The sequence below is a fragment of the Methylovulum psychrotolerans genome (assembly GCF_002923755.1).
GTDB classification, from domain to species: Bacteria; Pseudomonadota; Gammaproteobacteria; order Methylococcales; family Methylomonadaceae; genus Methylovulum; species Methylovulum psychrotolerans.
Map to the genome: position 1 here is coordinate 1 of NZ_PGFZ01000003.1, position 57,671 is coordinate 57,671.

Consider the following 57,671-nt stretch of genomic DNA (forward strand, 5'->3'; position numbering starts at 1 on the left):
GTCCTGTCCGGCGGCGCGGGCAGCGCCGTCAACCTGCTCCTGCAAGCGCGCAAACAGCTCAAGCCCGTCCTCAACCTCGGCCTGCCCGACAGCTTCGTCGAACAGGGCACCCGCGAGGAATTGCTGGCCTTGTGCGGCTTGGATGTCGCGGGGATTCTGGCCAGCATCAGGGCGTTTGACGGACAATAAGGCGATGTAAGTAACCGCTCAACAGGGTAAGGGGCTTTTTCCCCTGACTTTCACTTGTTCAACAGGGATCTGCGAAGGGCGCACGGATGCACACCCTCAGGGGTGTAAATACCCACAGGAGGTAGAGCAACGCAAGCAGCGGTTGCCGAGAGGGCTGGGGTTGAATTCACAAATGTTAAAAGAATATACGCACACCTACTTATAAGCTCAGGGCGGACTTCGCAAGTTCGCCTTGGCTTTTATCCCCCATAACCCATCCAAACCACCAAACGCTGGGACCATGCGGCAGGCAATACCGCCAGCCACCAAGTGCCGAAATTTAGTGGGAAAGGGAAGCTGATGCGGCCTTGGTTGCGGGCCAGGCCTTTGGCGATGAGCCGTGCGGCTTGTTCGGGGCTGCGCATGAAAGGCTTTGGGCCGGCCATTGCGTCGGCCATCGGCGATTGGGTATAACCGGGCATGACCACGCTCAGTTGCACATTATCGGCCTGTAGCCAGCCGCGCATCCCTTCACCATACGCTTTCAGCGCGGCTTTACTGGCGCAATAGCTGGGCGTGACGGGCAGGCCATAATACGCGGCCAGGGAGCTGATAAGGGCAATTTGGCCGCTGCGGCGTTGGCGCATGGCCGGGGCTAGGGCATGGACGAGCGCCAAGTTGGCTTTGATGTTCACATCTAACAAGCTTTCCATCTCCGCCCACGATTCGCCTTGGCGGTTCTCGCCTTGGCTGATGTTGACACCCGCGTTAGCCAATACCAAATCAGGACAGGGCAGGCTCGCCAGCCAAGCTTGTAAGGCTGCGATGTCGCGCAAATCCAAATTATGGGTGGTGACGTGGGCCCCCGCTTCGGTGCAAGTGTGCGCCAAAGCGGCTAGGGCGGCGCTATTGCGGCCTTGTAAAATCAAGTGGTGGCCGGAGGCGGCATAATGCCGGGCCAGTGCCCCGCCAATCGCCCCAGTCGCCCCAGTGATAAGGATGGTCTGGCTGTCCGGCCTCATAATAAGGCTTCAAGTGGCGATTTCTCGCCATTGAGGAAGCGCGTGGCGTTTTTCACCGCCAGATCAATGCCCGGCTTGCTGTACAAGCTGCCGTTCACTTGGGTGGTGTAAATGACGGTGTTGCGGAAACAGCGGAATAGTTCTTGGTCGGGTTTCTCGTTATTCGTCCAAAATGCATCCAAGGGGCCTTGGAAGGTCAGGCCGCGTAGATTATAAATGGGGTTATTCAGGGTGATGGTCGGGCAGTCCAACTCCAATGCCAAGCCGCCTGCGGTGCTGTTGACCGTTACCAAGCCCCGCGCACTGGCGACCAATGTATTGAGGTGGCCCGACTGCAAAAACAAGATGCGTCCGCTTAAGTCGAGTTTTTGCGCCAACTTTTCGATAATTTTCCCGTAATTGAGCAGGCCGGCATCTAAGGGGTGGGTTTTAATCACTAGCCAAGACTGGGTTGGGGCGTGGGCGGCAAATGAGCGCATGACCAGATCAATGACTTCGACCATATTGGTAAACGTTGAATGCACTTGTATTTGTGAGTCGCTGTTCAGTTGTAGGGGCAGCAGATAGAAGGGGATTTTTTTGCGCAGCAGGTGGTTGATGTCTTCGCTATCTTGTTTACGCGTCAGATGCAGCCTGACGAAGCGGTTAACATAACCGGCATATTCCAGCGGTACGGGATCAGGGGCATGGCTTTTATAATGCCGGAACAAGAACGGGTTGCTGAAGCCGGCGATATGGTACATGACATCATGCCCGGCCCGCACCCGAAAAGGCGAATGGAAGGTTTCGGTCTCAACCGGGGCGGGTATGTAGCTGGCGGTGTGCCTAAACCAATCAGGGTCCCTAGGCAACATAGAATAACCGTTCACACCTTCGCGCTCAAGCGTCATCCAGTAAGGGCGAAAATAGCCTTCTTCAAACACATGGGTGCGGATGCCGTGCTGCCGCGCGTGCTGTTTTGCCGCCAAATGGATGGGGCGGCAGTCGCCAAACAAGATTTGGTCGGTAATGGCGTATTTTTTTCTGATGGTCTCCAGCGTGTCGGGCAAATACTTAAGCTCGTTTTGGAACAGCGTGGCTTTACGCGGTGTCCAGTACAACATATCACCCGCGGTAAAATTGACTTTATGGACGGCATGGCCTAGGGAATGCAAATGGTCGGCCAACTTGGCAAACAAGGGCGAACACGGGCCTTGCAGGAGTAAAAACGAGCGTTTGCCCGTATTGGCTGCCGTTTGCCTGTGTATTTGTGCCTTAATGAAGATCATGGCATTTCCTCACGGTAAGCTTGAAGGGTTTGGTCGATTTGCGCTTCGGTATGTTCGCAGGAAATGAAAAACCGCAGCCGCGCACTTTTTTCCGATACCGCAGGATATAAGATGGGTTGGACGTTAATGCCTTTTTGGAAGAGGGCCTCGGACATGCGTACGGCACTGAGCGAACTGCCGGTTAGGGCAGCAATAATCGCTATGCCTTGGCTTTGCCCGGTATCCATCCCTAAGCGTTGGGCTTGCGCCAAGAAATAGGCGGAGAGCTGTTGTAAGCGCCGCACCCGTTCCGGCTCCTGCTTAAGGATGTGCAGGGCGGCCAAAGTAGGGGCGGCAACTTGCGCGGGCATTCCGACGCTGTATAAAAAACCGGGTGCCAGAAACTTCAGATGTTCGACCAGTGCCGATTCGCCAGCGATAAAGCCGCCACACCCGGCCAGCGTTTTACTGAGCGTCCCCATCCAAATATCGACTTCTTTACCGTCAATGCCGAAATGGTCACGGATACCTAAGCCGCTATTACCCATAACCCCCAGCGAATGGGCCTCATCCACCATCAAAAACGCCTTGTGCTTGCATTTGACGGCAATAAATTCGGGTAAATCAGGATAGTCGCCGTCCATGCTGTACAGGCCTTCCAAAATAATCAGCACCCGTTCGTACTGGCGGCGATTTTCCTGTAAGAGCCTGTCCAAGGCCGCATAATCGTTATGCGGGAAAGACAGGCGTTTAGCCCCCGACAATTGCGCCCCGATTAATGAGCTGTTGTGGATCAGCTCATCATGGACAATCAGGTCATTAGTCCCGAACAGGTAACCGATGGTGGTGACATTGGTGGCGTGGCCACTGACCATCACCACCGCATCATCAACACCGTAAGTTTGGGCGATGGCGGTTTCCAGTTGCCGATGCACGGGCCGTTCGCCGGACACCAAGCGGCTGGCCGATACCGATGTGCCGTATTGGTCAACCGCGTCTTTGGCGGCTTGCGAGACTCTAGGGTCGCCGGACAGTCCCAGATAATTGTAGCTGGCATAGTTGATATAGGTTTGCCCGCCGATTTGTGTGGTGGCGCCGGCTACCCCTTCATGCAGACGGAAAAATGGGTTGCCCACCCCCAGTTGTGTGCTGCCTTTATAAATGAGCTGGATTTGTTTATAACCGGCCTGCTGGTCAAAACGGCACCACGCCTCAGGAATATCCGCATGTTTTGCTAACGGATTAAGGCCTGATGGGCTTTTCTCAAGCTGTTTCAGCTTATGCTCAAGGGCTTGCTGAATGAGCTTATCTTTAAGGTGTCCCGAAAGACTTTTGCCAGTCATAGTTAAGTGAGTATCCTGCTAGTACCGTTAGTTTCTATATCGTTGGTCAGCTGCACTAACTGTTCTGCCGTCAGTGCCGAGTCGTGCTGTTGTGCTACACTATGGATCTGCGCTTGGAGCCCGTCGCCGTTAGCGGCCACATCCGTATCGCCGCGCAAATGGGCGATTAAGCGTTCGGCCAGCTTGTTGATACTGGAGGCCTCGCTTAAGGCCATGACCGGAATCTGCACCTTAAAGCGGGCTTCGATAGCGATCATCAGTTCCACGCCCATTAAAGAATCCAGTCCCATGTCGTACATGGAATGGTTGGCATCAATTTTGTCCTTACTTATCAGCAAAATCTGCGCCAATTCTTCTTTTAACATATCGGCGAACAGCGTTTTTAAGGCTTCGTCGGGCAACTCCTCGACCAGACGCTTTAGGTCGGCAGCAGAATCGTCGTGGTGTTCCTTGCCGGGTGCTTGGAGTGCCAATTCCCGAAATTTGGGTGACGGGGCACTCGGTAAAAAACTGCTCAGATGATGCCAGTCATAAGCCATAATCCCTAAAGTGCCGCTATCGTTCTGGAGCAGTTGCCCCAGTTGTGCCAAGGCCAGTTCGGAAGCGAGGGCAGGACCGCCTAAACGGTTTTGCAAGGCTTCCTTAATTTTCGGGTTACGGGCCAAAAAGCCCACGTCATCAATCGCACCCCAAGCAATGCAGGTGGCGGCTAAGCCTCGTTGCCGCCGATGCACCGCTAAGGCTTCCAACCAACTGTTGGCGGCGACATAATGGCTTTGCCCCGGATTGCCGAACAGCGTGGTCACCGATGAATACAGCACAAAGAAATCCAGTGGCAGCGTCGCAGTCAGTTCATGCAAATGCAATGCCCCGTCAATTTTGGGCGCCATCACCTTATGCAGTTGCTCAGCATTGAGGTTTTTTGCGAAACCATCCTCAATAACGGCCGCCGCATGGATAATACCCGCTAGCGGTGGCATGGTTGTCCGGCATTGTGCTAAGAGCCCGGCGACGGCGGCTTTATCGGTCACATCGACAGCGGCAGCATGGACGGCGACCCCTTGGGCGGCAAATTCTGCTAGGGCAGCTTGGGCTTCTGGGGAAGCCGGGCCGCTCCGGCTGACTAAGATTAGATGTTTGGCACCGTGGGCCACTAACCATTGGGCAGATCTTAACCCGAAACCCCCTAATCCTCCTGTGACAAAATAACAGTTGTCGGCGCTAAAATGCACGGGCGGCACGGTGTCGGCCTGTATCGGGTCGGTTTTGTCAGGAATGCCCTGTTCATAAGTGACGACAATCTTGCCGATTTGTTTGGCCTGCTGCATATAGCGGAAAGCATCGACCACTTGGTTGGCATCGAAGGTGGTGTACGGCAAAGGGTGCAGGATGCCGTCATGAAACAGCCCCATCATTTCCGCAAACAGGCGTTGCGTCAATTCTGGCCGAACTTGCATCAGTTGGTCGGCATCTATGCCGAAGTAGCTGATATTATTACGGAAAGGACGTAAGCCGATGTGGGTGTTTTCGTAGAAATCGCGTTTGCCCAATTCCAAAAACCGCCCAAAGGGTTTTAAGACCTGGAAATTACGGTTAATGGCTTCACCCGCCAATGAATTCAATACCACATCGACACCGTGTCCGCCCGTCTGCGCAAGAATATCTTCGGCAAAGCGTAAGGAGCGGGAATCATAAATATGCTTGATGCCCAGCAACCGCAAAAAGTCGCATTTTTCTTCAGTGCCTACCGTAGCATAGACTTCAGCCCCCAACCATTGGGCGATTTGGATGGCGGCAATGCCTACCCCGCCCGCCGCCCCGTGGATCAGGACTTTTTCGCCCGCTTGCAGGCGAGCCTGATGGTGTAGGGCGTAATAGACGGTGAAAAAAGTGCTGGGTATCGTGGCGGCGGCCGCGTAACCGATGCCATCAGGGATTAAGGTAATGGCATTGGCTTGGGTCACCACCCGATTGCTGAAACAGGCAGGCCCCATGCCCACCACCCGGTCGCCCGGCTGATAAGCGCTCACGCCTGCCCCAATGCGGCTGACCCGTCCGGCAAATTCCAAGCCTAAGGTTGGGCCGACAAAGCCGTTTTCAACCGCCTCGTCCGACAATAGCCCTAGGGTATACATGACATCACGGAAATTAAGGCCGGTGGCTTTTACTTCGATTTCAATTTCATCGGCTGCTAGGGTGCGGGTCGGCACCGTTTGCCAGTGCAGATTGCGTAATTGGCCGGGTAATTTAAAGCCTAAACGCACGGTCGGAGCCGTCGCGTCAGCGGTGGCTTTAGGGGTGCTGCGGCCAGCGGTGAGTTTGTCCCAACTGCGCAAACGCGTGGCAAACCGCCCACCCTGTGCAGTCAACACGATTTCTTGCTCATCATCGGGATAGAGCAATTCTTTGGTAAGCGCCGTTAAAAGGGCGGGACTGTCACCATTAAGGTCTACTAACTGTATACGGTATTGGCTGCTTTCGTTCATTAGGCAGCGCCCGAAACCCCATAAGGCGGCATCATGGGCGATGCTGTCGGCAGTGATGCCAGTGATAGCTTGGTCGCAGGTGAACAAGCCCGCCACTTGTGACGTGAGCAACCAGACCGTCGTATTGGCGGCGGTGTTTTCACAGGCGCGGACAATATCGCTGGCCAACCAACAGCGTTGGGTTTGGTAACTGGCTTGTGTTTGCCCAAAACCGGCCAAATGGACGATATGTGTGTAGGCCTGCGCCAAAACGGCGGCGAAACCGTCTTGCTGGGGGGCGGCAATAGCGACTTGCTGGCCTAAGTTGCGCAAGGCAATGGCCAACGCTTGGGCGCGGCTGTATTCCGGCTCTTGGGTATCCGCCAGTAATAGCCAAGTTTGGCGGTTTTGGGTGGCATCCGCAGGCTTGGCAAGGGCGGTATGGGTGGTCAGGATATAAGTGCCGGAATAGCAATCGGGCATCAGCTCAAAGCAATCGGTTGCACCAAAACCTAAGGTCTCCAGTTGCTTACTGACCATTTCGGCACTGAGTTGCGGTGACAAGTAACCGGTTTCGGCATTGCCCAGCCACCAGTCGGAAGCCAAGCCCAGCACGGCATCAATCCAGCGGGCCGGTTGCAGGCCGATAATCCAAACTGGACTCCCAGGCACCAGCAACGCGCTTAATTGCCCTAAAACTTGTTGGGTGATTTCGGTCTGTCCGGCATTCAGATGGACAATGGCAAAATTGGCGGGTTTTGCCAAGGCTTGCCGATTGTCTTCGGCAGTTTCCGACCAGCGTAGGCTATGCAATAAAGGGTAACTTTCGCAAAGATGGCGGGTAGCGGTAAAAGCCGTGTCACCAATGCTGGCGACGGTGTAATCGGCTTGGTTAAAATCCCATTGCGGACATAGCAAGGGGGCAAACGCCGGACTATGCGCACTGATTTCCAAGACTTTAAGGCGTTGCCCCGCCGGTAAATTGGCGATAAGCTGCTGATACTGCTGAACAAATTCCGAAGCCACCGGGCCTTTGCTGGTGTAGGCAAAAACATGCTGGTTGATCGCCGTATATAACGCCGCTTCGATACCCAGTTGGCTGGCTTGGCGTGTACCGTCCAGCAAACTGCGCAAGTGCATTCCGGCACGTCCGGCCAGATGGGTCAGATAGAAGTAATCTGGATAGTCTTGCACCAAGGTGTGCCAGATTGCGCTAGCGGGAACCTCTAATTGTCCGGCTTCGCGGTTAAGCTCCCAGCCGCCGTCAGCCGTCGCTAAGATAAGTTGTTGGTCGGCGGCGACCGCCAGTAAGGCCGCTAACAGCGGAGCCGTTTCGGGATGGCTTTGGTGATGTGCCGCCAACCCAACGGGGCTTAATAAACCTTGCCCGTCCGCCATAGCGTTTAAGGTTTCGGCGATAAATTGCTGGCATAAGCTGTCCAGTAACGGTTCCACTTCCGTGCTGTAGCGCAGTGCCGCCGTTTGATACGCAGGGCTGAGCTGGCCGTTAGCTAAGGTAAAGGCCACCGCTAAAGGCTCTGCGGTACCCAGTGGGGCGGCAGTCAAATGGTAATCCAGATACTGTAAGGCTTGGGTGTGCGCCTTATGCAGGCGGATCGCCCGGAAGCGCACGTCTTTCAGTACGGCAACGGCCTCGCCTTGCGCATCGAACAGCGTGAATTCGGCCTTTAAAGAATGTGCCCCACGATGCAGTAAACGGGCGTGGGCCCAAAGTGGCGTAGCTTTTGTGCTACGGACATGCAGCCTGCCCATTTTAACGGGGACAAAAGCAATATCCCGATGTTGGTGCAGTTCGTCTTTCAGGACTTGGAAAATTAACTGGAAAGCATTATCCAGCAAGGCAGGGTGCAGATAATACGCTCCCAGCCCTACGCTAAGGGCGGCGGCAGGGGTCAGCCGCGCGATGGCGCTGTCACCATCCAGCCAACCTTCGGCGATGGCCTGAAAGGTCGGGCCATAATCCAGCCCGACAGCGCGGGTTAATTGGGCATGGCTAGCCCCGTCAAAATCGGCGGCGCGTTCCGGCAGGCTAGGCATCGGCACTTGCAAGTGCTGGCCGGTCGGGTCGCTTAACACCCGTCCTAAGCTATGTTGTAGCCACTCTGAGGGCTTGTTGTGGTCACGGCTTTGGATGGTAAAGCTACCGTCAGCCGTTAAAGCCAAGCGGATAACTTTGCTGTGGTCATGGCTGAGTAATAAAGGGGCACGGATTTCTAATTCTTCAATATCAATAAAATCCGTGGCGTGGCTTAAATGTGCCGCCGCCAAGGCCAATTCGGCAAAACCAGCACCAGGAAAGACCACCGCGCCGCCGACATTGTGGTCGGCCAAAAAGGCCTGCAACTGGGTGTCCAGTTGGTTTTCCCAAATCAGCGCGTGTTGTTTTAAGGCGTGGCCCAGCAAAGGATGCAGGGTACTTTGATACAGTAGGCCGTGCGATTCCGCTGTAATGGGGTGCCAAAGCGTTTCCCGTTGCCAAGGATAATTGGGTAACAGCAGGTGCTGCCCTGCGACCGGGAACCAGCGTTTGTAGTCGAATGCGGCACCTGATAACATTAATTGCGCGGTACTCTGCAATAATTGGGCAAAGGTATCGTTATTACGCGTCAGGGTCGGGATGACCAGCCCGGTATAGTTACCGTTTTTCAGGCCGTCATTCAAATAAGCTTGGAGTACCGGATGGGCGCCAATCTCCACAAAGGTGTTACAGCCAGCCGCTAAGAGGGCGTTGGTGGCGCTGGCAAACTGCACGGGTTCGCGGATATTGTGCCACCAGTAAGCCCCGTCGAGTTTTTCATCGAGCAGGCACTTTCCGGTTACTGAAGAGTAAAAAGGTAGGATGGGGCGGTTGACGGTAAGCCCCGCCAAATCTTCGCGTACCCCCGCCTCAATAGGGTCCATTGCCGGGCTGTGGAAAGCGTAGTCTAAATCTAAGCGCTTGAAAAAAATCTGCGCAGCGCTTAACAGGCTTTCCATACGGGCCAATTGTCCGACTGCCCCGGCCAAGGTGACGCCCCGGTGGCTGTTAATGCCCGCCAGATAGACTTCATCCAGACCGTTGGCGGTCAGCCATTGGCGCATCGCCTCGGCATTCATGCCGACGGCGGTCATACCGCCTGAGCCTTGGGTTCGGCCTTGATGGTGGCTACGGTAAAAAATCACCTGTACGGCGGCAGCTAACGACAATGCCCCACACGCCCACGCGGCGGCGACTTCACCGACACTATGTCCGATGACTGCCATCGGCTCGCAACCGTGTTCGCGCAAGACCTCAGTAACGCCCACTTGCAGGGCAAATAAGGCGGGCTGGGCTATTTCCGTGCGTTGGTAACGGCCTTTACCGTTGCGGCCCGCCAATTCATCGGCTAAAGAAAAATCGGCGTAGGTTTGGAACAGCGCGTCGACTTGCGCCACTGCCCGGCGGAAGGTGGCCGATTGCGCCAACAATTGTTTGCCCATGTTTTGCCATTGGCAACCGTTACCCGAATAGACAAACGCCAAGCCTTGGGCTTGGGGCAGATGCGGGCCGGTATAGGCGCGTAAGGTGGTGGGCTGGGTTTTGTCGGGCGGCGTAGTTTGGGCGGCGAACTGCTTAAGTTGGATGGCGGCATCGTCCGCTGTCGCGCTGAACACCACCAAGCCGTGGGCATGGCGTTCGCGCTGGAAAAAGGTGTTATACGCCAAATCATACAGTGCCAAGCCAGGATGCCCGGCGGCAAAATCTGCCAGTGCCGTCGCCAGCTCTTGTAAGGCCGTCGGGTCTTTGGCCGTTAACAGCAGTGGCACGGTCTGCGCGGGCGGCACGGGGGTTCGGGCTTTTTTCAGCCGTCGGGTGGGTGGGGTCTGTAAAATGACATGGGCATTCGCGCCGCCAAAGCCAAAGGAATTAACGCCGATGGTCAAGCCGCCTTGGCTTTTTAAAGACCGGGGGGCGGTGACGATTTTTAGGTTCCAGTCTGCCAGCTTAATGTTCGGATTGACACTCTTGATGCCGATGGTCGCCGGCACCGCCCGGTGGTGCAGACAGTTTAAGGCTTTCGCCAAGCCCGCCACGCCTGAGGCCGACTCCAAATGCCCCAGATTACTTTTCACCGAGCCAATTAACAGCGGTTTCCGGCGTTTTTGCCCTAAGGCCAAGCCAATGGCATGGGTTTCGATAGGATCGCCCACTGCCGTTCCCGTACCGTGTGCCTCAAAGTAATCAATATGGTTAGGGTCAATGCCTGCTTGCGCATAAACTGAGCCCATCAACGCGGCTTGGGCATGGGGATTGGGGATGGTCAGGCCGGATTTATGGCCATCCGTATTGACCCCGTTGCCCGCCACCACCGCCAGGATCGGATCGCCATCCGCCAAAGCCTGCTCATAATTTTTTAAGAAAAACAGTCCGCCGCCTTCCGAACGCACATAACCGTCACCGGACGCATCAAAGACATGGCAACGGCCTGTTTTGGACAGCATGGTGGCTTTAGAAAAGGTGATAAACGCATAAGGGTGCAAGTGCAGGTTAATGCCGCCCGCTAAGGCTTCACTGATTTCTCCCGACCGGATAGCTTGGCAAGCCTGATGGAAAGCCACCAACGAAGAAGAGCAGGCCGTATCCATAGAAATGCTCGGGCCATGCAAATCAAAAACGTAGGAGATCCGGTTCGACGCGATACTGGGGATCATGCCCGTCGCCGCCGACGCTTCAATAGCCGCCAAGTCGTCCGCCATGCGGTAGGAATAATCGACATTGGAAATGCCGATATAAACGCCACATTGGCTACCGCGCAAAGAGGCCGGGGCTATCCCGGCATTTTCCAGCGTTTCCCACGCCAATTCCAATAACAGCCGTTGCTGGGGGTCCATAAACGCCGCTTCGCGCGGGGAAATGCCAAAAAATGCGGCATCAAAGCCGGATATGTCACCCAAACTCCCTGCCGCAAAGCTATAGCTGCTGCCAGGATGGCGTTTATCGGGGTGCAAAAAGCGCTCTTGCGCCCAACGTAAGGCATCGACATGGGTGACCATGTCTTTATTGGCCAGCAGATCGCCCCAGAAGCGTCGGGTGTCTGTGCCGGGAAAGCGTACAGAATAAGCTATCAGTGCAACACGGTTATTCATTCTAAAGTGTTTGTCCTATCGCTAAGGTGGGTGAATGAATAGAGCGGAACAGGCGATCGGATACATCAGCATCGCTATCAGTTAGTGTCCGCATTATTTTTGCGTCATAGCCAAAACTGAGTGGAGATAAAAACTCAAAGGCAATATATAGGGGTTTGTTTTTCATGACAAGGTAACTATGCACCATAAAAAAGCTCCAAAAAACCTTGACTTGGCGATTTTGGCTTATGATGTAAATTTTAAATGGGTACAGCCGTGACGGTTGTGGGTATTCTATGGGTTAAAAGAGTGGAGGTATCATTATTCTAGCAATAATAAGACCAGTGTTTCTATTGCTTAACGTGGCGTAGGCAGTTTACTGTGTTAAACACAAACAGTCGAGTGCATTGACGAAATGTACTGCCCTACAACCTTTGCCAATAAGATTCCCCACCGTCATTTTTAAACGTGACCAACAGATACAGAGGCTAAAACCTAATCGGCATCATCCTTAAATAAAAAAGGTTTATTTTAATCATCAATATCATCCATTTTATAGGCAGACATTTGTGCATTTTGCTGACCCAAAGGTACAGACTAACATACGAAGCTTAATTATTAATTAAGCCCGCTGCTATGGAACCCATAGTTAAATGTCATTAGACACGAAGGACACGATATTTTTCAAGCCATTTCTTTGCCTTCTTCTTGTCCGTCATAGTATTTTTCAGGGCGACAAGATCTGGTAACCCTATTTTACCCCTTAATCACCAAGCGGCTTTACTTGACCATTATACAGCGTACAGGATAACGTTTTTTGGATAGCGCTTGCCTTTTAAAGCGGGTTATTCTATTTAATTAAGCAACAAAATTGCTGGCTTATCGCTAAAGCTTGGAAACTTGCGCCCCTACCCGCCGGAAACTGAGCGCTGACAAGCTATGGTTGTCCATGCCAGTGCCGCTTGTGGATGATATGCCATTGCAACAGCAAGCGACAAAGGGGGTCGACGATGAAATTGGCGTGTCCGATAAGAAAGCAAAAGCCACTTTCACCTTGGCTGTGATGTCGCGCGTGGGTTTCCATGGAATACATCAGACGCATTTTTTGCAACACTTTAATTGCCGCCACGCCCCACGGCATGGTTTTTGAACCATGAACCCAACTGTGGACATGATTGGTGTGCAATACGCCCACTGAAATGATGAGCAAAGCGAAGGCTAAATAAACGCTGAGGGCATTTTGTTCGCTACGGGTAGCCAGTACCAGCGCCGTGATCAGCAACATGGCTGAGGGCACAACCGTTTCATAAAAAAAACTGGCATAGCGTCGGTTCAGATAGGGCGAGACATTGCGGTGATGCACTTTAAAATGGTAAACCGACATATCCAATCGGCTGGAGTTTTCGACAATTTGCCGTTTTTTATCGGCAAAATCCGGCGTGTTTCTGTCGCCTGGATAAAAGTACAACTCGTCATAGTGTTTGGCGTAATTTAACGGCTGGTAGTCGATAAACAAATGTGCCAGACCGCCGATAAAGTCGGCGATAAATAACGACACATAAAGCACGGCAAGAAAGGATAAGGCTGAAAACTGCTGCCACTGGATAAGGTAAAAGCCTGCTATCAATGCCAAGAAATAGCTGAGAATAAGCCAGGAGGTCAGTTTAGCGTAAAATGGCTGCATGGAGTGCCTTGTCATTAGGGGAGTTAAGCCGCTGCAACGGACGTTTTGGCCACCCTGCCTGTAAAAATGCGTGTCCGCTGTCCAAGTAGGCTGGTGCTATCTTGGGTTGCCCAGCTTGCCTGCACGGAATTTTTCAACCACGCGGCAATCCGGCGTGGCCTACCGCAACACCGCGCTCAGCCCCAAAAACGGCTATGGAACATGATCGCCTCTTTGTAAATGGTAGGCATCTTCAAAGCCAATTATCGCCTATTTATAAGCTATTTTTGGGGTGTAAGCAATGGGGTAATTTGGAATATTAGGTCGTCTTTAGAGACTTCACCCGGTTTTCTATAGATGATTTGCCCTTGTTGGTTGACAATTACGGTGTAAGGCACGGCCTCCATTGCGTCGCCGAATTCACGGGCCAGCGCTGCCCCGGTGGTTTCGGCCAGCAATAACGGATAATTGATAGCCATGTCCTCATGAAAATTTTTCACCGCTTTCGCTTCATCAATAGCGATGCCTAAAAAGACCACCCCTTGGCTGGCCCATTGGTTTTGTAAGGCGACAAAGGTGGGTATTTCTTTACGGCAGGGCGGGCACCAGGTCGCCCAGAAATTGACGACGAGGATTTTGCCTTGCCATTCAGCGCTGCTGTGAGTTTTGCCCGCCAGATCCGACAAAGTGAAGGCTGGCATGGGTGTCGGTTCGGTGTTGGCCAGCGAGGTCAGCAGATGCTTGGTGAGAATGCCGGCGGCTAAAGCGAACACAGCCGCCAGTAAAATCAATCCGGTATTTTTCATGGTTGCAACGCCGCTAAGGTTTTTAGGAAGGTATCGGCATCTTGATAACCGACCACCCGTTGCGCCGCCTGTTCTTGGCGGTCTTGGCCGAAAAACAGGATAGCGGGTGGGCCCACCAACTTGAAGCGGGCCAATAGGGCTTGGTCATCGGCATTATTGGCGGTGACATCGGCTTGCAGCACGACAAATTTCGCCAACGCCGTTTTGACTCTAGCATCGGTAAAGGTATAAGCCTCCATTTCTTTACAGGAAATGCACCAGTCGGCATAAAAATCCAGCATCACCGTTTGGTGTTGGGCGGCGGCTTGCTGGATTTTGGCTTCCAATTCGGCCAGCGTCGCCACTTTGCTGACGCTCAGCCCGGTCTCGGCGGCTTGTGCCGTGCCTGTAGGGATAGCCGCCAAGCCTTGCAACGGTTTTAAAGGATTGCTGTTGCCCATGCTGACCCCTATCAGCAGCAATAAGCCATAAGCCAACATCAATACGCCTAAGCCTTTCGAGAATTTACGCCAGCCTGAACAGTCCGGCGGCAAGGGTTCCAATGCGCTCAGATAAACCGAGGGTAGGATCAACAGCATCGCCCACAAGGTCATGCTGATGGCCGGGGACAAAACCCGGCTGAGCATCCACACCGCCACCGCCAGCATAATCACGCCGAACACCACTTTGGTGGTGTTCAGCCAATCGCCCGCTTTCGGCAATAAATGCCGTGCCGAAGCCCCCAAAACCAATAACGGCACGCCCATACCCAGCCCCATAACAAACAGCGCCGCCCCGCCTAACAGGGCATTGCCGGTCTGGCTGATAAAAATCAGCGCCCCTGCCAAAGGGGCGGCGACGCAAGGGCCGACGATCAGCGACGATAACGCCCCCATAATCGCCGCGCCCCATAAGGAGCCGTCACGATGGCGTTCGCTGGAATTATGCAGCCGCGCCTGTAAGGCCTTGGGCAATTCTAAATGGTAAAAGCCGAACATGGACAAAGACAGCACCACAAATACGGCACTAAACAAGACAATAATCCACGGTTGCTGGAACGTCGTTTGCAAATTTTGCCCGAACAGGGCGGCCAGTACCCCAAACAACGTATACATCACCGCTGAAGCCAGCACATAGCTCAGAGACAACAAAAAAGCCCGGAAAGTGCTGATGCGGTTGCCGTGGCCGATAATAATGCCCGATAAGATAGGTATCATCGGGAAAATACACGGAGTGAAGGCCAGCAGTAGGCCAAAGCCAAAAAAGCTTGCCAGCGTCGCCAGCGTGCTGTCTTGGTGCAGACTTTGGGCAATGGCATCCTGTTCCGATAAAGATGCAGGCGTAAGGCTTGGGTTAGCCGGGGCGGCGGTGGCGGCAGGTAAGGCTAAGCTGATGGTTTTGCTCATCGGCGGATAACACACGCCCCGGTCGGCGCAGCCTTGGTATTTCGCCTCTAGGCTGATGGTGGTGGCCGCCGTACCCGCACGGTTTAGCGGGACGTTAAACGCCAGTGTGTTATGGAAAATTTGCACTTGCCCAAAGGCTTCATCGTGTTGTGGCGTACCGTTGGGGATGCTATACGCGCCCAATTGGCTGCCGTCAGTCTGGGTCAGCGCCAATTGGACTTTTTCGCGGTATAAATAATAGCCTTCGGCAATCGTCCAATTGACTTGCACCGTTTGGGCATCTTTAACCGTCGCCGAAAACTGGAAGGCCTGTTCGGGCGGCAACAGCTCGGCGGCGGCTTGGAAACCGGAAAAACCCTTTACCCAACGCGCCAAGGGGTTGGTAGCCGGGGTGGCGCTGGCCGTACTGGCGGCTGGCGCTGGGGGCAAGTTGACGGTTAAGGTCTGCTTTTGCGGCGGGTAACACACGCCCCGGTCGGCACACGCTTGGTATTGCACAAACAGCTCCAAACTCGGCGCGTGGTTGGGGTTGTTGAGCGGTACGGCCACCTGAAGCTGGTGGTGGTAGTGCTCAATATCGCCCAAAAATTCATCATGCTTGATCAGCCCGTCAGGATACACGCCCTCGCCCAAGGTCACTGCGGCGGTTTGCGATTTCAGGCGCATATTATTGCGGTATACCGAATAGCCGTCGGCAATCTCCCACGTCAGTTGCAACTGTTGGTCGCTGAGGGCTTGGGCGCTGAGCTTAAAGGCTTGGGCAGGGGGGAGTAGGGTGTCGTCGTCGAGTGCAAAAGCGGCTTGGCCGACTATCGCCAGCCAGCAGAAAATTATTGTTTTGTAGAAAGGCATGTGGTGATCCAGTCCAAATATTCAGGTAAACCGCGTTCTATCGGTACCGCGATGATTTCAGGAAGCTCGTAAGGATGATATTTAAAGAGTAAGGTTTCAATCGCTGCGTAATGGCCGATACTGGTTTTAATCAGCAGCAACTGCTCCGTTACCGATTCGATTTGCTCCTCCCAACTGTAGACAGAGGTGATTCCTGGAATAATGTTCACGCAGGCCGCGAGTTTTTTGCTGACCAATAAGTGGGCAAGCTTTTTCGCGGTGGCCTTATCGGGACAGGTGCAAAGGATAAGTTCAACGTTAGTTGGCATGACGGCATCTCACTAAAAACGGGCAGAGCAATATTATCCTAGAATTTCACCCAGATTACCCTTATATTGTCGGGTTAAGAGCATTTAACCCGATGTTCACGTTTTCATAAAACCCGTCCTGAATAGGGTGGGGGATTTGTTAAAAACACAAGCCTGTAGAGTAAGGCGGCTCCCTCCCCTGATGGGGAGGGCTGGGGTGGGGAGAATAAAATCAATAGCTTATACATATAGCTCAGAGATTGTAAGCAGGCTGTTTTTTAATTTGTTTAATGAAAAAAGTCTTATTTGGATTCTCCCCACCCCACCCTCCCCATCAGGGGAGGGAGACGGATTTTCGTTGCAACTTGTTGTATTAATTAAATATAATAACTTATTTGTTACCCGCGATCTGAACCATTTATTTTAATTTGAACCTCAGATTTAAAGATAACGTCTGGCCCAAGGAGCCTGCAATGAAAATCATCCAAATACTGTTTCTGGTGGTGCTGACCGTACCGTTTATAGAAATTTACCTGTTATTGCAAGTGGGCGGCCTGATCGGGGCGTTTCCGACCATTTTTCTGGTCGTGTTCACCGCCATGCTGGGCGCGTGGCTATTAAAACGGCAAGGCTTGGCGACTTTTCAACGCTTTCAGGCCAGTTTGGCAAAAGGCGAAATGCCGGCTTATGAGATGATTGAGGGGCCGATTATCTTATTGGGTGGCGCATTGCTGTTAACGCCGGGCTTTCTGACCGACATACTGGGTTTTGCCTGTTTGGTGCCGGCCTTGCGCCGACGCATTGCCCAATATGTTTTAGAAAACCATCTCTTGCAAGCGGTAGGGGGATACGGTCAAGGCCAAACGCCCGAACGCGATGCCTTGGAAGGTGAGTTCCGTAAAGAAGACTAAAACCCAAAAGAACTACTTCCCTGTAGTTCTTGTTTAACTAAGGTTTAGCTGGCGGCGCTGTCATCGGTGGCTGGAGTGCTGGCTTCGCTGGCGGCAGCGTCGCAAGTGCTTTTACCCATACCCGCATAAGCAGGGCAAAAACCGCTAAAACCTGTGCCGACCAACACTAAGCCAACTAACAATAAAGCAATTTGGGCGGTGAATACGGACACAACGAGCAAGCCTGCGCCTGCGTATAAACGGTATTTTTTCTCTTTTTCACCGACGTTGTGTTCAAATTTGAGCATACGTTTAAAATCAAAACTCATCTGAAAATCCTCTCTCTATGTAGTTGTTATTTCTATTGCCAGCAATAGGTTATGGCTCATAAGAGCCGGATCAAATATACACAGCTCCCAAAATTCTGCAAGCGATATAAATTTATTATGGACGTAACGACAATCATCGACCCCTTAAATGACGCGCAACGCCAAGCCGTCACTGCCCCTTCCAAGGCCATGCTAATTTTGGCGGGCGCGGGTAGCGGCAAAACCCGTGTGCTAGTCCACCGCATTGCCTGGCAGATTGAAGTGGAAGGCCTGTCGCCGCAAAGCATCTTGGCGGTGACGTTCACCAACAAGGCGGCGCGGGAAATGCGCAGCCGTATCGAAACCCTGCTCAATGTCTCGGCACACAGCATGTGGATAGGCACCTTCCATGGCATAGCCCACCGCCTGTTGCGCCGCCATGCCGCCGATGCCAAATTGCCCGACACCTTTCAGGTGATGGACAGCGCCGACCAATTGCGGGTCATTAAACGGGTGCTGGCCGCATTAAATTATGACGAGGCCAAATGGCCCGCCAAACAAGTGCAATGGCATATCAACGCCCAAAAAGACGAGGGTATCCGCGCCCGCCATGGTTTAGAGACCGGGGACGTGTACCAACGCACCATGCTGCGGATTTACCGCGCTTACGAAGAGCTGTGCGACCGCTCCGGCTTGGTCGATTTTGCCGAACTGTTGTTGCGCGTCCATGAATTATGGCGCGATAACCCCGCTATTTTGGCACATTATCAGCAACGCTTCCAGCAAGTCCACGTTGATGAGTTTCAAGACACCAACACCATTCAATACGCGTGGCTGCGCCTGTTGACCCAAGAGAGCAATAATCTGTTTGTGGTCGGCGACGACGACCAATCCATTTACGGCTGGCGCGGTGCGAAAATTGAAAACATTTACGGCTTCCAGCAGCATTACCCCGACCACGAAGTCATTAAACTGGAACAAAATTACCGCTCCACAGGCAACATCCTCAGCGCCGCCAATAAGATTATCGCCAATAACAACGGGCGCATGGGCAAAGAGCTATGGACGGAAGCCGGGCGCGGCGAACCTATCCTGTTATACACCGCCTTTAACGAACAGGACGAGGCGTATTTTGTCGTCGAACGTATCCGCGCTTGGGCGGAAGCGGGTAATGCCCGCAACGGTTGCGCCATATTATACCGCTCCAACGCCCAATCCCGGCAATTTGAAGAACGCCTGATGCAAGCCGCCATCCCCTACCGGGTCTATGGCGGCCTGCGCTTTTTCGACCGCGCCGAAATCAAAACCGCCTTGGCGTACTTGCGCCTGCTCGCCAACCGCCATGACGATGCCTCGTTCGAGCGGATTATCAACACCCCCACGCGGGGCATCGGCGCGAAAGCCTTAGACGACATCCGCGCCCTGGCGCGTAGCGATAACCAATCGCTGTGGGCGGCGGCGATTGCCTTGCTACAAAGCGGGCAACAGGCGGCGCGTGCCGCCAATGCCCTGAGCGGGTTTTTAATGCTGATTAAAAAACTCGCCGAACAGGCCGAAGCCTTGCCGCTGCATGAAAAGGTCAAAGTGGTTTTGGAAAAAAGTGGCTTGCGGGATTATTATGCCAAGGATACCGCCAATAAAGGCGAGGAAAAAGTCGAGAACTTGGATGAGCTGGTCAACGCCGCCCGCCATTTTGACTTGGCGGTACTGCCCGCCGATGAGGATAATTTTAGCCCCTTAGATCGGTTTTTGGCCCACGCGGCCTTAGAGTCCGGCGACATGCAGGCCGAGGATTTCGACGACTGCGTGCAATTGATGACGCTGCATTCCGCCAAAGGCTTGGAATTTAAGCTGGTGTTTCTGGTCGGGCTGGAAGAAGGCCTGTTCCCCTCGCAACAATCCGTCGACGACATTGCCCGCTTAGAAGAAGAGCGGCGCTTGTGTTATGTCGGCATCACCCGCGCCATGGAACAGCTTTATATCACCTACAGCGAATCCCGGCAGCTCTATGGCCGCGAAAGCTACCCGAAACCGTCCCGGTTCTTGCGCGAAATCCCTGCTGACACTATCCAAGAAGTGCGGCTGCGGGCGCAAATCACCCGCCCGGTGACGACCGTCAACATCGCCGCCAAACCGGCTTTATTGACTGAAAGCAACCATTTTCAGGCTGGGCAAACCGTGCGCCATGAAAAGTTTGGGGTCGGGCGGATTTTGCAAAGTGAGGGCGAAGGTAAGCATGAGCGGGTGCAGGTTAAATTTGCCGAGGGGGTTAAGTGGTTGATGTTGAGTTATGCTAAGTTGGAGTTGGTTAAATAAATCCCCCGCTAAAACCCGTTAACCCAAAACGTTCAATAAGCCATAACCCTACTGGTAAAGCAGCTCCAAAGCTATGGCCTAACTGATAAATAAAGCGTTTTGCCAAACACAGCCCTGTTTTACCGCTTACAGAACATGGACAATGCCAGGGTCTACACCGATTAACTGTAAATCGGCGCTGGTGTTATGGGCGAAGAAAAGCTGTTGGGTGACAGCACCGTTATGGACAATATCCAACTCCACACCGGAAGGGCCGTAGGCTTTTTCATTAATGCTATCGCCGCTTAAGTCTATCAATGACAAGTTAAGGCCGCTGATGTGGGCGTTAACCACCAGCGGGATTTTCAATAAGGTCGGCTCCAGTTCTATCTGGGCGTTCTGCACCCCGCTTAAGTCCAAACCGTTAATGACATTGGCGGCGGCTTTGATGGATAGCAGATAAGGCGAACTTATGGTATCCAGCACGGCCATGCTATGGGCGGCTTGCAAGCCGCTTAGGGTCAGGGTCGGCGTTCCGGCATCGGTCAGGGTAATGCCGGACAACTTGTCCGCATGGCTGGCCAGATCATTTAGCTTGGCATAGACATGCGCGGCGGTGTCAGTGACGGCAATGGCGGTGACGTGGCTGTCAGCCGCAGCTTGGGCGACATGGGCGGCAGTTTCGCCGCTGAGACTTAAGTGATAGGCGGTGCTGATTTTGGCTAACGTCGCCGCGTCATGGGCGTATTGCTTGGCGGTAATGGCTACGGTGGCTGTGCCGCTGTCGGTGAGCGTGATGCTGTCAATTTGCCCAGTCAGCCCTTGTAGCTTGTTAAGGCTGGCAACGATATGTTGGGCTGTGTCATTGATGACGAACTGTGTGACAAAGGAAAAAGGCGGCTGTAGCTTAGGAGCCAGTACCAAAAAGTCGGTGGCATTGATAGTAATGTTACCAAAGTCAGAAAGCCATACCGCAACCAAGTGCTTACCCAAACTAACCATAGCCGCAGCATCGGCGGCAAAAGTGCTAATTGATTCCACCACGCCGACCGGTAGGGCGGTGATGCCTTCTTTGGCCAATTGGGTCGCCTCCCCTATAGAAGATAACACCATAATATGTTCTAATGGAAAAAACTCCCTGCCAGAGACTTGGGAAATGACCGTGCCATCTGACAAGATTAGCTCATTTACTTCGGCAATATTGGCGCTTATTTTAGCGGCATGGGCATTAATCGCCGCCGCACTGTCTTTAATGTTGAAATTGGAATAAACGCCACTAGTAATTTTAGGCCCTAGAACAAGAAAACTAGCGACATCGGTCTCAATGGGGCTATAGTCTGTAATGAATACGGAAGCCAGTTGCTTCCCTAGTTTGGCTAGGGTTGTCGCATTGGCGGAAATGACAGCGGCATTTTCATAAACGCCAAGCGGCACAGTGATGCCTTCCTGAGCTAACGTTATCACATCCTCTATGCCAAACGTTAATGCGTGTAGGACTTCGGTTCCTCCCAATGTGATTTGAAACACTTTCCCGTCGGGTAGGGTCAAGCCACTGACTTGATAACCAGCAACCAAATCTGCGGCATGGCTGTTAATCGCCCGCACAGTATCTTTGATGTTGAAGCCTAGGTAAGTGCCTTTGGGGGCTAAGGCTAGATAGTCGTCGACATTGGCAGTAATGGCGTTATTATCGGTAGCGGTTAGATGAGTCAGTTGTGCACCCATTTTGGCCAACGCATCCGCATTGGCGGAAATATTGGTGCTACTGTCCTGCACAAGGAAAGGGCTGGTCGAGGTTTTGGCAAACGCCAACGCGGCGGCGACAGTTAAAACAGGGGATTGTGACGGCATAAATTTCGCTCCAAGGCGTAAGGTGGCTGGGATGTTTGCACACTACCGCACGCCAACGCTTTAGGCCGGGTAATATACCGCTGCTTTGCTTAACTTAACCGTTACCGCACTTGCCTCCCCTCTAGTTGGCGGGTTCAGCAAGCATGATAAAAATCGTCAAAATGATTACACAAGGTTTGCAAGCCGTCAACCCGGCTTGCCCGCCCTATATCCCTTACAACACATGAATAATGGTAGGGTCTACCCCAAGCAACTGCAAATCGGCACTGGTATTATGGGCGAAGAAAAGCTGCCCGACGGTTGCGCCGTTATGGATAATATCCAGCTCCACACCGGATGGGCCATAAGCTGTTTCGTTAATTGTATCGCCGCTGAGGTCTATCAGCGACAGGTTAAGGCTGTTGATATGGGTGTTAACCACTAGCGGGATTTTCAATAAGGTCGGCTCCAGTTCTATCTGGGCGTTCTGCACCCCGCTTAAGTCTAAATTGTTAATGGCATTAGCGGAAGCCTTGATTGATAGCAGATAAGGTGAGCTTATGGCATCCAGCACGGCCATACTATGGGCGGCTTGCAGGCCATTCAGTGTCAGGGTCGGCGTTCCGGCATCGGTCAGGGTAATGCCGGACAGCTTGTCCGCATGGCTGGCCAGATCATTGAGCTTGGCATAGACATGAGCGGCGGTGTCGGTGACGGCAATGGCGGTGACGTGGCTGTCAGCCGCAGCTTGGGCGACATGGGCGGCGGTTTCGCCGTTGAGGCTCAAGTGGTAAGCGGTGCTGAGCTTGGCTAACGTCGCCGAGTCATGGGTGTATTGCTTGGCGGTAATGGCTAAGGTGGGTGTGCCGCTGTCGGTGAAGGTGATGCCGTCGATTTGCCCCTCCAGCGTTTGCAGTTGGTTAAGGCTGGCGGCGATATGTTGGGCCGTGTCGTTGATGGTGACATAAAGGGTATTAGAGCTATCGATCAATGCCTTAGGAACTAATGCGAAAAAGTCGGCGGTATTGATGGTAATGGGGGTCTCATCATAGATAACATTAAGAGAGACCAAGTGCTTGCCTAATTGCGCTAGCGCGTGGGCATTAACAGAGATATTGGAGCTGAAATCTTGTACATCCACCGATATGGCAGTAATGCCTTCTTGGGTTAATTTGGCCGCATTTTGGGCATCCATTTCTGTAGTCGGCCAGCCTAGCGGCGGGAAAAAATGCGAAGATTCAATAACGACCCCATCAGATAGGATTAGGCTATCAACTTGGCTGACATGGGCGGCCATTTTCGCGGCATGGGCGTTAATGTTGGCAACCGAGTCTTTGATGCTGAAATAGACATTGAAGCCCGCATTTTTCGGTGCCAACACAATAAAATCGGCAGCATTGACGGTAATGGGCTGGAAGATGTCAGAAACGACAACTGAAACCAACTGCGCCCCCATTTTTGCTAAAGTATTAGCGTTAGCGGAAATATTGTCGGCACTGTCTATTACATTGATTGGTAGCTTTATGCCCTCCTGAACTAATTTGACGGTATCCGCCGCATTAAAATACAAGGCGTGATCGCTATTTTGATTGTCACCTTGATAAACGCTGCCATCAGGCAAAGTCAGGCTGTTGATTTGATAGCTAAACGCAAGCAAATCGGCGGCATGGGCATTAATGGCCTGTACCGAATCTTCGATGTTAAAATAGGCATCGATCTTGGGTGCTAAGGCAAGAAAGTCAGCGACATTGGCGGTAATACCGTTAGTATCAGTTGCTTCGAGTTTGACAAGTTGCCCACCTATTTGCACCAGCGCATCGGCATTGGCACTAATATTGGCACTACTGTCATAAACCGCGACAGACAGCGCGGTGATACCTTCCTGATACAGTTTGATGGCATCAGCGGCATCGAAAAACGCCGGGGCAATGGGGAAAGAAAATGGCACGTTCATGGCGTGCAGTACACTGCCATCCGGTAAAATCAAGCTGCTGAATGTACCCTGTTGGTTTAGCGTGGCGGCAAAGGCATTAATGTTTTGCGGCGTATCCTTGATGTTGAAATATTCCATACGATAAGCATAAGATGCTCCTTCAACGAACGTTTTGCCTACTAAAGCAGAATATGTGGCGGCAGTCGTTGTCAAACCATCCGTATCGCTATCCAATATCTCAATAAGTTGTGAGCCTAAAGCCGCCAGCACATCGGCATTGGCGGAAATATTGACGCTGCTGTCCGAAACGGTGATCGGCAAAGAGGTAATGCCTTCGTGGGCTAGGCTTACAGCGGATTGTGCCGTTAAATCCATTGATGCGGAGTAAGGATAAACTTGTCCAAGATATGTTGCGGATAAATTGGATGGGATAACAGTACCATCTGGTAAGATTAAGCTATTGATGACGCTAAAATTAGCTGTAAATACTGTGGCATTGATTGCTGCTACCGTGTCCTTGATGTTTAAAAGCACTACGGAAGAGCCGGTGCTAGATTGGTTGAAGATTCGGTGCGTAGCTAACGCGATAAAATCGGTGGCGGTAGTATAGATAGTCGCACCGTCAGTGCTATAAATCGCGCCAAAATGCGAATTGCTCATAGCAAGCAATTTTGCCAAGCCATCTGCATTGGCTGTGATATTGGCGCTGCTATCGAAAACGTTTACGTTTATATTTACGCCTTCTGCCACCAATTTAGCGGCTTGATTTGCGCGAATGACTATCATGCCGCCACCTTTGGCGTGAGAAAATGCGATGACCGAGTTATCCGGTAAGATCAGGCTATTGATGTTGTAATACAAAGGTGCCGCAAGTGCCGAATTAATGGCTTGGCTGTTGTCTTGAATATTGAAATAAGTCTTGTGATACCAGGGTATTTTCGGGGCTAAGGCGAGAAAGTCGGCGGCATTAGTGGTGATGCCGTTGGTATCGGTATCATCAATTTCAAGCAATTGCCCCGCCAGTTTTACCAACGCATCCGCATTAGCCCCAATATTGGCGCTACTGTCCTGCACAATGAAGGGGCTGGTTGACGTTTTGGCAAACACCAACGCGTCAGCGACGGTTAAGATAGGGATAACTGAAGACATGAATTCGCTCCAAGGCATAAGATGGCTGGGATGTTTGCGCACTACCCGGAACTCAACGCTTTAAGCCGGGTAGTCTGCCGCTGCTTTGCTTAACCGTACCGCGCTTACCGCAACCGCCCAAAGTGGCTGGTTTTAAGGCTCAGTTTTAGCAAGCGGGATACAACTTTTTAAGATTATTACACGCGGTTTCGCAAGCCGTCAATTTGGCTTAGCCATTTACCTGGCCTGTGCCGCTTAGGCAAGCGACTAAAAACAACAAAAACAATTGGATAGCCGCAAGCCTACCTTAACGGACAACCTCAACCGCCTTTTCTACCCGACCATTGCCGCCCGATACTGCAAAGGCCAATCCCGATAATTAAACACCTGCCCCTGCTCCCTGACCGTCGCGATTCCGCCACCTAAAGACACCTCGGCGAACACCCATTGCACGGCGTTCAGCTCGCCTACCGCCAAGACCCCGTTATCGGGGAAGCCCCTATCGACCGGGGTGTATATGGCGGATGCGCCGATATTAATATCGACGGCTTCCGACCACGGCGCTAGACCGACTAAGCAGGACTGCACGACATAGCACTGGTTCTCTAAAGCGCGGGCTTGGCAACCGATTTTAACCCGATGATACCCCGCTAAGGTGTCGGTGCAACTGGGCACTAAAATCAATTCCGCGCCCGCTTCGGCCTGTTGCCGTGCTAAGATCGGAAACTCGCTGTCGTAGCAGATATTAACCGCCAATTTGCCATAAGGGCTGGCGAACACTTTCAGTTCGGTGCCGCTGTTGATGAACCAATGCTCGTTTTCAAAGCGCGTCATCATCAGCTTATCCTGATAGTCGATGCTGCCGTCGGCAAAAAACAAATAGGCGCGGTTACGGTATTCGCCGGACGCTTGTTTGACCGGAAACGTCCCGGCTTGGATCAGGCAACCGTACTGTTGCGCCAACGCCTTAAACAGTGCCAGAAAAGCGTCGTGCAGGGTCTGCATGGCCTCCAATTGCTTGCTCAGCGACTGATAGACCGCCTCTCCGAACAGGGAGGCCAGTTCCATGCTGGCATATTCAGGGAACAGCAGGATTTTTGCCCCCTGTTCGGCGGCATCCGCTACCCAGCGGCGGCTTTTGTCCTGATAGGCTTGCCAGTCGGCAAGAAAGCTGATGTCGTATTGGGCGGTGGCGATTTTAACGTTCATGTTTCAACCAAAAAGTCATGGGTTTGGCGGTTTCCTCGGCATCGTCCAAGTCTTTCCACAGATAGCTGGTATGCAGTTCGGGGTGTTTGACATAGCCGCGTTTGTTCCAGAAATTATCCAGCGGCACATAATTGGCGGTGCGGCGCGGATGGTCGGCAGGGCGTTCGACACAGCAGAAAGTGATATGCTTAAAGCCACCCAAATAGTCGGCATGGGCTTCGCGCTCTTCAAAAAACCGCACACCAATGCCTAGGCCGCGATAGTTTTTGTCCAGCACCGATTCGCTGCAATAAAACACCTCGGTTAAATCGTAACCGTTGTCTAAAAAAGGCCGCTGGAGTTCCGGCGTTTCGTCGCGCATCGGCAGGGCGGTAGACGCGCCGACCACTTTCTCGCCATTCAACGCTAAGACAATAACGCTGGACGGGTTATTGATATAGGTTTGCAGGTATTTTTGTTCATAGTCCAAGGTGCCGTCGTACAGATACGGGAAATCGCGGAACACTTCAATGCGCAACCGCGCCAAATCGGGGATAAAAGGGATTAACGCCGCTCCGCTGTAGCGTTGAATATGGATCTTGGGGGCCATTGCCATCCTCCTAAGCAAAACGGGCATTTTAGCCGAATTGGCGGGGATTTGCGTGGTTTGTGTTGGGATTTTGAGGGCGGAAGGCGGCCTTATGCCCCCGCCACTACCGCTTGCAATGCCGTTTTATCCAATAGCTGGCTATCCACTTTTAAATACGCCACGCCGTCATCAACGCTTAAGGTCACTTCCGCCACGCCGCTGACGGCTAGCATGGCGGCGGCTAAGTCGCTGGCTTTGGCTGCGTCCAAGCCGTCTAAGCTAATCAGCATATTGGCGAGGTAACGCGGCGGGGTCATCCGCAAGGCGACTAACAGCCAACTCAGCGCGGCGGCGGCGCAGAACAGGAACACCGCCGTTTCGCCATAAGCGCCTTTAAACCAACCGCCCACCAAGCCGCCGATGAACAGCCCCATAAATTGGCAACTGGAATACGCGCCCATCGCCGTGCCTTTTAAATCGGCGGGGGCGGTTTTTGATACTAACGACGGTAAAGTCGCTTCCAATAAGTTAAAGCCGCAGAAAAACAGCCCTAAGCAAGCGATAATGGCGGGCAAGCTCCCCGCCGTTTGCGACAAACCCAGTTCGGCCAGCAAAATGACGCTAATCGCCCCTAAAAACACCGCTTTCATTTTACGCTTTTTTTCCGCCAAGATGATAAACGGCACGACCAAGCCCATCGATAAGACGAACACGGGCAGGTAGACCTGCCATTCGTGTCCGGCGGCGAGGCCGACGTTGCGCATATCGGTGGGGATAACGACAAATATCGCCATTAAAATCATGTGCAGGATGAAAATGCCGTAATCCAAACGCAATAAATCGGGATTTTTTAAAGCTTGGAACATTTGCGCGGGGACGAATTCGGCATCACGGTGCAGTTTTAGGCGGTTGGGGTTAGGCACGACCCAAATCAGTGTCAGCATCGCCAGCACGGTCAGGGCGGCGGTTGCCCAAAACACGGTTTGGACACCGCCAAAATGGGCGATGATAGGCCCTACGACAATGCCTACGCCGAACGACAGGCCGATGCTGATGCCGATAGTCGCCATCGCCTTAGTGCGGTGGACTTCTTGGGTGAGGTCGGCGACCAGCGCCATGACCGCCGAGGAAATCGCCCCCGCACCTTGGAAGGCACGGCCCACTAATACGCCTTGGATGGTGCTGGACAGGGCGGCGATAACGCTGCCGATCAAGAACAGCAGCAAGCCGAACACAATCACTTTTTTCCGGCCTATACGGTCGGACAGCAAACCGAACGGGATTTGTAGCAAGACTTGCGGCAAGCCGTAAATGCTCATCGCCAAGCCGAGCAAGGCGGGGGTGGTGCCTTCCAACTGTTGGGCGAACAAGGACAATACGGGCAAGATCATAAACAAGCCGAGCATCCGCAGGGCGTAAATACCCGCTAGCGAGAATGTCGCATAGCGTTCTGAGGCGGTCATGGGGCTGGTTATATCTTGTACGGTATTCAAGACTTGGGTCTCCTAGGCAAACAGGGAAGGGCTGCGGCGCTGATTATATCCGCACATGATAGGGGCTATAGTGGCCTTGGGCAAGCCTTGATGGGCGGCGATTAGGACTATCGGCATTACTGGAGCCGCTGCTTATTCGGCTACACTGGGGGTTTGCGCCAATTCGTCAGCCAGTAAGCCGAACAACCGCCCGGTCGCCCCTTGGTTAGCTTGGACAAAGGCCAGAGCTTGGGCGATTAGGGCATCTTTATAGTCAGGGCGGTTGTAGACCGCCAAAATGGCCGCACCAATATCGGCAACGGTTTGGCATTGCACGGCGGCATTATGCGCCAAGATACCCTTGGCAACGGCTTTAAAGTTTGCCATATACGGGCCAAACAGCACGGGCACGCCCACGGCGGCGGCTTCCAAGACATTATGCCCACCGACGGGAACAAGGCTACCGCCGACTAGGGCGACATCCGCCGCCGCATAAAACAGTTTCAGCTCGCCTAAGGTATCAACGACATACACATCGGTAGCGGCGCTGCAAGCTTGGCCGGATGTGCGGCTTAGCCACGTCAACCCCTGTTGTTGGCACAGCGGCCCGATCTCGCTAAAGCGTTCGGGGTGGCGCGGGGCGATCAGCAACAGCAGTTCGGGCAAATGTTGCTTGAGTTGCCGATACAGCGGCAAGACTAGGGCCTCTTCACCCTGATGGCTGCTTGCCAGTAACCAGACAAAGCGATCGGCAAATAAGCGGATTTTTAAGTGTTGGCCTTGGCTGCGCAGGTCGGCGGCAATTTCGGTATCGAATTTCACATTACCGAGCGTCCGCACCGGGCAAGTCGCACCAATGGCAAGAAAACGGGTGCTGTCTTCGGCGGATTGGCTGGCAATACAGGTGATATGCGCCAGCGTCGGGCGGATTAAAGACGGCACACGTCGGTAAGCCCGCGCCGAACGTTCCGATAAACGGGCGTTGACCAAGTATAAGGGGATGCCTTGTTGCCCGCAGTGGGCAAAGAGATTGGGCCAGATTTCGGTTTCCATGATGACCGCCAGCTTAGGCTGGAAACAGCGTGTAAAGCGGTGCAAGACATCCGGCAAATCATAAGGCAAATAAACATGGCTGACCCGATCTTGCAGAGCGGCTTTAACCCGTGCCGAGCCGGTCGGGGTGGTGGTGGTGATTAGCAGATGTTCTTGCGGATACTCGCTCAGTAAGCGTTTGACCAGCGGCAGCAAAGCCTCGGTCTCACCGACCGAAACCGCGTGCAGCCAAATGACCGGATGGGGATAGCGGTGGCGGTAGAACGCCAGCCGTTCCTGCCAACGCTCGCGGTAAGCGGGGGCTTTAATGCCCCGCCACGCCAAGCGCAACAAAATAGCGGGCAACAGCAGATAAAACAGGCAGGTATAAAGGATACGCATAACCGCAGCTAGCTCAATAAATGGGATAACCCTTGGACAAGACCGCTCTTATGGCGTTAAAGCCCCTATACCCAGAAGCTATTGGCCAGACAGGGCGATGCACTTGCGTGACCACGCCCTGCCCTAGCCGGATTTTACGCTTCGGCGACGATTTTAATCGTCATGGTGACGACGACATCAGTGTGGACTGACACATCAATATCAAACTCGCCGATGTGGCGGATCGTACCGTGTGGCAAACGCACTTCATGCTTGCCGACCACAATGCCTTGCGCGGTAATGGCTTCGGCAATGTTGTGGGTGCCGATAGAACCGAACAGACGGCCTTCGTCGCCGGCTTTGTGGGCAATGACGATTTCCAGCTTGCCCAGTGCGGCGGCGCGGGCTTGGGCGGCCAGCAATTTTTCGGCGGCGGCTTTTTCCAACTCGGCGCGGCGGCCTTCAAATTCGGCGATTTTGTTGGTGGTCGCAGGGGTGGCTTTGCCTTGTGGGATCAGATAATTTCTGCCGTAACCCGCTTTAATGGTGACTTTATCGCCCAGATTACCCAGGTTCGCTACTTTCTCAAGAAGAATGACTTCCATCTTATAATACCTCGTGTGTGGGGGGTGGCCCCATGATTTACGCTTTTGGCGTAGTGTGTTTAGATTGATGTTTGCGTAAGTTCAGCCACGCATCAGCCAAGCCGACCACCGCCGCCAATAAAATGGCATGGGGTATCAGGAACAAGGTGATATAGAGCATGGGTACGGTAAAACGTGCCAGTTTCATGCCTGCAAACAGGGCGTGCAGTACGGCCGTGCCGACGATGCCGTACAGGACGAGCAGCAGGACGGAAATATTCCAAGCCGCTTCCGACAGTACGCCGGATGACGCTTGTGCCGCCGCAATGACCAGTAAGCTGGCCGCCGCAAAACGGGTCGGCATCCGCAATGCCAGGTATTCGGTCTTAAAACCGCCCGGATTGTACAGGTTGGCTTGCCACCAACGCCCCAAAAACAAGCCGAACAACAGGCTAAAAACCGAACCCGTCGCCACGATGCCTGTCATGTAATGGGAGATGATGGCGGCGGTGTGCTTAAAGTCGGCAATAGGTGCATCAGGCGGCAAGTTGGCAGGATCCATCATGCGCCCGAACACCGTCAACCAAGTCGCCGAGATGTCAGGATTGAATACATAACAGCCCGCCACCGCCAAAGCCCCCAGCAGGACGGCGATTTCCACCGCCACCGATAACTGGCGGCCTTCGCGCAGGATAATGCCGATCAGCCAGACGGGCAGCCAGAGCGCCAGCACATAGAGCAAGGCGAATTGGAAATCGCCAAACAAGCCCCAGCCCAATAGCCCGGCAACCAAACTGGAGCAACCCAGCACATACAGGCCTTCGGTCGCACCCCGCCGCAACGTGACTAACGCCACCGAAGCTGAGCTTACGATACTCACGGGCGGGAACAACAGCGACAACAACGCTAAGGACGAGGCCACAGCCATGGCTTGTACCCTGCCCCGCATAATGTAAGCCGCCAGAAAGTTCATCGCCCGCCAATCCGGTTATTTGTGTGCGTCGCAGAACGGCAACAAGGCGATAAAGCGTGCGCGTTTAATGGCGACACACAGTTCCCGTTGATATTTGGCCGTGGTGCCGGTGATGCGGCTAGGGACAATTTTGCCTGTTTCGGTAATGTAATCGCTTAACAAGTCCAGGTCTTTATAGTCGATTTGGGCGCCTTCTTCGGAGAAGCGGCAGAATTTTTTGCGTCTGATGTTACGAGCCATAATACGTCTCTACTAAAATAGTTAATGTTTATTCAGAAATGCTTTCGTTGGCATCGAACTCTTCGTCGTCGTCCAAATCGTCAGCCAGGGCCAAAGCTTCTTTCGCAGCGGCTTCTTTCGCTTTAGATTCGGCCTGTTTGTTGCCTTCGGCAGTGGCGATGGCAATCGGAGAAGGCGAAGTGACCGCATGTTTTTGCAACAGGGTCATGCTACGCAAAATGGCATCGTTAAAACGGAAGCCGCTTTCCAGTTCGTCCAGCGTCGGCTGGTCGCACTCGACATTCATCAGGACATAATGGGCTTTGTGGATTTTTTTGATAGGATACGCCAAATGTCTGCGGCCCCAATCTTCCAAACGGTGGATAGTCCCGTTAGCGCCTTCAATGGTCGCTTTATAACGTTCGACCATTGCGGGCACTTGCGCACTTTGGTCAGGATGGACTAAAAAGATAATTTCATAATGTCGCATTAGTTTTCCTTTCGGGTAAAGCCTTCCCTTAAGATTACCTAAGGGTAAAGCAAGGAGGAGCGAACGGCTCCGTTGAACTGCCCATTATAAAGTTTTTTCCCTTATCAACAAAGCATTATCTATACCATTGAAAGATAAGTTGGCAAAAACCGAAAACAATAGGGCTGTTGTGGATATTGGTGCTTGACAAAAAATCTGCATAGTAGAAACTAAAACAGTTTTAGTAACCTAAGAGAACCTTCTTTGAACGAAATGCCCCTTAGTATGCTGTTAGGCGTACTTCTCCTCATGCTGATCCTGTCCGCTTTCTTTTCAGGTTCGGAAACGTCCTTAATGACCCTTAACCGTTACCGTTTAAGGCATTTGGTCAAACTTAAGCATCCGGGCGCAATAAAAACCCACCAATTGCTTAAGCGTCCTGACCGCCTGATCGGCCTGATTTTACTCTGCAATAATTTCGTCAACACCTTTGCCGCCTCCATCACCACCATTTTAGCTATCCGGCTATTTCCCCAAGAAGAATCCAGCATCGCCATTGGTGCGGGGGTTTTGACGCTGGTCATGCTGATTTTTTCCGAAGTGACACCCAAAACCTTAGCGGCGATAAAACCGGAACTGTTGGCCTTTCCGGCCGCGTGGATTTACGAGCCCTTATTAAAAATACTCTACCCGGTAGTCTGGTTCGTCAATATCTTTGTCAACTTGCTGCTGCGGATGGTTGGGGTTGATGTCAACAAAAACACCCCCGACTCGCTTAACCGTGACGAACTGAAAAGCATCATCACCGAGGCCGAAAGCCTGATGCCGCCGCGTTACCAAAAAATGCTCTTAGGCATTTTGGATTTGGAATCGGCAACGGTTGAAGACATCATGACCCCGCGCAACGAAATTGTCGGCATTGACCTTGAAGATCCGTTAGAAGAAATTGTCGGCCAAATCAAAGACAGCCCGCACACCCAACTGGCGGTGTATAAAAAAAGCATTGACCGCATCATCGGCTTCTTACACCTGCGCAAAGTCCTGATTGAGGTTAACCAGCCGTATTTTGACAAGCAAACTATCATTAATTTGCTCAGTCAACCGGTTTTTATCCCGGAAAACACGCCTGTGCATACCCAGATGCTGAATTTTAAGAAAGAAAAAATCCGCATTGGTTTGGTGGTTGACGAATATGGCGATGTCCAAGGCCTGGTGACGTTAGATGACCTGTTGCAGGAAATCGTCGGCGAACTGATCACCGATGAGGTGGCCGCCGCCCAACCGCAGCATGACGGCAGTTATCTGGTCGATGCCGGTATCACCATCAGGGAGCTCAACCGCGTCACCCAATGGGCGTTACCGACCGAAGGCCCGAAAACCTTAAATGGCCTGATTATTGAGGTGATGGAGACTATCCCTGAACCCGGCACCAGTATCGACCTGCACGGTTACCAATTGGAGGTGATAAAACGCAATAAAAACACGGTCAAATTGGTGAAATTTTTGCCTAGAAAATAATAGTCGGCACAAAGTGGAAAATTCACTGTTTAATAGTGTATTTTCTTGAATAGTTGAAAAAATACCGTCTATAATTAAAGTCAATTCAGGCTAAATATACCAGACCAATGGCAAAGCTTACCGTTTTCTTTAAATATAAGGCAATCGACTCGTTCTTGTTCGAAACAGGCGTAGTCCATATTGGCCGAGACGAGACCAACGACCTGACTATCGACAGTCTGGCAGTGGCTCCTGCCCACGCCGCCATCATCAGCCGCGATAACGGCGGCAGCACTATCAAGCAATTAAACGAAAATTTTCCGCTGATCGTTAATGGCCAAAAAGTCAAAGAATGCGACCTGAACCATAACGACACCATCACGCTAGGTAAGCATGACATTATCTATAGCATTACGGAAACGTCCGAGCCGGACACGACAGACGAAAACCATTACGATTATTCTAATGCCCATGTCGGTGGCTTTGATGCCGATGACGGCTTTGTGACCCTGCCCCCCGCCAATCTTCAGGTGATGAGCGGGACTAGCATCGGCAAAGTGCTGCCGCTTAAAAAAGCCATGACCCGCTTGGGTAATACGGGCAGCGGCGTGGTGGTCATTTCCAAGCGTCGGGACGGCTACTACGTTTCGGCTTTGGAGGCCAAGGGTCTGTTAACCCTCAATAACCAGCCGCTAGGCAACCATTATATGAAACTGAACAACAATGATGTGCTTGTCGTCAACCAAACGTCCTTGCTGTTTTTCTTGGGTTAAACCAAGTCACCGAGAATATCCAAGGCTTCCGCCAAGGTCGATACCGGATAGACCTGCAATTGTGCCAGCTTCTGCTTGGGCGCATTGGCCTTAGGCACCACTGCTTTTTTAAAGCCATGCTTGGCGGCATCGTTCAGCCGCGCATGGCCATTCGCGACCGGGCGGATTTCACCGCTCAGGCCAATTTCGCCAAAAAACAGCACATCATGCGGGATCACCTTATTTTTTAGGCTGGACACCACGCTCATCACAATCGCCAAATCCGAACCCGTTTCGCTAACCTTAATGCCGCCCACCACATTGGCATAAATCTCGTCTTGGGCGGTCATAATATTGCCGTGCCGCGCCAACACCGCCAACAGCATCGCCAGACGGTTCTGGTCAAACCCCACCGCTAAGCGGCGCGGGTTGCCGTATTGGCAATCAGTCACCAACGCTTGTATCTCCACCAGTAAAGGCCGTGTGCCTTCCCATAACACCGTTACGACACTGCCGGAGGCGGGCGTTTCGGCGCGGTTTAAAAACATCGCCGAGGGGTTTTTCACTTCCTTAAGACCGCTGCTGTCCATCGCAAAAAAGCCCAACTCGCCGACACTGCCGAAACGGTTTTTATCGGCGCGTAACACCCGGTAACGGGCATCATCGGTAGAACCGAGCATCACCTGGGTGTCGACGATATGGCTTAAGGTCATGGGGCCGGCCAAGGACTGGTCTTTAGTGACATGGCCGACCATGAAAATGCTCACTTGCTGGCGTTTCGCGTATTGGGTCAGATAACTGGCCGACTCGCGCACCTGCGACACCGAACCGGGTGCGGACTCGGCATCTTGGGTGTGCATCACCTGAATAGAGTCTATCACCAAAATCTGCGGCTTCACCTCGTCCATCACCTCACAGATACGCTGCACCGACGTTTCCGCCAGCATCATAATCTGGTTGGCAGGCAATTTTAGCCGCCGCGCCCGTTCGGCAATCTGCTGCAAAGACTCCTCACCCGACACATACAACACCCGGATGCCCCGATCAGCGATATTGGCAATGGCCTGAAGCAATAAGGTGCTTTTGCCCGCCCCCGGCGCACCGCCAATCAGCACCACACTACCCAATACAATGCCGCCGCCCAACACCCGGTCAAACTCGGTAATACCGGTAAGGATGCGCTCGGTTTGCGCCAAATCGACATCCGATAACAGCTTGACTGTCGAGATGCTGCCCGCATAGCCCATCGCTCGGTTGCCATGTTCTTTCGGCGCGGCGCTTAAACGCACTTCCTTAATGGTGTTCCATTCCCCACAACTGGTGCATTGCCCACCCCAGCGCGGATAATCCGCGCCGCATTGGTCACAGACAAACGCGGTTTTGATTTTTTTACTCATAGGATCAACCCGGCATAGCCATCTTGATAACTGGCATAGCGGAAAGCATAGCCCAAGGCTTTCAGGCGGGCATTCCGGCAGCGCTTATTGGCATCCGCGTCCGCAGCAGCAATCTTGGCGATAGGGACTGGGCTGTTTTGCCGCGCCGCTAGCCAAGACACCACCTCCCAGAGCGGTGCGGGGTCGTCGTCGCTGGCGAGATAACACGGCTGCAAAGGGGTTTTTGCTAACCACAGGCCAAACAAAAACGCCAACACCCCGACACAATCCTCCTGATGGATACGGTTAGTGAAATACGCGGGTTGTTGTTGGATGGCTGGAGTTTGTCGCGCCATGCGCAACAAATGCTCACGCCCGGGCCCGTAAATGCCGGAAAAACGCACCACGATATGGCTGGGGTTCGCCGTCCATAGCGTTTGTTCGGCTTGGCGGATTAGTTGCGCCGTTATCACGGCCGGCTCAGCGGGCGAGTCTTCGTCCACCCATTCGCCTTGGCTTTGCGCGTAGACGCTGGTAGAGGAGACAAAAAACCACTGCTGGCGGTTAAACTTTGCCAAGACATGCTGAAGGCCATCGACATAAAGGCTCCGATAGCCTTGCTCGGAACGCCCTCCGGCGGCGACGATAAAAAACACCACATCCACTGTTATATCTAACGCGTCGATAGCCGCCGCTGAGGTAATGTCGGCAGCGATATAATGTATACCGTCGCTGTGGCTGGGCGGCTGGCGTTTCAAGCCTGTGACGGTATGGCCTTGGCGGCTTAGCACAGCCGCCAAGGCGGAACCGACAGCGCCGCAGCCGATAATAAGGATGTTTGCCATAGTGGGGTTTTTAAGTGGGGTTATTGAAAATAGCCAAGGTTGGCCGATATTTTATCGCCTGTACAGGTAAATTTAACGCCTGGGTGTGGATATTTTTTGCATGGCGACAAAGCTGCCCAAAAACAGGGGGTAAGGTTATCTTGAGAAAGCTTGGCGATGGGGCTGACAATAGCATAAGAATGGTAATGGGTGAGGCCACATAACAGCTAGGGATGATGAAGGCAACGACGGAATATATACTTCAAACGGCCAAGTTTTCGGTTTTTTGGTAGGGTACAGCGTACCCTACGGTGAATTGTAAAAGCCAAATACTTGGCCGTTCACAGTATAGTAGACTGAAAGAGATGTTCAGGTGTGAAAAATCGGAAGATATGGAACGTTGGCAACATTACAAACTGACAGGCTACGCCGTACCGCATGAAGCCGTTGACGTATGGCTGGGGTCATGGGGGTAGTGACAGCGAATTGCCAAAGCCAAACTCATTTGGCTTCCCGCCCGCTGGCCGCTTACCTATGAAAAGACAGCCGGAACGGCGGCACGACCCTTTGATTGATTGGCCAGCACCGCTAAGGTTAAACAGCCACCGACCAAAAGCGCTTGGATTGCCTCGATGTCTAGCCTAACGCTAAAGCCATCGATTATTGCCGACTGGTAATGATAATATCTAAATTTGTTGAATCACTATTAAGGTTGTTTTTCATGTCAACTGAAAAATACAGACTTTCTCCTTTGCGCATCACTATATTGTGCGCTGAAAACGCCGCGCCTTCGCCGTTATCTAATGTGCCGGACTTTATGACGGTAGCGTCTTTATTTTTGAGTGACCAGTTAATGCCATCGCCAACGCCACTGATATAATCAATGTCGGAAACCCTGCCCATAATATTAACTTTCCCATTTATTGGACTTTTCCATCTTAGAATCACTGGAATATTCAGGCCTGGATGTAAAAGAGGAATCCCTTGTGTGTGGGTCGTTAAGCGATAGGTAAAGGTTTTTTTTGCTATTCCAACAACAGGGTATGTCCCATTAGCATCGGTTTCTCGCCAACAATGTAGCAAAGGGGTATTAACGAAACAAGGTGAATAATATTGCGGCAATAACGTGTAGTTAGCGGGTTGGTCGATACCAGAAGTATTTTGCATGAATGCCCATACGCCTGTTGGATTGGTGGTGATGCCTATCATCATGTCTCGTGACAGATTCCATGATAGGGCTTTTCCAGCAGTTGCCGTGTTGCAAAAGGTTAATGCTAATACGCCTGCCATACCTAAAAATTTTAACATTGCCTGTATCCTAAATTTAAAAGCCCAACGTGAGGTAGGCCGCTTAATTGACGCAAGCTATTGCGGCATCCGATTGTCTATCGTTTTTCAAAGATATAAAATTGCTTTCCTTTTATAAGTTTAGCAGAATTTGGCACATCCTATCCGTTTACTATGCCATCGTTGAGTGTTGCCTGCGCCAAGCCCCTCCACACCTTAATCATATCCTTTGCTGCCAGCCTGTCCGGCCACTGTGTGATATGCCGCTTTTTTGTGTGATATGCCTTAAGGCAAGGCCGTTAAAAGGCCAATAAGCCTTATTTAACGGCTATTTATCAAACACAAATAAACCCTATTATGCGAATTTCATGCCAAAAATAGCGGCATTTTGCCGCGTGACAAAATGCCACATTTTCAAGGGAGCGGACTCGCTTTACACTTTGCCGCAACTGTTGCTCAACACGGTTACCTTCCTTCCTCTCGACAATGCGGACAACTTCTTTGTCCGCATTCTTTTTTTAACCGAGGTTCTATCAATGAATCGTAGCTATCTGGCAAAACGTACCGCCCAACCCATAGATGTGCAAGAACTGAGCAGAAAAACCGCCATCCATGAAGCAGGTCATGCGGCGGCGATTTATTTCGGCAATAAACACCAGCAGTTGCCCCCCGTCTGCTTCCAAATCCTCATTTCCGGCTTAAACCACCCGCCCAGCCAGCATAGGGCCCTGACCACGCCCTGGATTGCCAGAGTCGACGGTGGCCGCTTAATCCATACCCTGCCGTCGTCAGTGACGGAAGCCACCCGTGGCTTTTCCCATCACCAAAAACAAGCCTACCTGAAAGCGTTTGATGCCGATATCGTCAATTTGCTGGTCGGGCCATTGGCGGAAGCCAATTATATCGCCTTGCGTGATGACGAAATCATTAACTCCCGGCTCGTAAATATCAATGCCTTACACCATTATGGCGGGGCGGCGGATTTATGGTTGGTGGAAGAATATCTGACTTGTTTAGGGCTGGATGCGCAAGCGCGGACGAAAAAGATTGACGCGCTGTTCGGGGCGGCTTTTACATTTATTAACGAGCGCGGGTATTGGCGGGCGATTATCCGCTTGGCTAACCATATTCTGGCCAACCGCCACTATACCATCGATTATTCGGCAATTGCAGCGGTGCTGGACGGTAGCGGCGGACTGCGCCAACAAGCGGCTTGACCGGATGAGTTAACCAGACAACGTTTCCAACGTAAACGCCGCGACCGGTTTGTTAAAGCAGCAGCGGTCAGGGCACTGGATAGCCACTGAGGCAAAGGCGTTGTCAATAAAGGCGCGGTTGGCCGGATTGACCTGAAACCAATCTTGGTTCAGCAAAACATGGTTATGCTCGCGGTAAATGCTATGGTACAAGGTCAGGGCTTCGGCGAAGCAGCCGAACACCACTTGTGGCGACAAGTTGAGCATCCGTGATGAAATGCCGCCTAACACATAGCTTAATAACGGCGAATGGGCGTTACCGGCATCTTGGCGGATCACCCACGTTTGGCACTGTTGGTAAGTCGCTTCGTCCAAATTGGCGGGTTCGGCGACATCAACCACCAACAACTTGCGGTTATGTTGCCTTAACGCGTTGATGCTGGCGCGGGTCAGGCGGGTATCGGCATTGTGGGTACAGGCAATCACGACATCGACACGGCCTACAGCATCCATCGTATCGGCGATTGCTATCGGGTAATGCGCCGCCATGTCCGCCAAGGCTTTTTTGTTCGCGCCGAAACCGACGACATCAAACTGGCGCTGGGTTAAATGCGCGGTGACGGCCTCCCCCAAAATCCCATAACAGCCTAACACTAACACCCTGGCGTTACTGTTGTTAAGACCTGACTTTGCCAAGGCATTATCGACATCTTGGCATAACAAAGTCGCCGTGCCGTTATCGCCAATGGTAAACAGCAAATCGGGGAAGCGTTGTTTTAATTCGTGCCCGTCCCGACCAAACAGGCGCTTGGTTGACGCGGCCAGTAAAATGACTTTCGCGCCGCGTTTTTGCGCCCAGATGACGGCATCAATAAAAATGCTTTTGGCGCGTTGCCGCCCTTCTTTGGTCATCAGCTCTTCGGCCGTGACCGCAATGCCGCGCACTTGCCCCGCCACCCCATTTAAATAAATCCGCGCACCATTGGAATGCCCCGATGTTGGCCAGTTATCGCCCCAAAATACCTGGCCTTCGGCCTCGTCACGGATATTGGTGATAATCGCCACATCTATCGGCGGTTGTCCCGATAACCAACGGTACCAGCCCCGATAATCAAACATTACCAATGCGATACGCCATAATCCTGCCAAATACGTTGCCAACATGGTTTAACCCCTATCAAAAATTTTACAGGGCTCCAGTGTAAAAGTTGGCGGGGCGGGTAACAATAAGGTGATTTCCGTAATTTGATGGGGGAGGTAGGGATAGGTATAACGATGAGCGGTGGTTTGTCAGGCAAGAAACAGCCCGCCCGACAAACCCACTTTAAGCTGAGGGCAATAGCCTTACGGGGCTTTTTTCCCCGCCGGGGCAGCGGGAGCGGCGGGTGTGCCGCTCAGTTGGATGTCCGCTTTGTTTTTCTCGATGGTTTTCTCGCCAATGCCGTTGACGTTCGTCAGTTCTTCCACGGCTTTAAACGGGCCTTTTTCGGTGCGGTATTTGACAATCGCCTCGGCTTTTTTCAGGCCTATGCCTTTTAGGGAGTCGGCGATGGTTTGGGCATCGGCGGTATTGATGTTAACGGGGGCGGCAAAGGCGGCGGGGGCTAAGGCCAAACAGCCCAGCCAAAACAACAGGGTTAATTTTTTCATAGTTGCCTCTCAAACGGTCAATAAAAGGGTTGGGGATAGGTGGTAATTACTGCGAATACCCCATGAGAAAGTGTAGCAACATACTATGACAATACAACCCGTGTTTTGATATTTATAGGCGAGTCGGCAAAAAATCAGGCTCAAAACGTTGCCCGGTACCTGACAGGTTAGGTCAGGCGTGGGTTAAAGCCCTCGGCAAAGCCTAAAGACCATTGCCCTCCACCGCTAGCCCAACTCACTGACATACTGCTTAAACGCCGCCCCGGCCTGTTCGGTGACCAGTTTCGGTACTAAATAGCCGGGCAGGGCGGTTTGTAGGGCGTGGAGCAGTTGCAGGGCTTCCGCTTTGCCGACTTCAAAATGTGCCGCACCGTGGACTTTATCCAATAAATGCAGGTAATAGGGGATAACCCCCAAGCTGAACAGATCTTCGCTGAGCTGGCAGAGCACAGCGGCATTGTCGTTAACGCCTTTTAACAGCACGGCTTGGTTAAAAACGGTGATGCCGTGGTGTTTTAGGCGGTGCAGGGCGGCGGCGGTACGGGGGTTCAGTTCGTTGGGATGGTTGCAATGCACCACCAGCACCAAGGTTTTGCCGCTGTTGGCCAGAATGTCCAGCAAGGTGTCGGTGATCCGTGCGGGCAAGACGATAGGCAGGCGGCTGTGGATGCGGATACGTTTAACCGTTTCAATTTGGCTAAGTTGTCGGCACAAGGCCGCCAGTTGCGTGTCGTTTAGCAGCAAGGGGTCGCCGCCGCTTAAAATCACTTCGCTGATGCTGGGGTCTGCGGCGATGTAGGCTAAGGCCGCCTGTTGCTTTTGTTTGCCCAGTTGTACATCAGCGTAGGGGAAGTTGCGGCGGAAGCAGTAGCGGCAATTGATGGCGCAAGTCCCCGTGTTAATCAGCAGTACCCGCCCGTGGTATTTGTGCAATACGCCGATTTCGGCCAGGGCGGGCAAATCGCCGACCGGGTCGGTGGTAAAGCCCGGCACGGCCAGTAGCTCGTCGGCGATAGGCAGCACTTGCCGCAGTAAGGGGTCGTGGGGGTTGCCTTTTTCCATGCTGGCGGCAAAGCTTAACGGCACGCGCAAAGCAAAGCTTTGTGGCCCGGTCAGGGCGGCGGGCAATTGCCCTGGCGGTAGCTGTAGGTAAGCGCACAGGTCTTCGGTGCGGGTAAAGGCTCCGCTGAGTTGTTGTTGCCAGTTTTGGGCAAAATGTGCGGTCTCGTCGGCGTATTCGGTCATGGCTGGGGTATTTAAAGTTTCTCTGGAGGGTTGCCTCCATTATAATGGGCAACTTTTAATTATTGTGTCACACTGAGGATAAAATGGCTGTTTATAGCACTAATGAGTTTAAAGCCGGGTTAAAAATCATGCTCGATAATGACCCTTGCGCAATCATTGAAAATGAGTTTGTCAAACCGGGTAAGGGTCAGGCGTTTAACCGCGTTAGAATCAGAAACTTAAAAACAGGCCGGGTGATTGAGCGCACCTTTAAATCGGGCGAGTCGCTGGAAGGCGCGGATGTAGTTGATGTGGAAATGCAATATCTGTATAACGATGGCGAATATCGCCATTTTATGGTGCAAGATACCTTTGAGCAATATCAGGCCGATGCCAAAATCGTCGGCGATGCCGGTTTATGGCTGAAAGACCAAGATTTTTGCTTCGTGACCTTATGGAATGACGCACCGTTAGCGGTGACACCGTCTAACTTTGTCGAGTTGGAAATTGTCGAAACCGATCCGGGTGTGCGCGGCGATACCTCCGGCGGCGGCGGTAAACCGGCTAAACTGACCACTGGGGCTGTGGTGCGTGTGCCGCTGTTTGTGCAAATCGGCGAGGTGATTAAGGTCGATACCCGCACCGGGGAATATATTTCCCGCGTTAAAGACTAAATGCAGGCGGATTGGCAACCTTCCTGTAGCGTGGCGGCACTGCAACGCCGCGCCCGCTTGTTGCAGGACATTCGGGCGTTTTTCCACGCCCGCGCGGTGCTGGAAGTGGAAACGCCGTTATTGGGGCATTGCACGGGTACTGACCCGCAATTGGCTTTTTTTAGCACCAACTATCATAGCCCGCCCTTACGGCAGACCTTGTATTTGCAAACGTCGCCGGAGTTTGCCATGAAACGCTTGTTGGCGGCGGGTAGCGGTTCGATTTACCAGATAGGTAAGGCCTTTAGGAACGGTGAGGCCGGACGCTTCCATAATCCCGAATTTACCCTATTGGAATGGTATCGGGTGGGCTTTACCCTGGACGATTTAATGGCCGAAGTGGCGGACTTGTTCGCCGTGCTATTTGCCGACCAAGGCTTGCAGCCGCCGCAACGGCACAGTTATCAGGCGGTGTTCCGCGCCCATACGGGTTTGGACGCGCTGCAATTTAACTCTGCCGACTATTGCGCTTATGCGGTGGCGAACGGCTTGCCGGAAGCGGTGGCTTTATGTGGTGAAGACCATGTATTGTGGTTGGATATGTTGTTCAGCCATAAGGTGCAGCCGTTTTTGGGCGCTCAAGGCTTATGTATGGTCTACGCCTATCCGGCCTGCCAGTCGTCTTTGGCGCGTCCTAGCCCCGATAATCCGTTAACGGTCGAGCGGGTCGAACTGTTTATGCGCGGCGTTGAGTTGGGTAACGGTTATTATGAACTGACCGATGCCGACGAGCAGGCACGGCGCTTTAATAAGGAAATTCAACAACGGCAGGAACAAAACCTCCCCGCCGTTATCGAAGACTCACGTTTGCTGGCGGCATTAGCGGCAGGCCTGCCCGATTGTGCCGGCATCGCCATGGGTTTGGACAGGGTATTATTGTTGCTGTCAGGCACAGCGACGGCACTCAGCGAGACGCTGAGCTTTGCTGTTGACAGAGCGTAAGGTCTTTTCAATTCTTACTGTGCTATAATCCCGACCAGCCCCCTATTCACTAAAATTGTTTTACTTTTCGCTGTTTACATGAAATTACATCCTTTTTCTCGCTGGTTATTGCTAGGCTTGCTTGTTTCCCAGGCGGTTAAAAGTGACGGAGAATTCGTTGTCAGTGATATTAAAGTCACCGGTCTGCAACGTATTTCGCTCGGAACAGTGTATAACTACCTACCCGTTAATGTCGGCGAACGCTTTTCCCAAGAAAAAGTCGCCCCTGCCATTCGGGCTTTATTTAAGACCGGGTTTTTTAAGGACATCACCTTAGAAAGGCAGGGCAACACCTTGATGGTTAAGGTGATCGAGCGGCCCTCCATTGCCAAAATCATTTTTGAAGGCAATAAGGATTTGTCCAAAGACGATTTAAAAAAGGCCTTGGATAAGATCGGTTTGTCGGAAGGGAAAATTTTTGACCGCCAAGTGTTGGATAAGGTCGAACAGGAACTTAACCGCCAATACCTTAGCCACGGCAAATACGGTTTGAAAATCAAGACCGAGGTCGCGAACCTGACGCGTAACCGGGTCGGCATTACCATTAACATTTCCGAAGGCAAGGTCGCCAAGATCAAGCAAATCAATATTGTCGGCAACCAAGCCTTTGACGACAAAACTCTGCTGGGCACCATTGAACTCAGCACCAGCAACTGGCTGTCGTTTTACAGCAAAGATGACCAATATTCTAAGCAAAAGCTGGCGGCGGACTTAGAAACTTTGCGCTCCTATTATTTGGACCGCGGCTATATCAATTTTGCCATTGAATCGACGCAAGTCGCCATTACCCCTGATAAAAAAGATATTTATGTCACCATAAACGTCAAGGAAGGCGCGGTTTACACAGTAGAAAAGGTTAAACTGGCGGGTAATCTGATTGCCCCACCGGAAGAGTTGATCAAATTAGTCGGCATAGGGCCGGGGGAAGTGTTCTCCCGCAAAAGCGCCACCGAAACCTCTAAAGCCATTTCTGACCGCCTAGGCAACGACGGCTATGCCTTCGCCAACGTCAATATGGTCCCGGACGTTAACGAAGCGAACAAGACCGTGGATATGACGTTTTTCGTCGATCCGGGCAAGCGGGCTTATGTCCATCAGATTAATATGAGCGGCAACACCAAAACCCGCGATGAAGTGTTGCGGCGGGAAATGCGCCAAATGGAATCCAGTTGGGCTTCCAGCGCTAAGATTGAGCGCTCAAAAACCCGTTTGGAACGCTTGGGCTATTTTGAGTCAGTCAATGTCGAAACCCCGCCCGTGGTCGGCACCAACGACCAAATTGATGTCAATTTTGGCGTGACCGAAAAAGCGTCGGGTAACTTGTCGGCGGGGGTGGGCTTTTCGCAGGTGCAGGGGATTGTCTTTAACGCCAACATTTCCCAAGACAACGTGTTCGGTTCGGGTAAACGGGTTAACATCGGCTTTAATAACAGTTCCTATCTGACCAGTTACCAATTGGGCTTTTTTAACCCCTATTTTACCAAAGACGGGGTCAGCGTCGGTTATACGGCGGGCTATACCAAGCGGAACGCCGGACAAATTAATATTGCCAACTATTCGACCGAGGTGTTGAATGCGGGCATGGATTTCGGTATCCCGTTAAATGAGTTCGACCAAGTGCGCTTCGGTTTGGAAGGCAAGCACACCCAGTTGAGCACCACGGTGTATTCGTCGCAACAAATCAGCAGTTTTATCAATAATCAAGGCAATAGCTTTTTAACCGTATCGCCGACTTTAAGCTGGACACACGATACCTTAAACCGGGCGATTTTCCCCAGCAAGGGTGGGCAACAGCGTTTAACAGGCCTGATTACGGCACCCGGCAGTGATTTGGAATATTATAAGGTCGGCTATAAGCACCAATTGTATTTCCCGTTGGCGAAAGATTTTACCTTCAGGATACAGGCGGAAGCGGCTTATGGTCATGGCTACGGCAAAACCAGCGCCCTGCCGTTTTTTGAAAACTATTACGGCGGCGGTACCGGTTCGGTGCGCGGCTACCGCAACAACTCCTTAGGACCGCGCGACTCCAATGGCTATCCGTTGGGCGGTTCGAGCAAAATTATCGGCAACGCCGAGCTGTTTTTCCCCGTACCGTTCTTATCCGATGTCAAATCGGTGCGCTTAGGGGCGTTTATGGATGCAGGAACCATCAGCAATGCCTTTACGGTCAATAATCTGAAATATGCGGCAGGCCTGTCCGGCGAATGGCTATCGCCGTTTGGGGCCTTATCGATCAGTGTCGCGCAGCCCTTAAAGACCGGCACGACCACCTACATCGACAACAACGGCAATGCGGTGCAAGTACAAGACCAAAGCCAATTGTTCCAATTTAACTTCGGGCAAAATTTCTAGCCTTAGGTCTTGGGATTTGCTTTGCTTATCCCCTATAATTGAACCACCTACCGTTAACAGAACTTACTATTTAATGAATTGGAGATTGATTTAACAATGAAAAACAAAATCGGATTATTTTTGGGCGTGTTACTGGCGGCAAATGCCAATGTCAGCTTTGCGGAGCTAAAAATTGGCGTAGTTAATATTCCGGCGATTTTGGAAAAATCCCCGATGGTCGAAAAGGCCAGAAAACGTATGGAAATGGAATTTTCCTCACGCGAACACCAGTTGTCCTCGCTGATGAAAGACATCCAAAGCAAAGAAGAAAAAATGACTCGGGACGCTGCCATCATGAGCGATTCCGAACGCTCGAACATGGAAAAAGACCTGATGAACAAAAAGCGCGATGCCAAGCGTTCGCAACAGGAATTCAGCGAAGACATTAACGCCCGCCGCAATGAAGAACTGGCCAAATTCCAACGCCGGATTGTTGAAGCCATCCAAGCCATTGCCAAAGAGCAAAACTTTGATTTAGTGCTGCATGATGGGGTCAGCTATGCCAGCGACAAAATTGATGTGACCTCGCAAGTCCAGCAAAAACTGTCTTCCATGCCCGATTGATCACCCGTTACCCGTATCACTAACCCCTAGATAAAAGCACCTTCATCATGTCTATCAAATTAGATATTTTACAAATACAAGAATTTTTACCACACCGCTATCCCTTTCTCCTTGTCGATAAAGTGGTGGAGTGTATACCTGGGGTTAGTTTGCTCGGCGTTAAAAATGTCACTTACAACGAACCGTTTTTCCAAGGCCACTTTCCGCAAAAACCGATTATGCCCGGTGTCCTGATCCTTGAGGCGATGGCGCAGGCCACCGGTTTGTTAGCATCGGAAACCGCCGGTGATGAACTGGAAGGCATGATCTATTATCTGGTCGGTATTGATAAGGCCAAGTTCAAGCGTCCGGTCGTACCTGGCGACCAATTGATGCTGCATGTCAACTTTGTCAAAAGCAAACGCAATATCTGGGCGTTTGATTGCCACTCTGAGGTGGATGGCGAATTTGTCGCCAGTGCCGAAATCCGCTGTGCTGCTGTGGTGGACTGACCTTGATACATCCTACCGCCCTGATTGACCGCAAGGCTGAAGTGGCTGAAGGCGTCACCATTGGTGCGTATTCGGTCATTGGTGCCGACGTTAAAATTGCCAGCGGCACCCAGATAGGTTCGCACGTCGTCGTTAAAGGCCCTACCAGTATCGGTAAAGACAACCGCATTTACCAGTTTGCGTCGATAGGCGAAGACCCGCAAGACAAAAAATACGCCGCCGAAGTGACCCGCCTGGAAATCGGCGACCGTAACACTATCCGCGAATTTACCTCCATGCACCGTGGCACCAAGCAAGACCGTAGCGTCACCCGCATCGGCAGCGACAATTTGTTTATGGCCTATACCCATGTCGCCCATGATTGCCTCATCGGCGACCACGTTATTATGGCGAACGGCGCATCGTTAGCGGGGCATGTGCGCCTGAACAGCCACGCCATTCTGGGCGGCTTTACGCTGGTGCATCAGTTTACCCAAATCGGCGAATACAGCTTTGCGGCGATGGGCAGCGCCATCACCCAAGACGTGCCGCCGTTTATCATGGTCGGCGGCAAACCGACCCGCCCGCACGGCATTAATTCGGTGGGCATGGAGCGTAACGGCATCAGTGCCGATGACATCCGCCTGATCCGTAAAGCCTATAAAATCATCTACAAAACCAATCTCCGTTTGGAAGATGCCATAGAGCAAATGGAAGACATGGCGGGCGACAGCAAACCCGTGTCGGATATGGTCAGTTTTTTGCGTAACGTCACCCGTGGCATCCTGCGCTAAGCCTGCTATGGACACCGCCTTACCGCTTATGGCCGGGGTTGATGAAGCCGGGCGCGGCTCCTTAGCGGGCGCGGTGTTCGCAGCGGCGGTCATCCTGCACCCTGACCGCCCGATTGCCGGGCTGGCCGACTCCAAAACCCTGACCGCCGCCAAACGCGAACAGCTCTTCTTGCAGATTCAAGAACAGGCCTTAAGCTGGTGTATCGCTTCGGCCAGTGTCGAGGAGATTGACCAGCTGAACATCCTGCAAGCGACCTTGTTAGCGATGCAACGCGCCGTGGCCGGGCTGACGGTGGTGCCGGATGAAGTCTTAGTGGACGGCAACCGCTTGCCCAAGCTGACCATGCCTGCCCAGGCGATTGTCAAAGGCGACAGCAAAGTCGCCGCCATCAGCGCCGCCTCCATCCTTGCCAAAGTCGAACGCGATAGGCTGATGGATGATTACCATAAGCGTTACCCCGTTTATGCCTTCCACCAGCACAAAGGCTACGGCACGGCGCAACATCTTGCCGAAATCCGCCAGCATGGCTTCCTCGACATCCACCGGAAAAGCTTTAACCCGCTCAGGACGTGGTTGGCAGAAAACGCCGTGGTCAGTCATCAAAACGGCTGACCGCTAACGGCGGTTGCGCCATCAAGGTCAGCTGTACCCGCAATTCGGCAATCCGCTCTTGCCAATAATTCGGCCAAGTAAACCACGGGAAAGCCGCCGGAAAGGCCGGATCATCCCAGCGGCTCGCCAGCCAAGCCGAATAATGGATCAGGCGCAAAGTGCGCAACGCTTCCAGCAAATGCAGTTCGCGGCTGTCAAAATCGTAAAACATCCGATAGCCCGCCAACAAATGCCCCAATTGCACCGCCATTTCTTCCCGCTCACCGGATAACAACATCCATAAATCCTGCATGGCCGGCCCTGTGCGGCTGTCGTCAAAATCGACAAAATGCGGGCCGTCATCCGTCCACAAGACATTGCCGGGATAACAGTCGCCGTGCAAGCGCAGTTGCGCAGGTTTGCCCGCCCGCTCAAAACAGGCTTGCGCCATTGCCAAACACTCCGTACTCACCGTATGGTAAGTTTCGGCAAATTCCGCCGGAATGCAGCGGTTATTGTGCAGAAAATCCCGCGCCGCTACGCCGAACTGCTTAACGTCCAAACCAGGCCGGTGCCGGAATGGCGTTTCCGCGCCAATGGCATGAATCCGCGCGATCAGCCGCCCCATCCGCTCCAGCTTTGCAGATCCGGCCAGTTCGGGTACCCGCCCGCCTTGCTTAGGAAATACCGCAAACCGGAAACCTTCCAGCTCATGCAGCGTCGCCCCATTACCAAACGCCAATGCGGGTACAACGGGCAGCTCTTCTTCATATAAAGCCTGCACGAAAGCATGTTCTTCCAAAATCGCCGCATCCGTCCAACGCCCAGGCCGATAAAACTTCATCACCACCGTGCCCGCGTCCGCAACACCGACTTGGTAGACACGGTTTTCATAACTGTTTAAGGCCAGCATTCGCCCGTCCCCCGTTAAGCCGATGCTCTCCAGCGCGTTGAGGATAATATCGGGGGATAAGGCATAAAAAGGCGCAAGGGAAGTGGTCATAAAGTGTGTATAAATCTTAAGTCAGTTCAAGGTGGCGGCGTTACTCAACCGCCCACGGTAGTGTGCGAGTTATACCACGCTTAGGGCAGAACTCAACTGATTAAACGCCTTTGTTTCGCTAATAGCCGCATCATCACGGCTATTTTGCTAAATTGCCACCACCGATCCTTAAAACCTTTGCCGACTTTTGCCAACTCCACATTACCCAGCGAAGGTAATTTGGTAGTCAAAACGGCTTTGTACAAAAACAACAACGCCGAACGCGCTTGGTTCTGGGTTGAGGTCTACACCTTGCCCGCCACCGCCAAATGCGTCAAAATTGCCCGGCCTCAGCCATCCCCATTTCACGCAGATGCCGCTTGCCAAAATGCAGAGCCGCCTAATCCAATCTGTGTAAGTCTGTTCTGTACGGATGCTGTAATGTTTAAAGCGGATTTTTTCCCTGACTTGGTCTAACAGCTTAGATTTCTGAACAAATAAATTACCTGACGGGTATTGCATAAGTTATAGGATGTGCTAAATTCTGCTAAACTTATAAAAGAAAAGAAATTTTACATCTTTAAAGAACTGTAGACAGCCTAAATGACGCAATATCTTGCGTCATTTAGGCTGTCTACATAACGTTGGGCTTTTATTTTTAACTTGGGATAATAAAAATGGCAAAGAGAACGGGTACTAACTATAGCGAAACACTTACAGGAACAGATCAAAGTGACACGTTCAATGGTAAAGGCGGGAACGACACCCTTATCGGTGGTCTCGGTAACGACTTTTACGATTTTTCCGGCAATTTTGGTTACGACTACGTGAAAGAATCCACAAATGGCGGCAACGACACCCTCCGCATATTGAGTGATATTCCGGCTTCTGCAGTGCGTCTGGTCGGTGATATGTATGGCGATCTTTCGGTCATAGCCGATGGCTACGGAAAAATCACTCTCCCAGACCATCTGCTCTCAACTACGGTCGAATTCCTTAAAATTGGTTCAGCCGCCCCAATTTCACTTACTGGCGGCCTTACTATGACTGGAAGCGACTATGGCTATGAATCCATCTATGGAACGCGGTATAACGACACCATCAATAGCAAAGGCGGGCCTGATACGCTGAGGGGAGGCCTCGGTCAAGATTGTTTTGTTTTCGAAGGTAATTTTGGTAGCGATACGATCAGTGATTTCAGTAAAACCCAGAATGACATCTTGGATTTTTCACGAATCGATGCAAATTCTAGCATAGCGGGTGACCAAAGTTTTAGTTTTATCGGTACTTCTGCATTCACAACGGCGGGAGGTCAGATACGTTACGTTAACTCCAACATCAGCAACACCACTTATGTCCAGTTAAACACTGATAACGACGTAGCAGCAGAATATCAGGTTGAATTAGTCGGGAAGATCGGTTTAACAGCAACCGATATATTGGGATAATTGGTAAGGTGGATTTGCGCTAGCAATCCACCATTTCAGAGTCGAAGTGTTCATGAGGCATCGCATTTTGCTGTTCCGCGTCTATGAACTGCTTGGCTTTGGTCTAATATACTGTGAACGGCATTAGATTGCGTTTATTGGAAGTGTCAATTCCAACCCTCATCTGTTAGAAAAGAGAGTGACAAGGCTCAATTAGTGACCGCTCAGAGTATATCTATCAGCCCAACAAGTCAGTCAAAGGGACTGCCCGCTGTTCCGGCTGGCGAAGTTTTTGTTTTTTTATGGGTAAGCGACTCCGCTGTAGGCAATCACGCGGGCATTCCCTTACCGTAACGTTAGGCACACTTGCCGTGCTGTCGGTCGGATACTTCAAAAAAACGAGGCCGAACCCTTGTCTTTATAAATAAATACCATTATTTACAAGTGGTTACAAATATGGTATTGTGCAAAGCATGGGTGCTTGTGATGCATAACTCGTTGACACATCACAAGCACCCATGCTTTGCGCCAACTTCGCCTATTTCCAGATGGGGAATTTTTGCGGAATGTCTAAAACGGGCGCATGTGAAACATGCCAGCCGCACGGCAAGAATGCCTAACGCGTCGTTAGAACAACTTAGTCCGCTTCCGCTACCTAAGTTGCTCAACTCTACATTGGGCAAAAATATGGAACCAGAACTGAGGGCAAGAAATCTTTGGCAGAAGGCCAAACATATATTGCTTCCCTATGATGGAATGGCAACAGAAATTTTTATAACCAACCTGAATAATAAATCTTTAATCCCCTCAATTGAGGCAATCGAATCCCACGTTATTTCTCCGGAAATACTAACTTGGGCTGGAGAATCGCTTGGAATCCCGGAACCGTTAAACTCTAATTCCAAGCTCCGGCTTATTGAATTGCCCGAAGCCAGTACGCAGCATAGCATTCGAGGATCGTTATTTTCAGAGCGAGATATTTGCTTCTATGTTTGGATCGATGTAGAGAAGGGAACACACGAAATTGAAATAGTATTTTGGAATGATCTCAGTTTCCCAAGCAAACATTCTATTGCGGAGCATATTCAGGCGTTCTCAACACTTATAGCACTGGCCGAACTTATCCGTGGCGTTTCATCTTCAAGCAAATGTATCCTTTCCGGGGAGCATAATGGGTCAACGGAAGCGTTACTAAATAATGAATATGTCGTAATTTGGTAATCTAGGGTTCAAGCCAAATCCGGCAAGGCAAGCTTGGGGGTTTTGCTATTGTTTGGGCAAAGTCAGCACCCTCAAGCCCAACAAGTCAGTAAAAGGGGACGCGCCGCCCGTTGGCGGTTTTGAAGTTCTGTTTTTTATCAAGGTGCGGCGGCTTCGGTTAAGCTCTCAGAGCGGCGAGTCCCTTACCGTAACGTTGGGCATCAAAATATAAAAGGAAACCATGAAGAAAATCACAGCGATATACATCTCAATATTTGCAGTATCATTTTTCTTATGGGGAAGTGTTCAAGCATCAGAGTCTTGCAACGCAAAAGTTCTTACCAATATTGGAGCAATGGAAAGCCCGCAAAGCGTTTTGGAGAAGGGCGAAATAATTGATTCGGTAACACAATACAATAAAGTCATATTTAAAAAATCTGGCTATGTTGATGATAATTTTTGTCAACACGGCGGTTACTGCTATCCTGCACATATTAGTATTAAAAGGCGGCAAATTAAATCTATTCAGTTACTAAATTGTAAAATTGGAAAACTTGTTGAGGTAACTAAAGAAGACGAGTATCAAAGAGAAGAAATGTATTCAATAGAGTAATCGCACATCAAGGCAATTTAATCTGTTTTGGTTGGGTGGTAGCGGGTTTGTCGGCATTGCCAAGCCCGACAAGTCAGTCAAAGCGACCCGCCGCCCGTTGGCGGTTTTGAAACACAAATTTAATTCAAGGTAAGCGGCTTCGCCTAGCTTCCGTTAGCGGTGGTCGCCTTACCATAACGTTAGGCTGTTGTAGAAAGGGGGGGATGCTGAATGACTTTATTCCGTGGTGGCTGTCTATGTGGTGCCGTGCGTTATGAAACGACCTCTGAGCCTTTGAACCAGAGGGTATGTCACTGTAAGGCTTGTCAAAAAGTTATCGGTGCTGCTTTCAATGCCCGCGTACTCATGCGCATCGAGCATGTTGCTATCTCTGGCCCAATCAGCACATTTCACTCTTCAGAAACTCTTGAGCGCGGTTTTTGCTCGCATTGCGGTTCAAGTATTTTCTCGCGGCGTGTTTCTGCTGGAGTCATCGGCTTAACAGCCGGTAGCCTCGACGAGCCGTCACTGTTCACACCTGACATGCACTTTTGGGTATCTTCAAAGCAACCTTGGTTACAAATCACAGATAACCTGCCTCAATATCCAGAAGGCCCGCCATCTTTAGGTTATCCATGAGTAGTTACAAATATTATTTAGTATTGCTAATAGTGCTTTTTAATACCAATAATATTTTTCAGTATATTCATCAATTAAGGGTGCTACCCTCGGCAATAAAAGTGGCTTATCCAGTAGCGATGGGAACCGAAGGTGATTTATGGGATGGATGTGATGTGGCAGTGTTTAAACTAGCCGAATCAACCATAAAAAACATTGAAACTCAGGGAATTAAATTTTTTGACAGTGTAGTTGGCAATGGCTATGAAAACTATAATGGCTGGAAAGAAACGCCTACTTTACCAATATGGAAAATCAATAGGGGTGAGGATAATCCAACAAGATGCGCGGTAATCAGTGCTACGCTTCTTAATAAAATTACAGAAGCCGTGATGCAAAAAGGCGCATACTACACGTCAAACGCCAGAATGGATTTAATGGCCATTCCTGCTTTGGGTTTTGCGGTTATTATTGATGTTTATTAACCCGTAAGGTGGGTTCGTCAATCGGCATCCATTTGTTATTTTGTTTGGAGGCTTGGCTTTACTACACATCGTTATGCCCAACAAGCCAGTCAAATGGACGCGCCGCCCGTTGGTGGTTTTGAAGTTCTGTTTTTTTATCAAGGTTCGGCGGCTTCGCTTTCGTTAGCAGCGTGCCCCTTTTACCTTTACGTTGGGCAATCAATTAGAGGGAAAACCGATGTCAAAAAATACGCTTAAAACTTTTGCCCTAATAGGGGCGGTTGCATTGTTGTCATTTGGAAATCTTGCAATAGCAGGGGTGGCAAAATCATGGAACTTGTCCCGTTCAGTGATGAATGGGGTGCCTTCGAATCCTTGGGGGGTATGGGCATTTATGCAAAATACTCCTGGCAATGATGACCCTGCCAAATACACCCTTTTACAAAAACATACCTTACCCCCATGCGGCAAATATCCTCAAGAGTGTTGGGCAGATTTATCAACCTTAGCGGGTATTTCCATTCCAAAGAAAGCTTTTATTTTTGAAGATAACACCAGTCATTTTCGGTTGCGCAAGGGCATCTTCCATGCCCATCCGGGATTTCAAAATCAGGTAATCCTTCGTTGGGCAAGCCCAGTCTCGGGTGCCATCAGCTTATTGGGCAGGGTTTCCGACATCAATCCTGATTGTGGCGATGGCATTAAGTGGTATTTAAAAAAGGATTCAGCCATATTGCAGTCAGGTGTATTGGCAAATGGTATGGGTTCAACTTTTATTGCATCAGATATTCAGGTAACAAAAGAAACGAAATTGTATGTTGTCATCGATAAAAAGGGTGACTACGCTTGTGATTCAACCAACATCGATATGCTGATTACCAGTCAGCAATAGCTGTTGGGTTGCTTTTGTTGATGGGTAAGAACAATCCAGAAATGTGTCGGCAGGTCACTGCTGCCCGGCGGTGTTGTGCAAAAATTCCGTCATATCGTCATTTTGTACGCGGCGATAAATATCGGCAACGGACAAGGTTAAGCCTATGGCTTCAAAAGTGACTTCATCGCCCAAGAAATAATGTTTTTGTAGCCACCTTTCGCTTCTTCTTATCACCTGAATATCGACAAAGTCTTGTTCGATCAGCACATATTCTTTTAGGCTGGGAATGTTGATATATGACATCAATTTAATCGTCTCATCCGTTTTACGGGTCGATTTTGATAAGACTTCAACAATGATAAGCGGCGTATCCGTAAAAAAAGGTGCCGAATCGTCAAAATTGCATACCACCATTATATCGGGATAGAAAAAATTTGCCTTGACCCGCAATTTCATGTCAGAACCAAAAGGCTCGCAAGGCGAATTTTTTAAGTGATTGTTGAATGCTGACAGCATATTGACCGCTATCCTTTCATGGTTAGCACTGGCTCCCGCCATTGCATACAGATACCCGTCAATCAATTCATGCTTCACTTCGCTGGTCAGCTCCCATTGCAAATAGTCTTCCACGCTGGTTAAGCTGATATTTTTTGTCGCTAACATGCGGTTGCTCCAAAATAGTTGCCGGATTTTATAGGGTATTGAGGCCGATTTTTGTTAATGAATATGTAAAAATAATTCAGGCAGACGATAAAGGTCTTAGGTCACTGATTATGCGAAGGTTATTTTATGTATACTGTGAATGGCCAAGTTTTCGGCTTTTACAATTCACCATAGGGTACAGCGTACCCTACCAAAAAACCGAAAACTTGACCGTTTGAAGTATACATTCCTAAGACTTTTTTAAGCTCCCCCCGTGTCCATCAACTCACACCCCCTAAACCCGAACCGCACAACCGCGCCACCCATAATAGGCAATATACAAATAGCACAAGATAGGGATAAAAAATGCCTGTTGCAGGCCGATGTGGTCGGCGAATAGGCCTTGCAGGAGCGGGATGATTGCCCCGCCGACGATGGCGGCGCATAAAATACCCGAACCCTGCCCGGTGTGCTGGCCTAAACCTGTTAGGGCCAAAGAGAAAATGGTCGGGAACATGATGGAATTAAACAGCCCGACCGCCAAAATCGTCCACATCACCCAATCGCCTCTGCCCAGCATCGTAACCAACACCAGCAAGGCGGCGGTCAGGGCGTTAAAGGCTAAGACCTTACGCGCGGGGATGGCCTGCATGATGACGGAACCCAGAAACCGCCCGACCATCGCCCCGCCCCAATAAAACGCCACATACTTGGCGGCGTTTTGCTCCGTTAAGGCCGCTAGGTTTGGGTCAGTCAGGAAGCTGACGAGAAAGCTGCCGATGACGACTTCCCCGCCGACATAGACAAAAATCGCCACCGCCCCCAATACTAAATGCCGATACTGCCAAGCGCTGCTTTGGCTGGGCGAACTTGCGCCTAGCAGGGGCTGGGGTTCGGTTTGATCGGTAATGGCAGGCAGTTTGATGGCGGCGAACACCCCCGCCACCACAAACAGCACCGCCGCCAGCAGCAGATAAGGTTGCTGTACCGCGCTGGCTTGGGCGCTTTGGTAAGCCGCCAGTTGTCCGGCATCTAACTGGACCAATTCTGCCGAAGTCTTAACGGCAGTGGCGAGGATAAACACCGCGCCTAAATAAGGGGCTATGGTAGTGCCTAACGAGTTGAAAGCTTGGGTCAGGGTCAGGCGGCTGGAGGCGGTGGCGGGGTCGCCTAATAAGGTGACGTAGGGGTTGGCGGCGACTTGCAACAGGGTAATACCGGAAGCCAAGACAAAAAACGCCGCTAAAAACAGTGGATACAAGCGCAACTGTGCCGCCGGATAAAACAATAGGCAGCCTACGCCCGTGACCGTCAGGCCGATGATAATACCGCGTTTATAACCGATTTTTTTGACTATCGCACCGCTGGGTATCGACACCAGAAAATACGCGGCAAAAAAGCAAAACTGAATTAACATGGCTTGGGTATAATTCAGGGTAAATACCGATTTTAAATGTGGGATTAAAATATCATTCAGACAAGTGATGAAGCCCCAGATAAAAAATAACGAGGTTAATAGCGATAAGGCACCGAAGTACGGGTTTTTTGCGCGGGCGGGGGGCATAAGCTTATCCTGCTGAGGTTAGGGGGCGACCGAAAAAGCCGCCGTTTCGTTGCCCACCATCACGGTAAAATCACCCGGTTCGATAAGCCGTTGTAAGTCTACGCCGATAAACGACAAATCGTCCGGCGTTAAGGTAAAGTGTAGGGTTTCGCTTTGCCCAGGGGTCAGTTCCACTTTTTTAAAGGCTTTCAATTGCTTATTCGGGCGGCTGACCGACGCGGCGACATCGCGCAGGTAGACTAAAACGGTTTCTTTGCCCTTGACAGGGCCGGTGTTTGCCACTTGAACACTGAGCTTTAGGTTTTCGCCCATCGCCAAGCGGTTTTTTTCCAGCGTTAGGCCACGCGTGACAAACGTGCTATAACTTAAGCCGTGGCCAAAGGGATAGAGCGGGTCGTAGGTATTGTTTTCAAACGCCTCCGCTGGCTTATGGTCGTAATGGTTGAAGCTATTGGCGTGTTTGGGGTAAGAAATCGGCAAGCGGCCATCGGGGTTGTAATCGCCATATAAAATATCGGCGATAGCCGCCGCGCCTTCCATGCCCGGTAAAAAGCCCAATACTACGCCAGCGGCCTGTTCGGCAATCGGGGTGATCAGGCGCGGGCGGCCACCGAGCATCAGCAGCACGACGGGCTTACCCGCTGCCAGCACGGCTGTGGCGAGCTGCATTTGAGCCGGTTCTAAGGCCAGCGAATCGATATTGCCTAAGGTTTCGGTATAGGGTTTTTCACCTAAGCACAGCAACACATAATCATAGTTTTTTAGTTCGGCCAGGACTTTGTCGATGTCCTTAACGGTATCGAACGAACTGCCTTCCACATAGCCTATTTTACCTGTGGCCTTGGTTTTTAAGGCTTCCAAAACCGTAGGCTGATCTTGTGGATAAACGCTTTCGTCACTGCCTTGCCAAGTGATGGTCCAGCCGCCGTTGAGGACATTGCGCAGATTCGCCGTAGGGCCGGTGACGAGGATATTGGCAGATTTTTTCAGCGGCAACACGCTTTGGGCATTTTTCGCCAAGACAATCGACTCGCGGGCAGCTTGGCGGTTGCTGGCGGCAGCGGCGGGAGTGGCAAAATTAGCGGCGGCGGGCAGAAATGTCTGCGCCGGGCCGAACAGGCCAGTTTGGTATTTGACGGTGAGAATTCTGGACACGGCCTCATCAATGCGTGACATCGGCACTTCGTGGCTATTGACCAAATCCAGCAGCAACTCGCTGAATGAAAAGTCATAAGGCACCATGCTCATGTCCACGCCCGCCATGACCGCCATTTTCACCGCCTCACGCGGTGATGCCGCCACTTTGTCGCGGGTATACAGGCGTTTGATGTCTTCCCAGTCGGACACCACAAAGCCTTT

Annotated in this window: 49 protein-coding genes (1 of these 49 running past the window's edge); 19 read left to right on the forward strand and 30 right to left on the reverse strand. The window is 51.7% G+C overall.

The window, feature by feature from the left end; all coding sequences use genetic code 11:
- A partial coding sequence (locus AADEFJLK_RS07995) for a hypothetical protein (protein ID WP_146054537.1) occupies window positions 1–189 on the forward strand: 189 nt, incomplete at its 5' end.
- Between the two features lie 239 nt (window positions 190–428).
- Here AADEFJLK_RS07995 and AADEFJLK_RS08000 read toward each other — a convergent pair.
- The 8 genes from AADEFJLK_RS08000 to cutA form a co-directional block, all read right to left on the reverse strand.
- Entirely contained in the window at window positions 429–1,190 is a 762-nt protein-coding gene (locus tag AADEFJLK_RS08000) for an SDR family NAD(P)-dependent oxidoreductase (RefSeq protein ID WP_088618239.1), read from the reverse strand.
- Window positions 1,187–2,458 carry a capsule biosynthesis protein gene (locus tag AADEFJLK_RS08005; protein WP_088618238.1) on the reverse strand — a complete coding sequence of 424 codons (1,272 nt, stop codon included), beginning with the start codon at window positions 2,456–2,458 and terminating at the stop codon, window positions 1,187–1,189. Before AADEFJLK_RS08005 ends, AADEFJLK_RS08000 begins: the two co-directional genes overlap by 4 nt.
- The gene (locus tag AADEFJLK_RS08010) at window positions 2,455–3,780 is read right to left on the reverse strand and encodes an aminotransferase class I/II-fold pyridoxal phosphate-dependent enzyme (RefSeq protein WP_103973895.1); all 1,326 of its coding nucleotides are present in this window, start codon (window positions 3,778–3,780) and stop codon (window positions 2,455–2,457) included. Before AADEFJLK_RS08010 ends, AADEFJLK_RS08005 begins: the two co-directional genes overlap by 4 nt.
- Window positions 3,781–3,782: 2 nt before the next feature.
- Window positions 3,783–11,372 (reverse strand): type I polyketide synthase, encoded by a 7,590-nt coding sequence (locus AADEFJLK_RS08015; protein ID WP_103973896.1) that lies wholly within the window; start codon window positions 11,370–11,372, stop codon window positions 3,783–3,785.
- 916 nt (window positions 11,373–12,288) lie between these two features.
- The gene (locus tag AADEFJLK_RS08025; protein WP_157678983.1) at window positions 12,289–13,035 is read right to left on the reverse strand and encodes a fatty acid desaturase CarF family protein; all 747 of its coding nucleotides are present in this window, start codon (window positions 13,033–13,035) and stop codon (window positions 12,289–12,291) included.
- A 260-nt stretch (window positions 13,036–13,295) separates the two neighbouring features.
- The gene (locus AADEFJLK_RS08030) at window positions 13,296–13,820 is read right to left on the reverse strand and encodes a TlpA family protein disulfide reductase (RefSeq protein ID WP_103973898.1); all 525 of its coding nucleotides are present in this window, start codon (window positions 13,818–13,820) and stop codon (window positions 13,296–13,298) included.
- Window positions 13,817–16,057: a protein-disulfide reductase DsbD gene (locus AADEFJLK_RS08035; RefSeq protein WP_103973899.1), complete on the reverse strand. Its 2,241-nt coding sequence runs from the start codon at window positions 16,055–16,057 to the stop codon at window positions 13,817–13,819. The genes AADEFJLK_RS08030 and AADEFJLK_RS08035 overlap by 4 nt, the downstream gene beginning before the upstream one ends.
- Window positions 16,036–16,365, reverse strand: a complete 330-nt coding sequence (gene cutA, locus AADEFJLK_RS08040; RefSeq protein WP_088618232.1) for a divalent-cation tolerance protein CutA — start codon at window positions 16,363–16,365, stop codon at window positions 16,036–16,038. Before cutA ends, AADEFJLK_RS08035 begins: the two co-directional genes overlap by 22 nt.
- A 452-nt stretch (window positions 16,366–16,817) precedes the next feature.
- Between cutA and AADEFJLK_RS08045 the strand changes: the two genes are divergently transcribed.
- Window positions 16,818–17,255 (forward strand): FxsA family protein, encoded by a 438-nt coding sequence (locus tag AADEFJLK_RS08045; RefSeq protein WP_103973900.1) that lies wholly within the window; start codon window positions 16,818–16,820, stop codon window positions 17,253–17,255.
- A 44-nt stretch (window positions 17,256–17,299) separates the two neighbouring features.
- Here the strand turns inward: AADEFJLK_RS08045 and AADEFJLK_RS08050 are convergent, their stop codons facing one another.
- The gene (locus AADEFJLK_RS08050; protein WP_103973901.1) at window positions 17,300–17,563 is read right to left on the reverse strand and encodes a YgaP family membrane protein; all 264 of its coding nucleotides are present in this window, start codon (window positions 17,561–17,563) and stop codon (window positions 17,300–17,302) included.
- A 117-nt stretch (window positions 17,564–17,680) separates the two neighbouring features.
- On the opposite strand from AADEFJLK_RS08050, the gene uvrD reads away from it, so the two are divergent.
- Window positions 17,681–19,858 (forward strand): DNA helicase II, encoded by a 2,178-nt coding sequence (uvrD, locus tag AADEFJLK_RS08055; RefSeq protein ID WP_103973902.1) that lies wholly within the window; start codon window positions 17,681–17,683, stop codon window positions 19,856–19,858.
- 126 nt (window positions 19,859–19,984) lie between these two features.
- On the opposite strand, the gene AADEFJLK_RS08060 is transcribed toward uvrD, so the two are convergent.
- From AADEFJLK_RS08060 to rpsF, 10 genes are all read right to left on the reverse strand, one after another.
- Window positions 19,985–21,688 (reverse strand): hypothetical protein, encoded by a 1,704-nt coding sequence (locus tag AADEFJLK_RS08060; protein WP_103973903.1) that lies wholly within the window; start codon window positions 21,686–21,688, stop codon window positions 19,985–19,987.
- 214 nt (window positions 21,689–21,902) lie between these two features.
- On the reverse strand, window positions 21,903–24,749 hold the full coding sequence (locus AADEFJLK_RS08065) for a hypothetical protein (RefSeq protein WP_103973904.1): 2,847 nt from the start codon (window positions 24,747–24,749) through the stop codon (window positions 21,903–21,905).
- A gap of 312 nt (window positions 24,750–25,061) precedes the next feature.
- Window positions 25,062–25,937 carry a carbon-nitrogen hydrolase family protein gene (locus AADEFJLK_RS08070; RefSeq protein WP_103973905.1) on the reverse strand — a complete coding sequence of 292 codons (876 nt, stop codon included), beginning with the start codon at window positions 25,935–25,937 and terminating at the stop codon, window positions 25,062–25,064.
- Entirely contained in the window at window positions 25,927–26,526 is a 600-nt protein-coding gene (locus AADEFJLK_RS08075) for a GNAT family N-acetyltransferase (RefSeq protein ID WP_103974157.1), read from the reverse strand. Before AADEFJLK_RS08075 ends, AADEFJLK_RS08070 begins: the two co-directional genes overlap by 11 nt.
- 89 nt (window positions 26,527–26,615) lie before the next feature.
- Window positions 26,616–27,998: an MFS transporter gene (locus AADEFJLK_RS08080; RefSeq protein ID WP_249028002.1), complete on the reverse strand. Its 1,383-nt coding sequence runs from the start codon at window positions 27,996–27,998 to the stop codon at window positions 26,616–26,618.
- 132 nt (window positions 27,999–28,130) lie between these two features.
- Window positions 28,131–29,411 (reverse strand): lipid IV(A) 3-deoxy-D-manno-octulosonic acid transferase, encoded by a 1,281-nt coding sequence (gene waaA / locus AADEFJLK_RS08085; RefSeq protein ID WP_103973907.1) that lies wholly within the window; start codon window positions 29,409–29,411, stop codon window positions 28,131–28,133.
- 134 nt (window positions 29,412–29,545) lie between these two features.
- A complete protein-coding gene (rplI, locus tag AADEFJLK_RS08090; RefSeq protein WP_088620152.1) occupies window positions 29,546–29,995 on the reverse strand; it encodes a 50S ribosomal protein L9 in 450 nt (149 codons plus the stop codon).
- Between the two features lie 37 nt (window positions 29,996–30,032).
- Window positions 30,033–30,902: a DUF2232 domain-containing protein gene (locus AADEFJLK_RS08095; RefSeq protein WP_249028003.1), complete on the reverse strand. Its 870-nt coding sequence runs from the start codon at window positions 30,900–30,902 to the stop codon at window positions 30,033–30,035.
- Between the two features lie 60 nt (window positions 30,903–30,962).
- Window positions 30,963–31,187 (reverse strand): 30S ribosomal protein S18, encoded by a 225-nt coding sequence (gene rpsR, locus AADEFJLK_RS08100; protein ID WP_088620150.1) that lies wholly within the window; start codon window positions 31,185–31,187, stop codon window positions 30,963–30,965.
- 28 nt (window positions 31,188–31,215) lie between these two features.
- The gene (rpsF, locus tag AADEFJLK_RS08105; protein WP_088620149.1) at window positions 31,216–31,656 is read right to left on the reverse strand and encodes a 30S ribosomal protein S6; all 441 of its coding nucleotides are present in this window, start codon (window positions 31,654–31,656) and stop codon (window positions 31,216–31,218) included.
- Window positions 31,657–31,899: 243 nt separating this feature from the next.
- Here rpsF and AADEFJLK_RS08110 point away from each other — a divergent pair, with 243 nt between their 5' ends.
- Together AADEFJLK_RS08110 and AADEFJLK_RS08115 are read left to right on the forward strand one after the other, a co-directional pair.
- Window positions 31,900–33,153, forward strand: coding sequence for an HlyC/CorC family transporter (locus AADEFJLK_RS08110; RefSeq protein ID WP_232463657.1), 1,254 nt, complete (start codon window positions 31,900–31,902; stop codon window positions 33,151–33,153).
- Window positions 33,154–33,260: 107 nt separating this feature from the next.
- Window positions 33,261–33,905: an FHA domain-containing protein gene (locus tag AADEFJLK_RS08115; protein WP_088620147.1), complete on the forward strand. Its 645-nt coding sequence runs from the start codon at window positions 33,261–33,263 to the stop codon at window positions 33,903–33,905.
- On the opposite strand, the gene radA is transcribed toward AADEFJLK_RS08115, so the two are convergent.
- The 3 genes from radA to AADEFJLK_RS23890 form a co-directional block, all read right to left on the reverse strand.
- Window positions 33,902–35,281 carry a DNA repair protein RadA gene (gene radA / locus AADEFJLK_RS08120; RefSeq protein ID WP_088620146.1) on the reverse strand — a complete coding sequence of 460 codons (1,380 nt, stop codon included), beginning with the start codon at window positions 35,279–35,281 and terminating at the stop codon, window positions 33,902–33,904. The two genes, AADEFJLK_RS08115 and radA, sit on opposite strands and share 4 nt — an antisense overlap.
- Complete coding sequence (locus tag AADEFJLK_RS08125) at window positions 35,278–36,105, reverse strand: NAD-dependent epimerase/dehydratase family protein (protein ID WP_103973909.1); 828 nt, start codon at window positions 36,103–36,105, stop codon at window positions 35,278–35,280. The genes radA and AADEFJLK_RS08125 overlap by 4 nt, the downstream gene beginning before the upstream one ends.
- Window positions 36,106–36,744: 639 nt before the next feature.
- Complete coding sequence (locus AADEFJLK_RS23890) at window positions 36,745–37,392, reverse strand: hypothetical protein (protein WP_146054538.1); 648 nt, start codon at window positions 37,390–37,392, stop codon at window positions 36,745–36,747.
- Window positions 37,393–37,907: 515 nt separating this feature from the next.
- Between AADEFJLK_RS23890 and AADEFJLK_RS08135 the strand changes: the two genes are divergently transcribed.
- Entirely contained in the window at window positions 37,908–38,588 is a 681-nt protein-coding gene (locus AADEFJLK_RS08135) for a hypothetical protein (protein ID WP_103973910.1), read from the forward strand.
- A gap of 9 nt (window positions 38,589–38,597) precedes the next feature.
- Here AADEFJLK_RS08135 and AADEFJLK_RS08140 read toward each other — a convergent pair whose 3' ends face one another.
- The 3 genes from AADEFJLK_RS08140 to epmB form a co-directional block, all read right to left on the reverse strand.
- Window positions 38,598–39,731: a hypothetical protein gene (locus AADEFJLK_RS08140; protein WP_088620142.1), complete on the reverse strand. Its 1,134-nt coding sequence runs from the start codon at window positions 39,729–39,731 to the stop codon at window positions 38,598–38,600.
- Between the two features lie 180 nt (window positions 39,732–39,911).
- The gene (locus tag AADEFJLK_RS08145) at window positions 39,912–40,217 is read right to left on the reverse strand and encodes a ComEA family DNA-binding protein (RefSeq protein WP_103973911.1); all 306 of its coding nucleotides are present in this window, start codon (window positions 40,215–40,217) and stop codon (window positions 39,912–39,914) included.
- Window positions 40,218–40,442: 225 nt separating this feature from the next.
- Window positions 40,443–41,462 carry an EF-P beta-lysylation protein EpmB gene (gene epmB, locus AADEFJLK_RS08150; protein WP_103973912.1) on the reverse strand — a complete coding sequence of 340 codons (1,020 nt, stop codon included), beginning with the start codon at window positions 41,460–41,462 and terminating at the stop codon, window positions 40,443–40,445.
- A gap of 83 nt (window positions 41,463–41,545) precedes the next feature.
- On the opposite strand from epmB, the gene efp reads away from it, so the two are divergent.
- From efp to rnhB, 7 genes are all read left to right on the forward strand, one after another.
- Window positions 41,546–42,115, forward strand: coding sequence for an elongation factor P (gene efp, locus AADEFJLK_RS08155; protein WP_088620138.1), 570 nt, complete (start codon window positions 41,546–41,548; stop codon window positions 42,113–42,115).
- The gene (epmA, locus tag AADEFJLK_RS08160) at window positions 42,116–43,096 is read left to right on the forward strand and encodes an EF-P lysine aminoacylase EpmA (protein ID WP_103973913.1); all 981 of its coding nucleotides are present in this window, start codon (window positions 42,116–42,118) and stop codon (window positions 43,094–43,096) included.
- A gap of 78 nt (window positions 43,097–43,174) precedes the next feature.
- Window positions 43,175–45,490 carry an outer membrane protein assembly factor BamA gene (gene bamA, locus AADEFJLK_RS08165; protein WP_088620136.1) on the forward strand — a complete coding sequence of 772 codons (2,316 nt, stop codon included), beginning with the start codon at window positions 43,175–43,177 and terminating at the stop codon, window positions 45,488–45,490.
- Window positions 45,491–45,586: 96 nt separating this feature from the next.
- Window positions 45,587–46,093, forward strand: a complete 507-nt coding sequence (locus AADEFJLK_RS08170; protein WP_088620135.1) for an OmpH/Skp family outer membrane protein — start codon at window positions 45,587–45,589, stop codon at window positions 46,091–46,093.
- A gap of 47 nt (window positions 46,094–46,140) precedes the next feature.
- Window positions 46,141–46,584, forward strand: a complete 444-nt coding sequence (gene fabZ / locus AADEFJLK_RS08175) for a 3-hydroxyacyl-ACP dehydratase FabZ (RefSeq protein ID WP_088620134.1) — start codon at window positions 46,141–46,143, stop codon at window positions 46,582–46,584.
- 2 nt (window positions 46,585–46,586) lie between these two features.
- Window positions 46,587–47,357, forward strand: coding sequence for an acyl-ACP--UDP-N-acetylglucosamine O-acyltransferase (gene lpxA, locus AADEFJLK_RS08180; RefSeq protein ID WP_088620133.1), 771 nt, complete (start codon window positions 46,587–46,589; stop codon window positions 47,355–47,357).
- Window positions 47,358–47,364: 7 nt separating this feature from the next.
- On the forward strand, window positions 47,365–47,970 hold the full coding sequence (gene rnhB, locus AADEFJLK_RS08185) for a ribonuclease HII (protein ID WP_103973914.1): 606 nt from the start codon (window positions 47,365–47,367) through the stop codon (window positions 47,968–47,970).
- Here rnhB and AADEFJLK_RS08190 read toward each other — a convergent pair.
- Together AADEFJLK_RS08190 and AADEFJLK_RS08195 are read right to left on the reverse strand one after the other, a co-directional pair.
- Entirely contained in the window at window positions 47,951–48,952 is a 1,002-nt protein-coding gene (locus AADEFJLK_RS08190) for a serine/threonine protein kinase (RefSeq protein WP_103973915.1), read from the reverse strand. The two genes, rnhB and AADEFJLK_RS08190, sit on opposite strands and share 20 nt — an antisense overlap.
- A gap of 201 nt (window positions 48,953–49,153) precedes the next feature.
- Entirely contained in the window at window positions 49,154–49,453 is a 300-nt protein-coding gene (locus tag AADEFJLK_RS08195) for a phage integrase N-terminal SAM-like domain-containing protein (RefSeq protein WP_249028004.1), read from the reverse strand.
- 155 nt (window positions 49,454–49,608) lie between these two features.
- Between AADEFJLK_RS08195 and AADEFJLK_RS08200 the strand changes: the two genes are divergently transcribed.
- The 6 genes from AADEFJLK_RS08200 to AADEFJLK_RS08225 all read left to right on the forward strand — a co-directional run bounded on the left by AADEFJLK_RS08200 (window position 49,609) and on the right by AADEFJLK_RS08225 (window position 54,124).
- A complete protein-coding gene (locus AADEFJLK_RS08200) occupies window positions 49,609–50,379 on the forward strand; it encodes a M10 family metallopeptidase C-terminal domain-containing protein (RefSeq protein ID WP_103973916.1) in 771 nt (256 codons plus the stop codon).
- A gap of 666 nt (window positions 50,380–51,045) precedes the next feature.
- Window positions 51,046–51,579, forward strand: coding sequence for a hypothetical protein (locus AADEFJLK_RS08205; protein WP_146054539.1), 534 nt, complete (start codon window positions 51,046–51,048; stop codon window positions 51,577–51,579).
- Between the two features lie 220 nt (window positions 51,580–51,799).
- The gene (locus AADEFJLK_RS08210; RefSeq protein WP_103973918.1) at window positions 51,800–52,171 is read left to right on the forward strand and encodes a hypothetical protein; all 372 of its coding nucleotides are present in this window, start codon (window positions 51,800–51,802) and stop codon (window positions 52,169–52,171) included.
- Window positions 52,172–52,381: 210 nt separating this feature from the next.
- Complete coding sequence (locus tag AADEFJLK_RS08215) at window positions 52,382–52,789, forward strand: GFA family protein (RefSeq protein WP_103973919.1); 408 nt, start codon at window positions 52,382–52,384, stop codon at window positions 52,787–52,789.
- Window positions 52,786–53,253, forward strand: coding sequence for a hypothetical protein (locus tag AADEFJLK_RS08220; protein WP_103973920.1), 468 nt, complete (start codon window positions 52,786–52,788; stop codon window positions 53,251–53,253). The genes AADEFJLK_RS08215 and AADEFJLK_RS08220 overlap by 4 nt, the downstream gene beginning before the upstream one ends.
- 217 nt (window positions 53,254–53,470) lie before the next feature.
- Window positions 53,471–54,124, forward strand: a complete 654-nt coding sequence (locus AADEFJLK_RS08225; protein ID WP_103973921.1) for a hypothetical protein — start codon at window positions 53,471–53,473, stop codon at window positions 54,122–54,124.
- Between the two features lie 54 nt (window positions 54,125–54,178).
- Here the strand turns inward: AADEFJLK_RS08225 and AADEFJLK_RS08230 are convergent, their stop codons facing one another.
- The 3 genes from AADEFJLK_RS08230 to AADEFJLK_RS08240 form a co-directional block, all read right to left on the reverse strand.
- Window positions 54,179–54,769 (reverse strand): Uma2 family endonuclease, encoded by a 591-nt coding sequence (locus tag AADEFJLK_RS08230; RefSeq protein ID WP_103973922.1) that lies wholly within the window; start codon window positions 54,767–54,769, stop codon window positions 54,179–54,181.
- A 274-nt stretch (window positions 54,770–55,043) separates the two neighbouring features.
- Window positions 55,044–56,312: a sugar MFS transporter gene (locus AADEFJLK_RS08235; protein ID WP_103973923.1), complete on the reverse strand. Its 1,269-nt coding sequence runs from the start codon at window positions 56,310–56,312 to the stop codon at window positions 55,044–55,046.
- An 18-nt stretch (window positions 56,313–56,330) separates the two neighbouring features.
- Window positions 56,331–57,671: the 3' portion of a glycoside hydrolase family 3 N-terminal domain-containing protein gene (locus AADEFJLK_RS08240; protein WP_249028005.1), read on the reverse strand. 900 nt of this gene lie beyond the right edge of the window; only the last 1,341 of its 2,241 coding nucleotides appear in the window; the start codon falls outside the window, past its right edge — the gene reads right to left on this strand; its stop codon occupies window positions 56,331–56,333.

What these genes read in the sequence shown, in the direction of transcription:
- AADEFJLK_RS08210 (WP_103973918.1), top strand. Translation starts at nt 51,800, where the DNA reads ATGAAGAAAATCACAGCGATATACATCTCAATATTTGCAGTATCATTT.
- AADEFJLK_RS08125 (WP_103973909.1), bottom strand. Translation starts at nt 36,105, where the DNA reads ATGGCAAACATCCTTATTATCGGCTGCGGCGCTGTCGGTTCCGCCTTG.
- efp (WP_088620138.1), top strand. Translation starts at nt 41,546, where the DNA reads ATGGCTGTTTATAGCACTAATGAGTTTAAAGCCGGGTTAAAAATCATG.
- AADEFJLK_RS08200 (WP_103973916.1), top strand. Translation starts at nt 49,609, where the DNA reads ATGGCAAAGAGAACGGGTACTAACTATAGCGAAACACTTACAGGAACA.
- AADEFJLK_RS08225 (WP_103973921.1), top strand. Translation starts at nt 53,471, where the DNA reads ATGTCAAAAAATACGCTTAAAACTTTTGCCCTAATAGGGGCGGTTGCA.
- AADEFJLK_RS08195 (WP_249028004.1), bottom strand. Translation starts at nt 49,453, where the DNA reads ATGCAATACCCGTCAGGTAATTTATTTGTTCAGAAATCTAAGCTGTTA.
- AADEFJLK_RS08075 (WP_103974157.1), bottom strand. Translation starts at nt 26,526, where the DNA reads ATGGCCCCCAAGATCCATATTCAACGCTACAGCGGAGCGGCGTTAATC.
- epmB (WP_103973912.1), bottom strand. Translation starts at nt 41,462, where the DNA reads ATGACCGAATACGCCGACGAGACCGCACATTTTGCCCAAAACTGGCAA.
- AADEFJLK_RS08095 (WP_249028003.1), bottom strand. Translation starts at nt 30,902, where the DNA reads ATGGCTGTGGCCTCGTCCTTAGCGTTGTTGTCGCTGTTGTTCCCGCCC.
- AADEFJLK_RS08235 (WP_103973923.1), bottom strand. Translation starts at nt 56,312, where the DNA reads ATGCCCCCCGCCCGCGCAAAAAACCCGTACTTCGGTGCCTTATCGCTA.
- AADEFJLK_RS08230 (WP_103973922.1), bottom strand. Translation starts at nt 54,769, where the DNA reads ATGTTAGCGACAAAAAATATCAGCTTAACCAGCGTGGAAGACTATTTG.
- AADEFJLK_RS08000 (WP_088618239.1), bottom strand. Translation starts at nt 1,190, where the DNA reads ATGAGGCCGGACAGCCAGACCATCCTTATCACTGGGGCGACTGGGGCG.
- AADEFJLK_RS08220 (WP_103973920.1), top strand. Translation starts at nt 52,786, where the DNA reads ATGAGTAGTTACAAATATTATTTAGTATTGCTAATAGTGCTTTTTAAT.
- AADEFJLK_RS08135 (WP_103973910.1), top strand. Translation starts at nt 37,908, where the DNA reads ATGAATCGTAGCTATCTGGCAAAACGTACCGCCCAACCCATAGATGTG.
- AADEFJLK_RS23890 (WP_146054538.1), bottom strand. Translation starts at nt 37,392, where the DNA reads ATGTTAAAATTTTTAGGTATGGCAGGCGTATTAGCATTAACCTTTTGC.
- AADEFJLK_RS08025 (WP_157678983.1), bottom strand. Translation starts at nt 13,035, where the DNA reads ATGCAGCCATTTTACGCTAAACTGACCTCCTGGCTTATTCTCAGCTAT.
- AADEFJLK_RS08045 (WP_103973900.1), top strand. Translation starts at nt 16,818, where the DNA reads ATGAAAATCATCCAAATACTGTTTCTGGTGGTGCTGACCGTACCGTTT.
- waaA (WP_103973907.1), bottom strand. Translation starts at nt 29,411, where the DNA reads ATGCGTATCCTTTATACCTGCCTGTTTTATCTGCTGTTGCCCGCTATT.
- AADEFJLK_RS08030 (WP_103973898.1), bottom strand. Translation starts at nt 13,820, where the DNA reads ATGAAAAATACCGGATTGATTTTACTGGCGGCTGTGTTCGCTTTAGCC.
- rpsR (WP_088620150.1), bottom strand. Translation starts at nt 31,187, where the DNA reads ATGGCTCGTAACATCAGACGCAAAAAATTCTGCCGCTTCTCCGAAGAA.
- AADEFJLK_RS08205 (WP_146054539.1), top strand. Translation starts at nt 51,046, where the DNA reads ATGGAACCAGAACTGAGGGCAAGAAATCTTTGGCAGAAGGCCAAACAT.
- rnhB (WP_103973914.1), top strand. Translation starts at nt 47,365, where the DNA reads ATGGACACCGCCTTACCGCTTATGGCCGGGGTTGATGAAGCCGGGCGC.
- uvrD (WP_103973902.1), top strand. Translation starts at nt 17,681, where the DNA reads ATGGACGTAACGACAATCATCGACCCCTTAAATGACGCGCAACGCCAA.
- radA (WP_088620146.1), bottom strand. Translation starts at nt 35,281, where the DNA reads ATGAGTAAAAAAATCAAAACCGCGTTTGTCTGTGACCAATGCGGCGCG.
- AADEFJLK_RS08005 (WP_088618238.1), bottom strand. Translation starts at nt 2,458, where the DNA reads ATGATCTTCATTAAGGCACAAATACACAGGCAAACGGCAGCCAATACG.
- AADEFJLK_RS08145 (WP_103973911.1), bottom strand. Translation starts at nt 40,217, where the DNA reads ATGAAAAAATTAACCCTGTTGTTTTGGCTGGGCTGTTTGGCCTTAGCC.
- AADEFJLK_RS08050 (WP_103973901.1), bottom strand. Translation starts at nt 17,563, where the DNA reads ATGAGTTTTGATTTTAAACGTATGCTCAAATTTGAACACAACGTCGGT.
- AADEFJLK_RS08215 (WP_103973919.1), top strand. Translation starts at nt 52,382, where the DNA reads ATGACTTTATTCCGTGGTGGCTGTCTATGTGGTGCCGTGCGTTATGAA.
- AADEFJLK_RS08015 (WP_103973896.1), bottom strand. Translation starts at nt 11,372, where the DNA reads ATGAATAACCGTGTTGCACTGATAGCTTATTCTGTACGCTTTCCCGGC.
- AADEFJLK_RS08065 (WP_103973904.1), bottom strand. Translation starts at nt 24,749, where the DNA reads ATGTCTTCAGTTATCCCTATCTTAACCGTCGCTGACGCGTTGGTGTTT.
- AADEFJLK_RS08035 (WP_103973899.1), bottom strand. Translation starts at nt 16,057, where the DNA reads ATGCCTTTCTACAAAACAATAATTTTCTGCTGGCTGGCGATAGTCGGC.
- fabZ (WP_088620134.1), top strand. Translation starts at nt 46,141, where the DNA reads ATGTCTATCAAATTAGATATTTTACAAATACAAGAATTTTTACCACAC.
- AADEFJLK_RS08140 (WP_088620142.1), bottom strand. Translation starts at nt 39,731, where the DNA reads ATGTTGGCAACGTATTTGGCAGGATTATGGCGTATCGCATTGGTAATG.
- AADEFJLK_RS08070 (WP_103973905.1), bottom strand. Translation starts at nt 25,937, where the DNA reads ATGAACGTTAAAATCGCCACCGCCCAATACGACATCAGCTTTCTTGCC.
- AADEFJLK_RS08170 (WP_088620135.1), top strand. Translation starts at nt 45,587, where the DNA reads ATGAAAAACAAAATCGGATTATTTTTGGGCGTGTTACTGGCGGCAAAT.
- bamA (WP_088620136.1), top strand. Translation starts at nt 43,175, where the DNA reads ATGAAATTACATCCTTTTTCTCGCTGGTTATTGCTAGGCTTGCTTGTT.
- cutA (WP_088618232.1), bottom strand. Translation starts at nt 16,365, where the DNA reads ATGCCAACTAACGTTGAACTTATCCTTTGCACCTGTCCCGATAAGGCC.
- AADEFJLK_RS08115 (WP_088620147.1), top strand. Translation starts at nt 33,261, where the DNA reads ATGGCAAAGCTTACCGTTTTCTTTAAATATAAGGCAATCGACTCGTTC.
- rpsF (WP_088620149.1), bottom strand. Translation starts at nt 31,656, where the DNA reads ATGCGACATTATGAAATTATCTTTTTAGTCCATCCTGACCAAAGTGCG.
- AADEFJLK_RS08190 (WP_103973915.1), bottom strand. Translation starts at nt 48,952, where the DNA reads ATGACCACTTCCCTTGCGCCTTTTTATGCCTTATCCCCCGATATTATC.
- AADEFJLK_RS08010 (WP_103973895.1), bottom strand. Translation starts at nt 3,780, where the DNA reads ATGACTGGCAAAAGTCTTTCGGGACACCTTAAAGATAAGCTCATTCAG.
- AADEFJLK_RS08060 (WP_103973903.1), bottom strand. Translation starts at nt 21,688, where the DNA reads ATGCCGTCACAATCCCCTGTTTTAACTGTCGCCGCCGCGTTGGCGTTT.
- epmA (WP_103973913.1), top strand. Translation starts at nt 42,116, where the DNA reads ATGCAGGCGGATTGGCAACCTTCCTGTAGCGTGGCGGCACTGCAACGC.
- rplI (WP_088620152.1), bottom strand. Translation starts at nt 29,995, where the DNA reads ATGGAAGTCATTCTTCTTGAGAAAGTAGCGAACCTGGGTAATCTGGGC.